Genomic DNA, 56770 nt, shown 5'->3' with positions numbered 1-56770 from the left:
TCGACGAAGACCCCTCGGTGGAAGAGACCGAAATTCCGGAAGCCGAGATGGAACCGGAGATTGCCCCGGACCCCATCCCGACCGCTGAACCTATGACCCTCGATGAGACAGAAGAGACAGCGTCGCAGGTTGCGCCGCGCCGCATGAAGTTTGAATTCGAAGGATGACTAAATGACCGCAAGCAACGCGCAAAATCTGGAAGTCTCGGCCGAAGATCGCCTGCGCGCGGATTTTTACAATTTTCTAGGCCTGCTTCTAGCGGGCCCACCAGATCAGATGCTGCTGGATCAGGTGGCGGGATTGACTGGGGATGACACTGAACTGGGTCAGGCCATTCAGGCTATGGCCCGGGTGGCCAAGGTCACCAAACCCGCCGCGGCAGAACGGGAATTTAATGCGCTTTTCATAGGGCTGGGCCGGGGTGAATTACTGCCCTACGGCAGTTTTTATCTGACTGGTTTCCTGAACGAGAAACCTCTGGCGCAGTTGCGCAACGACATGGCCGCACGTGGGATCACCCGCGCGCAGAACGTGTTCGAACCCGAAGACAACATCGCCTCGCTGATGGAGATGATGGCGGGTATGATCGTAGGGCGCTTTGGCACCCCGGCGTCTGTCGAAGATCAAAAGGCGTTCTGGAACAAACATATCGGCCCCTGGGCTGCGCATTTTTACTCGGATTTGGAAGCTGCTGAGAACTCGGTTCTCTATGCCTCGGTCGGTACTGCCGGCCGGGTGTTCATGGAGATTGAGCGCGAAGCGTTCCGAATGACGGCGGCCTAGCCCGCCACTCGTCGGCGCCCGTATTGGCGCTAGATCGCAAATGGGAAAGGAGAAGCCCATGAGCAAGACCAAGGAAGAAGGTGCCACGCGCCGAGACTTCCTCAAGCTGGCCGGAACCGCAGCACCCGCTGCTGTTGCCGCAGCCACATTAAGCGGAAAAGCCGAAGCAGCCGAGCTGCCTACGGACGAAACCCGCATGCAGGACACAGCGCACACCCGCGCGTACCTGGAAAGCGCGCGCTTCTAAGCCGCCCCGACTGCGCCCGGCTTACCGGCCGGACGATGTCACCAACCGACTGACGGTTGCGATTGGCCCTGACGTCGGCATCAGCAGTACCAAGCCAGCCGTGGCTTACACGGCGAGCAAGGGAGGAAAACAATGCTAAGGAAAAAGACCAACGGGGTAGCGAGACGCCCCCAGCGGACAAGTATCCTGTCCCAAATCGGCGAGAAAACCGTCGATCGCCGCGCATTCCTGCGTGGCTCGGGCCTGACGATTGGCGGTCTTGCCGCGATCAGCGCAACGGGTGGAACCGTGACGCAAGCCAGCGCCCAAACAGCGGCAAACACTGCCGTTGAGAATATCAAATCCGTGTGCACGCACTGCTCGGTGGGCTGTACGGTCGTTGCCGAAGTGCAGAACGGCGTCTGGATCGGGCAGGAACCCGGCTGGGACAGCCCGTTCAATTTGGGAGCACACTGTGCCAAAGGGGCTTCGGTCCGCGAGCACGCCCATGGCGAACGCCGCCTGAAGTATCCGATGAAAAAGGAAGGTGGCGAGTGGAAGCGCATCAGCTGGGAAGAGGCGATCAACGAGATCGGCGACGGCATGATGAACATCCGCGAAGAATCCGGGCCGGACAGCGTGTACTGGCTGGGTTCAGCAAAGCATAACAATGAACAGGCCTATCTGTTCCGCAAGTTCGCCGCCTACTGGGGCACGAACAACGTGGACCATCAGGCCCGTATCTGTCACTCAACCACTGTTGCGGGTGTTGCGAACACATGGGGCTACGGCGCCATGACTAATTCGTATAACGACATGCACAACAGTAAGGCGATCTTCATCATCGGTGGTAACCCGGCCGAGGCGCATCCTGTCTCGCTGCTGCATATTCTGCGCGCGAAAGAGCAAAACAATGCGCCGCTGATCGTGTGCGACCCGCGCTTTACACGCACTGCGGCCCATGCAGATGAATATGTCCGCTTCCGCCCCGGCACAGACGTTGCGCTGATCTGGGGTATCTTGTGGCACATCTTCGACAACGGTTGGGAGGACAAAGAGTTCATCCGCACCCGTGTCTGGGGCATGGATCAGATTCGTGAAGAGGTTGCCAAGTGGAACCCGGATGAGGTGGAACGTGTAACCGGAACTCCGGGATCACAGTTGAAACGCGTTGCCCGCACGATGGCGAATAACCGTCCCGGTACGGTCGTCTGGTGCATGGGTGGTACGCAGCACACCAACGGCAACAACAACACCCGCGCCTACTGCGTGCTACAGCTTGCGCTTGGCAACATGGGCACCTCGGGTGGAGGCACCAACATCTTCCGCGGCCATGACAATGTGCAGGGCGCGACGGATCTTGGTGTTTTGTCCCACACCCTGCCCGGCTATTACGGCCTATCCGCTGGCGCATGGGGCCACTGGGCACGCGTCTGGGGTGAAGAACCGGAATGGCTGGCTGGCCAGTTCGCTACAATCAAGGACAAGGAAGGCAAAGACAAGCCGCTGCAGAACGAACGCGGTATCCCGGTTTCCCGTTGGATCGATGGCGTTCTGGAAGACCCGGCCAACATGGATCAGGACAACAACGTCCGTGCCATGGTTCTGTGGGGCCACGCGCCCAACTCGCAGACCCGGATGACGGAAATGAAGACAGCGATGGAGAAGTTGGACATGCTGGTCGTGATCGACCCGTATCCCACCGTCTCGGCCGTGCTGCATGACCGCACCGATGGCGTCTACCTGTTGCCCGCCTGTACGCAGTTCGAAACCCGTGGCTCGGTCACGGCATCGAACCGGTCGCTGCAGTGGCGTGACAAGGTGGTGGAACCGCTGTTCGAAAGCCTGCCGGACGAGGTCATCATGGCCAAGTTCGCCAATAAGTTTGGATGGGCGGATCGGTTCTTCCGCAATATAGAGATGGAGGACCCGGAAACCCCGAATGTTGAAAGCATCACGCGTGAGTTCAACTCGGGCCTCTGGACCATCGGATATACCGGTCAATCGCCGGAACGTTTGAAAAGCCACATGGCCAACCAGCATACGTTCGACAGAACCACGCTGCAGGCCATCGGCGGCCCGAACGACGGCGAGTACTACGGTCTGCCCTGGCCGTGCTGGGGAACTGCTGAAATGGGGCATACGGGGACACCAAACCTCTATGACATGTCCAAACCAGTGGCCGAAGGCGGCCTGACTTTCCGCGCCCGTTTCGGCGTGGAACGCGATGGCGACAACCTGCTGGCCGAAGGGGTCTATAGCGCTGGATCGGAAATTCAGGATGGCTATCCCGAATTCACGATGCAGATGCTAATGGACCTTGGCTGGGACGGTGACCTAACCACTGAAGAGCGGGCAGCAATCGACGCCGTTGCAGGGCCCAAGACCAACTGGAAAACCGACCTTTCCGGCGGCATCCAGCGGGTCGCGATTGAGCATGGCTGTGCGCCTTTCGGGAACGCCAAAGCCCGCGCGGTCGTCTGGACGTTCCCGGATCCAATCCCACTGCATCGCGAACCGCTTTATACACCGCGTCGCGACCTGGTGGAGGATTACCCAACCTACGAGGACCGTCAGGCTTATCGCCTGCCCACCCTTTATGCCTCGATCCAAAAGAACGACTTTTCAAAGGATTACCCGATAATCCTCACATCTGGTCGTCTGGTCGAATATGAAGGTGGCGGTGATGAAACACGGTCGAACCCGTGGCTGGCCGAGCTGCAGCAGGATATGTTCGTCGAGATCAATCCTCGCGATGCCAACAACCTTGGTATTCGTGACGGATCACAGGTCTGGGTCGAAGGTCCTGAGGGCGGCAAGGTCAAGGTGATGGCGATGCTGACCAACAGGGTCGGTGCCGGCGTGGCCTTCATGCCATTCCACTTTGGCGGCCATTTTCAGGGTGAGGACCAGCGGCACAAATACCCCGCAGGTGCAGACCCTTATGTGCTCGGTGAAAGTACCAACACCGCCCAGACCTATGGCTATGATTCAGTGACCCAGATGCAGGAGACCAAGTGTACTCTCTGCAAAATCTGGGCAGCGTAAGGAGGACGATAATGGCTAGAGCAAAGTTTCTCTGCGACGCTGAACGCTGCATCGAGTGCAACGCCTGCGTCACCGCGTGCAAGAACGAGCACGAGGTACCCTGGGGCATCAACCGCCGCAGGGTGGTGACGATCAATGACGGCAACCCGGGCGAACGCTCGATCTCGGTGGCCTGTATGCATTGCTCGGATGCACCTTGCATGGCGGTGTGCCCGGTCGACTGCTTCTATCAGAACGAAGAAGGGGTCGTCCTGCACTCCAAGGACCTGTGCATCGGTTGCGGTTATTGCTTTTACGCGTGCCCCTTCGGCGCGCCGCAATACCCGCAGGCCGGCAACTTCGGATCGCGCGGCAAGATGGACAAATGTACCTTCTGCGCAGGTGGTCCCGAGGAAACGCACTCGACCGCCGAGTTCGCCAAATACGGTCGCAACCGGATCGCCGAGGGCAAACTGCCCATCTGCGCCGAGATGTGTTCCACCAAGGCCCTGCTTGCCGGTGACGGCGACGTTGTTTCGGCCATTTACCGCGAACGCGTTGTGGCGCGCGGATTTGGCTCAGGCGCCTGGGGTTGGGGCACTGCCTACGACCAAAAAGACGGTTAAATCCGTTTGAAAACGGGCGGTTCCGCGGTGACATCCACGGTACCGCCTCAGCTTGCTCACGACACGTTGGCCGAGCATATGCAGGCGTGACCTATCCGAGAGGAATCATCCATGACCGAAGACGTTTACTGGCTGTTGACGCTCGACCTGCAAGCAAATCAGGATGCCGCCTTTGATGCGCTGATGGCCGAAATGGTTGAAGCAACATTGAATGAAAGCGGCGCGAAATCTTATGAATGGCACCGCAGCGGATCGGCAATTCACATCTTTGAACGATACGCCAGTTCCGATGACGCGATGATCCATATGCAGAATTTCGGGGCAAATTTTGCAGATCGGTTTCTGGCCATTCTGACGCCAACCCAACTGCGCGTTTACGGGCCCGCAAAAGAAGACCTGCACGCGGCGCTTACACCGGTAGGAGCAGTTTTTCACAAGCAAATCGGCGGCTTTGACCGATAAATACGAACGACACAGGAGATTCGACAGATGCGCCTGATCTTAATGCTGCTGATCCCCCTATTTCTTGCAAGTGTTGCCTGGGCTCAGGAAAGCGCGGACGTCCCGACTGACTCCGATCGCAGCACCACTGGCGGCGCGACCACACTGGAGGATATTTTGGCCCGCCAGCGTGGCGAAAAGGTCGACAACAGCTATCGCTCGGAAAACACCGGTCAGGGCAATGCCGAAGGTCTGTTGGGTCAGCTGGGGACACGCGGCGTGGCCTCTGACAGCGATGTCTATCGCGCGATCCGATACGGTTCGGCCGATACCACGGTTTCATCCAAAGGGCCCGCAGCGGGTATTCTGATCCAGGACGGCGGCATGTGGTGGTTGAACTTCCGCACTGGGCCGTTGCGCGAATACGGCACGTATATCGTGGGCGGGATGCTGGCCATTATCGTGCTGTTCTTTCTGATCCGTGGGAAAATCCGCATCGACGGGGAAAAAACCGGGCGCACCGTGACCCGCTTTACCAGCTTTGAACGGTTCGGCCACTGGCTGTTCGCCGGGTCTTTCCTGGTGCTCGGCCTTACGGGCCTGCTAACGCTTTATGGTCGTGATTTCTTGATCCCACTCTTCGGAAAAGAGGGTTTTGCCACCATCGCGCAGGGTTGCAAATGGCTGCACAACAACCTTGCATGGGCTTTCATGCTGGGATTGATCATCGTGACCGTAAACTGGATCGCGCATAACATTCCCAACCGTACCGACCTGAAATGGCTTGCCGCCGGAGGGGGTCTGTTCACCAAAGGCAGCCACCCACCGGCCAAGAAATTTAACGCTGGTCAAAAGGTCATCTTCTGGGCCTGTATCCTGCTGGGCGTCTCGATCAGTCTGTCGGGGCTTTCGCTGCTGTTCCCGTTCGAACTGCCGATGTTCGCCAAAACCTTCTCGGTCGCCAATGCCACCGGCATTCCTCAGATGTTGGGCCTGAACCTTCCGACGCAGATGTCCCCACAAGAGGAGATGCAGTACGCGCAGGTCTGGCACGTAATGATCGCCTATGTGTTCATCGCCATCATCATCGCCCACATCTACCTCGGTTCAATCGGCATGGAGGGAGCCTTTGACGCAATGGGTACTGGTGAGGTCGAAGAGCAATGGGCGCGCGAACATCATTCGCTTTGGCTGGAAGAAGTCCAAGAAAAAGAGGCCGGTAAGGCAGCGGCCTCACCCGCAGAATAGATGCGCGGGCTGGTTCTGGCCCTGGCGCTGGTCCCCCTGCCCGCCATGGCCGAGTTTTTCACGCTCAAGGGTCACGGTGGGCCGATCATGGGGATCGCCACCGCGCCGGACGGGCGGATTGCCACGGCCAGTTTCGACAACTCGGTCGGGTTGTGGTTGAACCGCAATCCCGAATGGCTGGAAGGGCACGAGGCCGCAGTGAACTCGGTCGCATTCAATGGACGCGCGATCTATTCGGCAGGCGATGATTTCACGCTGCGCCGTTGGCCAGGCGGAGAGGTAGTTGGCCAGCACAAAGGTAAGATCGTGGGGGTTGCGGCCTCAAAGACGCATGTGGCCACCGCCAGTTGGGACGGCACCATTGGCCTTTGGCCCGAAGATGGATCAGCCGCGCAAACACTTGCGGCGGGCAGTGGCGTCAACGCCGTCACGTTTTCACCGGATGGGGCAACGCTGTACTCGGCTGGAATAGATGGAACGCTGCGGGTGTGGGATGTGGCCAGCGGTCAGGAAACGCGGCGGTTGGTTGAACACGGGTTTGGGATCAATGAACTGGTTTTGAACATCTCCGGCAACTGGATTGCCTATGGCGCGGTCGACGGCGTGACCCGCATTCTCGACCTGGGCACCGGCGAAGAGCGCGACTTTACCCTAGACCGCCGCCCTATTTTGGCCCTTGCGCTTAGCCCGGATAGACGCCTGTTGGCTGTTGGGGATGGCGAGGGCTACATCATGGTGATCGACACCATCGAATGGCGCATCGCGCAGGATTTCCGCGCCACTCTGCGCGGCCCGGTCTGGGCGCTAGCCTTTTCTGCGGATGGTCAAAACATCCATGCAGGCGGTATTGACGAGGCGATGTATAGTTGGCCGGTCTCAGCCCTTGGCGATCGAGAACAGATGGCCGCCGCTGAACCGAGTTTCCTAAAGAACCCCGAAGAAATGAGCAACGGAGAACGGCAATTCGCCCGCAAATGCTCGATCTGCCACAGCCTGACACCTGACGGGCAAAGACGCGCGGGGCCCACCTTGCACGGTGTCTTTGGGCGCAAGGCCGGGACGCTGGCTGGATATTTCTACTCGGATACGCTGCAAGACTCTGATATCGTTTGGAATGACGAAACGATAAATGCCCTTTTCGACGAAGGGCCAGACCACTACATACCGGGATCGAAGATGCCGATGCAGCGGATCACTCAGGCCCAGGACCGCGATGATCTGATCGCCTTTCTGCGCAGCGCAACGGCACCGGAGAATGAAGCCGGAGGAGACCAATGAAAGCCTTTCTTGCCGCTGTGGCCGCAATGGTCGTTATCACCGTCGCCGCGCCTTATGTGCTGCAACAGGTCGGGTTCAGCGCTGCTGAAGCGGGAACCGGTTCGGCTGTGCGTCTCGACTGAATGTCCGAATATCTAACTACTAAAGAGCTGGCCGACCTGCTGCGCATTGGCGAGCGCAAGGCCTATGACCTTGCCTCATCCGGCGAGGTCCCCTGCGTGCGCGCCATGGGCAAACTGCTGTTTCCACGGGCCGAGGTCATTGCCTGGCTGAACGCATCCCGCTCAGGTCCGCAAGTGGCGGAGCCCGCCCTACCCCCGATCATTGCCGGCAGCCACGACCCATTGTTGGATTGGGCTTTGCGTGAAAGTGGCTCGGGTCTGGCGACTTATTACGACGGCTCCTTCGACGGGCTGACCCGCCTGAAAGACCGCAGCGCGCAAGCCGCTGCACTGCATATTCATGAGGATCAGGGGTTCAACACGCAATCCCTGCGCGCCAATCTGGGTGAAGCCCCTGTGGTTCTGTTTGAGATCGCTCAACGGCAACGCGGCCTTTTGCTGGCCCCCGGCGTCACCGGCATTGGCGGGTTTGCCGATCTGAAAGGACGACGGGTGATCCTGCGTCAGGACAGTGCCGCCAGCCAACGGTTGTTCGACGCACAGTTGGAAGCTCACGCTCTAACGCGCGACGATCTAGACACCCTACCTACCTGCGCCCGCACCGAAGAGGAACTGGCAATTGCCCTGCATGACAGCAAGGCCGAGGCAGGGTTCGGGTTGGGTGCCCTGGCTAGCCTGTACAATCTGGGCTTCGCTCCCACCCACTCCGAACGTCTGGATCTGGCGATTTGGCGCCGTGCCTATTTCGATGATCCGATGCTCAAACTTCTCAGCTTTTTGCAGTCCGAGCGCTTTGCCAACCGCGCGGTCGAATTCGGCGGTTACGACCTGTCCGGGCTGGGCACGATTCACCACAATGGCGCAAGCGGCTGATCCCGGTCACTTGGCGTTGGGAAAGAACAGCTGTTGACCATCCAGCTTGTAGGACGCAATCGCCGCCTGCCCGTCAGGGCCAATTAGCCAGTCGATGAACCGCTGCCCCGCAGAGGCCCGCACCTGCGGGTGCTTGTCCGGGTTCACAAGAATGATGCCGTATTGATTGAACAAGCGCGGATCACCTTCGACCAGAATCTCAAGATCACCTCTGTTGCCAAAGGATTGCCAAGTGGCGCGATCCGTCAGCACATAGGCCCCCATCCCACTGGCCACGTTCAGCGTCGCCCCCATGCCAGAACCGGTTTCGCGGTACCACGTCCCCGATGCCGCTGTAGGATCAGCATCCGCCATGCCCCACAGGCGCATCTCGGCTTTGTGCGTTCCGCTGTCATCCCCGCGCGAGGCGAATGGAGCTTCGGCCTCGGATAACGCAACCAGTGCCTCCACGATATCAAGGTTGCCCCGCACTTTGGCCGGATCGGATTTCGGCCCGACCAGAACAAAATCGTTGTACATTACGTCGAACCGCTCGACGCCCCAGCCATCGGCAACGAATTGATCTTCTGCCGGTTTTGAATGCACCAGCAACACATCTCCATCCCCGTTGATCGCATTGCGGATTGCCTGACCTGTACCCACGGCAACAACGCGCACGTCGATCCCTGTTTCAGCCTCAAACCCTGGAAGGATGTAATCCAGCAAGCCCGAGTTTTGGGTGGATGTGGTCGATTGAACCACAATAAAGGGTTCCTCAGCGCTGGCCGACGCTGCGGTCAGGCCAATAGTAATCAATGCTGCCCGAATGTAAGACCGGATCATTTAGATCTCCGTTATTGATTAAGTGACTAGTCCGCCAGCCAGATATCGGCGCGCCGCGTCGCTTTTGGGGGCATCCAGTACCTGCTTGGCCGCCCCATGTTCAACCACTTGCCCCCCCTGCATCATCACGATGTCGGCGGCTAACCGCCGAGCCTGCCCGATGTCATGCGTCACCATGACGATGCGAACACCACGGGTTGAGGCACGCAGGATCATCCGCTCGATCATCTGCGTGGCGCTGGGATCCAACGCGCTGGTGGGTTCGTCCAGAAACAACGTCTCGGGGTTCAGCGCGAGGGCGCGCAGTATGGCCAGTCGCTGCGCCTCTCCCCCGGACAGCGACCGGGCGGATTGCCGGGCTTTGCCGTCCAGGCCACCTTCGGTCAGCAATTCCTCGATCCGGAGTTTGCGGGCGCTGCGAGGCATTCCCTGGCGTTTCAGCACAAAATCCAGATTGGCCGCAACCGAGCGGCGCAACAGCACAGGCTGCTGAAACACCATCGCCTGCCGTGCCTTGTTTTCCGCATTCAGGACAGAACTACCCTGCTGGACTCGTCCGCGATCTGGCACGATCAGCCCATGTAAGCAGCGCAGCAGGAGGCTTTTGCCCGACCCGTTCGGCCCAAGAATCATGGTTGGCCCCGGACCATCCAGCGCCAGATGCGGCACATCCAGCAACACCTTGCCTTTACGGGTGATCCGAACACCGTCGACAGACAGGCAGCTGGCCATATCCAGGGTCAGGTCACGCATGGCGCAGTCCCTCCTGTTCGGCCCGCAGGCTGAGCGTGCTGACCATGGCATTCACCGCTACTGCAATACCGATCAGGATCGCCCCCAACGCCAGAGCCAGCGCCAGATTGCCCTTTGACGTCTCTAACGCGATGGTCGTCGTCATAACCCGCGTCACATGGTTGATATTGCCGCCAACGATGATCACCGCCCCGACCTCGGCAATGGCGCGACCAAACCCCGCCAGCAGCGCAGTCACCAATGCCAGACGCGCATCCCAAAGAAGCACTGGAACCGACGCCAGCCGGGACACGCCTAGCGATCGGAGCTGTTCCGAATATTCCTCGGCCAGCATCTCGACCACTTGCCGGGTCAGAGCAGCAATAATCGGAGTAACCAAAACCACCTGCGCAATGATCATCGCCGTTGGCGTATAGAGCAGCTCAAGCACACCTAAGGGTCCCGAGCGCGACAGCATCAAATAGACCAACAGCCCGACAACGACCGGTGGGAACCCCATCAGAGCATTCATCAGCACGATCAGCATACGGCGTCCGGGAAAGCGTGCAACCGCCAAGGCGGCGCCGACAGGCATACCGATAAGTGCGGAAATCAGCACGGCAAAGATGGAAACTTTCAGGGACAACAGCACAATCGCCCACAGCTCCGTATCCCCATTCAGGATCAGAGTCATCGCCGAACTGAATTCTGATGCAAAACCTTGCATTTTCTACCGAGGTTGATGCATTTCGTACAAAATGCGCCTGAATTCATATGGATATTAGATCATTTGAGCGCCAAGTACAGACACGATTCCGACATCCCCCAACGAAAACGCGGCCCCGATCGGGACCGCGCACATTCAGCCAAATGGACTGGGTTTAATTCAACGCAGCATCGGTGATCTGATGCGTCCAGGCCCCGTTAGGCTCTTTGGTGATCGCTGGGTTTTCCGCTGAAACTGCCGAAAGGAGCGTTTTCACAGTTTGCTCATAGTCGGCAGGATCAAGCGCCCCATCCGAACCCGCGATCAGTTTTGCGACTTCGCCCATCATGTAGACCTGATGGTCCAGTTCCTGCGCACCGCTCGCGTCGAAATCCAGAACGATCTCAGCTGCTTCTTCCTGATTTTCGGCAGCGTACGCCCAGCCCTTCATCGACGCCCGCACGAACCGAACCATTTTGTCTACGAACTCCGGATCCTCCAGGTTTTCTTCCAGAACGTACAAGCCGTCCTCAAGCATACCAAAACCCATCTGAAGGTAGTTGAAGGTGACCAGCTCTTCCGGAGTGATACCTGCCTGCAGAATTTGGCGGTATTCATTGTAGGTCATAGTTGAAATGCAATCCGCCTGCCCTTGAATCAACGGATCAGCTGAAAACGCCTGCTTCAGAACGGTCACGCCGTTTTCATCCGCGCCGTCGGTCTCGATCCCCAACGATGCCATCCACGCATAGAACGGGTATTCGTTTCCAAAGAACCACACGCCCATGGTCCGGCCCGGGAAATCATCAGGAGATTCAACACCTGTCGACTTGAGGCAGTTCACTTGCAGGCCGCCGGTTTTGAAAGGCTGTGCGATATTGACCAGCGGCACTCCACGCTCGCGTGCGGCCAGTCCCGCCGCCATCCAGGTCGTGATGACATCGGCCCCACCGCCAGCAATAACCTGTTCGGGTGCAATGTCAGGACCGCCAGGTTTGATGGTCACATCAAGCCCTTCTTCGTCATAGAACCCCTTGGCTTCCGCTACGAAATAGCCGGCAAACTGAGCTTGACCGACCCATTTCAATTGCAACGTAACCTCATCCGCTGCCAAAGCTGTGCTGGCTGCCAGACTCAAGGCGGCGACCGCCCCGCTAAGTAGCTTATTCATCTTCAAGTCTCCTAGTTGCTGTTGGCGCCCCATTTTTGGGGTCTGTTAAATTCCTGTTATCCGCGTTGCGATGGGTGCCAGAATGTCACCGCTTTTTCGATCATGGCGACCAGCCCGTAGAACGCCGTCCCGGCCAAAGCGGCGACAACGATCTCGGCCCAGACCATGTCCAGCGACAATTGGCCAACGCTGGTTGAAATCCGAAAGCCCATGCCCACAATCGGCGAACCAAAGAACTCGGCCACGATAGCGCCGATCAACGCCAGAGTGGTAGAAATCTTTAGCCCGTTGAAAACAAAAGGCATCGCGGCCGGCAAACGCAGCTTCAGAAAGCTCTGCCAATAGGTCGCGGCATAGGTCTCCATCAGGTCGCGCTGCATGACGGTCGCTTCGCGCAGCCCCGCCACGGTGTTCACCAGCATCGGAAAGAAAACCATCACTACGACCACCGCCGATTTTGAGTGCCAGTCGAACCCAAACCACATCACCAGAATGGGTGCCGTCCCCACGATCGGCAGAGCGGCCACAAAATTCCCGACCGGCAACAAGCCAAGCCGCAGAAAGTCCCAGCGATCCACGGCAATTGCCATCAGAAAGGCCGACCCGCACCCAATGACGTAACCGCTCAGCGCGCCTTTGAGGATGGTCTGCACGAAATCCGCCCACAGGATCGGCAGGCTGTCGGCAAATCGCACAGCGATCACTGACGGCGCAGGCAAGATGACCAAAGGCACGTCCAGCCCACGCACAACCAATTCCCATATGGCAATTACGGTCAGGCCAAAGATCAGCGGCGCCAGTAACCGCACCATTCGCGTGTCGGAATAGGGACCGCTGGCCAAGCGGCTGTTCAACCACCATCCGAACAGCCAGACGCAGATTGCACCAAGTACAGGTATCATTGTGCCATCCCCATCCGTTTCAGAACCAACCGCTCGATCAGACCCAGCAACCCGACCAAACAAGCCGCCAGAATGGCCGCTGCAAACAGCGCCGACCAGATTTGCACCGTTTGACCGTAGTAGCTGCCTGCCAGCAACCGCGCGCCCAAACCGGCCACCGCCCCTGTCGGCAACTCTCCGACAATGGCCCCGACCAGCGAGGCAGCGATTCCTATCTTTAGAGAGGTAAACAGATACGGCATCGACGCGGGCAAGCGCAGTTTCCAGAACCCCTGAGACCGGCTGGCGTTATAAGTGCGCAACAGGTCCAGTTGCATCGCGTCGGGGCTGCGTAGGCCTTTCACCATACCAACCACGACAGGGAAAAAGCTTAGATAGGCTGAGATGATGGCTTTGGGGATGATCCCCTGAATGCCTATCGAATACAGCACTACGATGATCATTGGCGCCAAGGCGATGATAGGAATGGTTTGGCTGACGATGGCCCAAGGCATGACGGAAAGGTCCATCACCCGGCTGTGCACAATCCCCACTGCCAGCAAAATCCCCAGCCCGGTGCCTATCGCAAAGCCAAGCACAGTGGCGCTGAGTGTTACCCAAGAATGATAGATCAATGATCTTTTCGAGGTGATTTTCTTCTCGATTGTCGTATCCCACAGTTCTTCAGCCACCTGATGCGGGGCGGGCAAACGTGGCCGGTCCTGCTCCCAAGTTTCGTCGATGGCATAAGGGTTGTCGAATACCAACTCGAACTCGCTCATATTGCGCCGATCAGCCGCCTTTGGCGGATCGACCTGTTCGCCGGCCCGCTCAAACTCGGTCAGAACACCTTTGATGTTCATTGGAACGCTGGCTGCGTACCAGAACAAGATAATGACCCCCACAACAGTAAGGACTGCCCAGACAGCTCTGATCCCCGCACTACTCATCCGTATGCCCCGCCCTCAGGCCCTCGCGCACGCGATGGGCTACTTCGATGAATTCGGGCGTATCGCGGATGTCCAGCGGCCGTTCCTTTGGGAGAGGGCTGTCGATCACATCAGTAATCCGCCCCGGACGAGGGCTCATCACCACGATCTTGGTGCTTAGATACACCGCCTCGGGAATCGAGTGGGTCACGAATCCGATTGTCTTTTCCGTACGCGCCCAAAGCGCCAGAAGCTGTTCGTTTAGATGATCGCGCACGATCTCGTCCAGCGCGCCAAATGGCTCGTCCATCAGCAGAATATCCGCGTCAAAAGCCAGCGCCCGCGCAATGCTGGCCCGCTGCTGCATGCCGCCAGAAAGCTGCCAGGGGAATTTCCCACCAAACCCTTCCAGATCAACAAGTTCCAGAACCTTTTTAACTCGGTCTTCTTGTTCGCTGGCCGAATAGCCCATGATTTCCAAGGGTAATTTGACATTCTTGGCAATGGTCCGCCATGGATACAGCCCCGCCGCCTGAAACACATAGCCATAAGCCCGGTTTCTACGCGCTTCATCCGGGGTCATTCCATTGACAGTCAACGTCCCTCCGGTTGGAGTTTCCAAAGCTGCGATACAGCGCAGAAACGTAGTCTTGCCACAGCCCGAGGGACCGATGAAGCTGACGAAGTCGCCTTTGTCGATCGTCAGGTTCACATCCTTGAGCGCATGGATAGGCCCGTCGTTTGTTTGGAAGGTAAGGTCCAACTGCCTTGCCTCGATTACGGGCTGGGTAGTGCTTTCAGTATTCATTCCATCGCCTTGAAAAGATTTGACTTTAGGGTGGTTGGTGGCAATCCCTACCCAATCACACCCCCGTCGCCGGAATACCGGTCCGCTCAACCGGCCGCGGCGCTGTCAGCTCTTTCCACGTGCTCAGAGCCTTGTTCACGTGACCGTTGGGTTCACGCGCCACGAACTCTCCATGTCCTTCCTGTGTCCGGATTTCACCGTCATGCACAGCCACCTGTCCACGGGTCAGGGTAAAGCGCGGCAGGCCTTTGACCTCTTTGCCCTCGAACACGTTGTAGTCGATCGAGGATTGCTGGGAGTCGGCGCTGATCGTTTTGGATTTCTCTGGATCCCAAACAACAATATCGGCGTCCGCACCGACAAGAATTGCTCCTTTTTTAGGATAACAATTCAATATCTTGGCGATATTCGTTGAAGTTACCGCCACGAATTCATTCATCGTCAGACGCCCGGTATTCACGCCATGAGTCCACAGCATCGGCATTCGATCTTCTAGCCCACCGGTGCCGTTCGGAATTTTGGTAAAGTCACCGACGCCAAACCGCTTCTGGTCGGTGGTGAAGGCACAATGGTCGGTGGCCACGACACTGAGCGTGCCGGAATGCAGCCCGTTCCACAGGCTATCCTGATGTTGCTTGTTCCGGAACGGAGGGCTCATGACGCGCCGCGCCGCGTGGTCCCAATCTTGGTGGAAATACTCGCTTTCATCCAGTGTCAGGTGCTGAATCAAAGGCTCCCCCCAAACCCGCTTACCATTCATCTTGGCCCGGCGAATGGCTTCATGCGCCTCTTCGCAGGAGGTGTGCACCACGTACAAAGGCACACCTGCCATGTCGGCAATCATGATGGCCCGGTTGGTGGCCTCTCCCTCGACCTGTGGCGGGCGGGAATACGCGTGTGCCTCGGGGCCCGTATTTCCTTCGGCCAGCAGCTTGGCGCTCAGCTCAGCCACCACATCGCCATTCTCGGCATGTACCATGGCGATGCCACCCAACTCAGCCAATCGCTTGAACGAGGCGAACAGCTCATCGTCATTCACCATCAGTGCGCCTTTGTAGGCCATGAAATGCTTGAATGTGTTGATGCCGCGCGTTTCGATCACTGTTTTGATGTCATCGAACACCTGCTCGCCCCACCAGGTCACCGCCATGTGGAAGGAGTAGTCGCAATTTGCACGGGTCGACTTGTTATCCCAGCGCTTCAACGCGTCCAGAAGGCCCTCGCCGGGGTTTGGCAACGCAAAATCGACCACCATCGTGGTCCCTCCCGCCAGCGCCGCCCGCGTCCCGCTTTCGAAATCATCACTGGAATACGTCCCCATGAAAGGCATCTCAAGATGCGTGTGCGGGTCAATCCCACCGGGCATCACGTAACAGCCCGTCGCATCCAGCAACTTGTCACCCTTCAGATCCATTCCGATCTCGGTGATCACGCCACCTTCGACCAACACATCCGCCTTGTAGGAAAGATCGGCGGTCACGACGGTTCCGTTCTTGATAACAGTGCTCATTTTAATCTCCCTGACGCGGTCTGCGCCGCTTGCTACATCTGGCTAATAATACCTCGGGGGAGTCGCCTTTCGGGCGACGGGGGCAGAGCCCCCTATTCCACGATCCCGGCCGTCTCGACGACCGCATGAAACAGAACATCCGCCCCGGCAGCAGCCCAGTCTTTGCTGATCTCTTCCGCCTCATTATGGCTCAGCCCATCCACGCATGGGCACATCACCATCGCAGTTGGAGCCACGCGGTTGATCCAGCATGCATCGTGCCCTGCGCCCGAAATGATGTCGGTGTGCGAATAGCCTAATCTTTCAGCGGCATCGCGAACGGCTTTCACGCATCCCTCGTTAAATGTCACCGGATCAAAGCCGCCAACCTTCTCGAATTCGATCTGCAGGCCCATCTCCTCGACGATGTCTTCGGCGGCGACACGCAGGCGGTTTACCATGTCGGTGATTACGTCCAAATCGGGCGAACGGAAATCGACCGTGAACACAACCTTGCCGGGGATCACGTTGCGAGAGTTCGGATATACATCGATATGTCCCGCCGCCCCGACCGCATGAGGCGCGTGTGACCAGGCGATTTCATCCACTTTCTCAAGAATACGCGCCATCGCCAGGCCAGCATTTTTGCGCATCGGCATCGGAGTCGAACCAGTATGCGCGTCCTTTCCGGTTACGGTGATCTGCGTCCAGTTCAGACCCTGCCCATGGGTGACTACACCAATATCCTTACCTTCGGCCTCAAGAATCGGCCCCTGTTCGATATGCAGTTCAAAGAAGGCGTGCATCTTGCGAGCGCCGACCTCTTCGTCACCACGCCAACCGATGCGGTTCAGTTCATCGCCAAACTTTTTACCCTCGGCATCTTCACGGTCATAGGCCCAGTCCTGCGTGTGCATCCCCGCAAACACGCCCGACGCCAGCATAGCCGGCGCATAGCGCGTGCCCTCTTCGTTGGTCCAATTAGTCGCCACGATGGGGTGTTTGGTCTTGATATCCAGGTCGTTGAGCGTCCGGATGATTTCCAAACCGCCCAGTACGCCCAGCACGCCGTCATATTTCCCGCCAGTAGGCTGCGTATCCAGATGTGAGCCCACATAGACCGGTAGCGCCTCGGGGTCTGTCCCCTCGCGGCGGGCGAACATATTGCCCATCTGGTCCAAGCCCATGGTGCAACCGGCATCCTCGCACCATTTCTGGAACAGCGCGCGCCCTTCTGCGTCTTCGTCGGTCAGGGTCTGACGATTGTTGCCGCCCGCAACACCGGGGCCTATCTTGGCCATCTCCATCAGGCTGTCCCACAACCTGTCGCCGTTGATCCTGAGGTTCTGCGCCGGAGCTGCCATTGCTGTCTTCCCTGTTGCTTGCGATTTGGCTCGCTTTTGGTGTCTTGATTTGACCATCTGGTCAAACTCACGCTATCACGGGTTCGAGATCAGTCAAGAAATTGCATGGTGCCGCCGGAAATTTCGGCATAATTGGCCCCCGCATGGCAAAAAAAGAGACACGCTGGAAACATGCCCAAGGATCGCGCCCCGACCCGAATTCAGAAAAAGAACCGCGCCGCGATTCTCGAGGCCGCGCTGAACGTGTTTTCTGCCCATGGCTTTCGGGGCGCAACCGTAGATCAGATTGCGACCGAGGCCGGGCTGAGCAAACCGAATCTTCTGTACTATTTCCCGTCGAAAGAGGCGATCCACACCGCCTTGCTTTCGGGTCTTCTGGAAACATGGCTGGCACCTCTGCATGACCTTGATGCGGAGGGAGATCCGATGGAAGAGATCCTGTCCTACATTCGTCGCAAACTGCAGATGAGCCGCGAGTTGCCGCGTGAAAGCCGCTTGTTCGCGAATGAACTTGTTCAGGGTGCGCCCCGCATTCACGAAGCTCTGTCGAAAGATCTAAAGGCGCTGGTGGATGAGAAAACCGCGATCCTGACCCAATGGATGGGTGAGGGTAAAATTGCGCGGCTGCACCCCTATCACCTGATCTTTTCGATTTGGGCTCTGACGCAGCATTACGCTGATTTCGACGTTCAGGTCCGCGCTATACTGGGCGACGAGGACCCGTTCGAGGGGGCAGAACCGTTTATCGAAACTCTTTATCGCAAACTGCTGACACCATAGAAAAGCGGTCGAACAGAGCCATTGGCTGAGCATTTCAGCATGCCGTGCTATACTGAGTAGTCTTGAGGCGACTTTCATGCAGCAGCAACACCGAAAGGAAGGTGATTGCATGATCATTCGCATATTTCAGGTCGTGACGCGCCCCGGCAAAGAAAAAGAGTTCGGGAAATTCTTTCACGAGACGGCGATCCCGCTCATGAAGGAAACGAAGGGGATAGTTCAGGTCATACCGGGGGCCCCGCGCGCCGACACGCCCAGAGAGTTTAGTTTTGTTATGATTTGGAAAGACCTCGAGTCTCTTAAGGCGTTTGTTGGAGACGACATTTCCAGCCCTCATGTTGACCCGATGGAAGCCGAACTGGTCGAGTCACGCTCAATCAAACATTATGAGTTTGTAGACGGTTAACAGATGGAAATAATCCAACTTATCCGTGAAATTTGAACAGCGGCTAGGTTAGCAAACGAAGGTGGCTTGAGCTGGGCTTCAGTCCGACAATAGATCCCAAAGATTTCCTCATGACCTTAAAACGCACTCAACTGCACGGTCGCTCAAACTTCTCCGGCATCCCGTGCAATTAACGACAAAGGGCCGACGGTCGCCGACCCTTTGGGGTTGCCGCAAATCGAACTACTCTGCAGCTTTCGCCATCGGATTGTTCGGGTGCGTCGTCCAGTTGGCATAGTCAGGCTGCACCTCAATTCCGGTGCGGGGATCAACCTCTCCGGCTTCCATCGGCACCATCGAGATACATCCGTCAACCGGACAGACATCCACGCAAAGGTTACAGGCAACGCATTCGTCATCCATGACCTCGAACACCCGATCCTCAGACATTGAAATCGCTTGATGGCTGGTGTCTTCACACGCCGCATAGCAGCGACCGCATTTGATGCACTGGTCCTGATCAATCTTGGCCTTGGCCACGTAATTCAGGTTTAAATATTGCCAGTCGGTAACATTCGGCACCGCAAGACCGACGACTTGCGAGACATCCGTATAGCCTTTTTCATCCATCCACTTGGACAGGCCAGCGGTCAGTTCGTCGATGATCTTGAACCCATAGGTCATTGCGGCGGTACAGACCTGTACAGTGCCACATCCCAATGCCATGAATTCGGCTGCGTCGCGCCACGTGGTCACGCCGCCGATGCCGGAAATCGGCAGGCCATGCGTAGCTTGTGCGCGGGCAATCTCGGACACCATCGACAACGCAATCGGCTTCACCGCCGGGCCGCAATAGCCACCATGGCTGCCCTTGCCATCAATCGAGGGTTCTGGGCTGAAAGTGTCCAGATTGACGCTGGTGATCGAGTTGATCGTGTTGATTAGCGATACCGCGTCCGCACCGCCATTTCTGGCTGCCTCGGCTGGCTTGCGAATGTCTGTGATGTTCGGCGTCAGCTTCACGATAACCGGGCGGTCATAGTATTGCTTACACCAGCGAGTCACCATCTCGATATATTCCGGCACCTGCCCCACGGCCGAGCCCATTCCGCGCTCGCTCATCCCGTGGGGGCAGCCGAAGTTCAACTCGATCCCGTCCGCACCAGTCTCGGCCACACGCGGCAGGATGGCTTTCCACGCCGCTTCTTCACACGGTACCATGATCGAGGCGATCAGCGCGCGATCCGGGTAATCGGCTTTGACCCGCGCCATTTCCTCAAGATTCACCTCTAGCGGACGGTCGGTAATGAGTTCGATGTTGTTCAGACCCAGCAACCGCCGATCCGCACCATAGATCGCGCCATAGCGTGGCCCGTTCACATTCACGACCGGTGGCCCTTCTGCTCCCAGCGTTTTCCACACAACGCCGCCCCATCCGGCTTCGAATGCACGGCGGACGTTATATTCCTTATCGGTCGGCGGCGCCGAGGCCAGCCAGTATGGATTCGGGCTTTCTATTCCCAGAAAGTTTGTCTTTAAATCAGCCATTTATCCGGCCTCCCTGATGCTGATCAGCATCTTTGTTTTGTAAGTTTCACGCGGTCAGACTTGCGTGGATATCCATCGCGGCATCGCGGCCCTCGGCCACGGCGGTCACGGTTAGGTCTTCTCCACCGGCCGCGCAATCGCCACCAGCCCAGACCCCGGCCATCGAGGTGCGCCCGGTCTCGTTCACGGCGATCTTGTTGCCATCCAGCGTCAAGCTCTCGGGCGCACCGTCCAACTTCTGGCCAATCGCCTTAAGGACCTGATCCGCAGGCACGCGGATCACCTCGCCGGTACCAGAGAGCTGACCATCGTGGCTGGAAGTATACTCCAATTCGATCTCGGCCGCTGCCCCGTTTCCATGCACGGCAACGGGCTGCACGTTGGTCATGATCTTGACGCCGTGGGATGAGGCCAGATCCTGTTCATACCGGCTAGCGCCCATCGCATCACGACCACGCCTATAGGCGATGGTGACATGCTCGGCCCCCAGCAGCTTTGATTTCACCGCCGCATCCACGGCAGTCATACCGCCACCGATCACCACCACATTGCGCCCCACCGGCAGATGAGCCAGGTCCGAGGCCTGACGCACATCCGAGATGAAATCGACGGCAAAACGCACCCCGTCCAGATCAGCCCCTTGCGCACGCAACGCATTCACTCCGGCCAGACCGATGGACAAAAAGACGGCATCGTAGTTCTCAACCAGACCATCTAGCGAGATGCCCTCACCCAAAACCGAGCCGGTCTCGATCGTGATACCGCCGATCTGCAACAGCCAATCAACCTCGGCCTGTGCAAAGTCATTGGTCGTTTTATAGGCAGCGATGCCATATTCATTCAGGCCGCCAGGCTTGGGCTTGCCTTCGTGGATCACCACGTCATGCCCCAGCATCGCCAGACGGTGCGCGCAGGCCAAACCAGCTGGCCCCGCCCCGACAACTGCCACAGTCTTGCCTGTTAACGCAGCTCGTTCAAACGGATGATCCCCTGCAGTCATCACACTGTCTGTCGCATAGCGCTGCAAGCGACCGATCTCGACCGGAGCCCCTTCGGCCGTTTCGCGCACACAGGCCTCCTCGCACAAGGTCTCGGTCGGGCAGACGCGGGCACACATGCCGCCCAGAATATTCTGCGCCAGAATGGTCTCACCCGCCGCCTCGGGCTGTCCGGCCTGAATCTGGCGCATGAACAACGGAATATCGATATCCGTTGGACAGGCCGTCACACATGGCGCGTCGTAACAGAAATAGCACCGATCTGCAGCCACGGCAGCCTCGTGCGCGGCCAATGGTGGATGTAAGTCCGTGAAATTCGATGTCAGCTCATCGCTGGAAAGCCGCCCGGAGACAATGCCGGAGGCAATCTGGCCCTGTGCCATCGCTCTACTCCCTGTAGATATGTTCGTTATGATCTCAGCTTGCCATAATCTGATTTTTTATCAATTGGTAAAATTTATAAAATCATCAAAAACTCGAAAAACGGGCAGATTCTGCTCATTTTTCTGATGAACCTGTCTGTTTTACGGGCAATTGGCGCCCCGGTTCTACCCGACTGAAGATTGTACGGGGCAAATCACGACCTCAATTTCCGAGTTTTCCGGCATCTGGTTTTGACGGACTCAGCTGCGTAATGTAGGTCAAACACAACCCGAGCAGCGCCGGCCAACGGCCAGATACCCGAAAGTCACCCGATGCAGGCCACCCCCCCGAAGTTCAACATCGTCATCGTCGGGCAAAACAACCGGCTGCAGTATGAGGCACTGCTGTTTGCTGCCTCGCTACGCCATAGCTCACCGAATTTTGCAGGTCGGCTGTTTGTGGCTGTTCCGCAGCCCGGCCCGCGCTGGCCGCAGGACCCGAGCATCCGGAACGAGGACGTTCTGAAGGCGCTGCGACAACTGGATGCTGAGATTCTGCCCTTCGACAACCGTGTCTTCGGCAACAGCTATCCCCACGGCAACAAGATTGAGGCGCTACTGGCCCTGCCCGAAGGCGAGCCTTTCGTGTTCTTTGACAGCGATACACTGATCACCGGTGATCTGACCTCGGTCCCTTTTGATTTTGATCGACCCAGCGCGTCACAAAAAGTCGAAGGAACCTGGCCTAAACCCACCCTGTATGGTCCGGGCTTCGATGGTATCTGGAGCGCACTCTATCGTCGGTTCGAACTGGACTTCGAAAGCTCATTGGATACCAGCAAGCCGGTAGGTTACTGGCGGCGGTATTTGTACTTCAACGCCGGCTATTTCTATTATTCGTGCCCGCGCCAATTCGGCGAACGCTTTCTGGATTACGCGCGCACGATCCGGGATGGAAACATTCCCGAACTGGCTGGGCAGAACCTTGATCCCTGGCTGGATCAGGCCGCCTTGCCCTTGGTAGTTCACTCATTTGGCGGCGGACGTGAAACCTTGCCCCCAGGCCTGCTGGATGGATCGGTCAGCTGCCACTATCGCCTGTTCCCCTTGCTCTATGCGCGCGAAAGCGACCACGTGATAGAGGTCCTAGAAACCGTCGTGGCCCCCAACCGTGTCAAAAAAGTGCTCAAAGGGTATGACCCGATCAAAAAGCTGGTCCTGCAACGAAAGGGGCACAAGATCCGAGACCTGTTCGACCGTGAAAACATGCCCCAGCGCGAACAGGTCATTCGCAATACGATCAAGAACAAGGGCCTGTGGATGCGCTGACAGGATTGTTGTGCGCGCGCCCTCAATCGCCTAGAGATTCAGCAACACACATTCCAACAGGAGATTTTAACGATGTCTGACGGCCCTACCTACGGTTTTGACACACTTCAGATTCACGCGGGCGCACGGCCCGATCCGGCAACGGGCGCGCGCCAGACTCCGATCTATCAAACAACGGCTTATGTATTCCGCGACGCGGATCACGCAGCCGCCCTGTTCAACCTGCAAGAGGTTGGTTTCATCTATTCCCGCCTGACCAACCCAACCGTGGCCGTGCTGCAGGAACGTATTGCAACATTAGAAGGTGGTGTTGGTGCGGTCTGCTGTTCTTCGGGGCACGCGGCGCAAATCATGGCACTGTTCCCACTGATGGCACCAGGCTGCAACGTGGTGTCCTCGACGCGCCTTTATGGCGGTACGGTCACGCAGTTCAGCCAGAGCATCAAGCGGTTTGGCTGGTCGGCCAATTTCGTCGACACCGATGATCTGGACGCGGTGAAAAACGCCATCGACGAGAACACTCGCGCGATCTTTTGCGAATCCGTCGCCAACCCGGGCGGCTATGTGACCGACATTCGGGCTCTGGCAGATATCGCGGATGCGTCCGGCATTCCACTGATTGTCGACAACACATCGGCCACGCCGTACCTGTGCCGCCCCATCGAACACGGTGCGACGCTGGTCGTGCATTCAACCACCAAATACCTGACTGGCAACGGCACGGTCACCGGTGGCTGCATCGTGGATTCGGGCAAGTTCGACTGGTCGGCAAATGACAAGTTCCCCTCGCTCAGCCAGCCAGAACAAGCTTATCACGGCCTGAAATTCCATGAGACCTTTGGCCCGCTGGCCTTTACCTTCCACGGTATTGCGATTGGTCTGCGCGATCTGGGCATGACCATGAACCCGCAAGCAGCACACTACACACTGATGGGGGTCGAGACCCTGTCCTTGCGGATGGAGCGCCACGTGGAGAACGCTCAGAAGATCGCCGCCTGGCTCGAAGCTGACGATCGAGTGGATTATGTGACCTACGCGGGCCTGCCTTCCTCGCCATATTATGACCGGGTGAAGGCACACTATAAGAAGGGTGCCGGTGCGCTGTTCACCTTTGCGGTCAAGGGTGGCTATGACGCCTGTGTCAAACTGGTGAACTCACTTGAGATTTTCAGCCATGTTGCCAATCTGGGCGATGCCCGGTCGCTGATCATTCACTCAGCCTCGACCACCCACCGTCAGCTGACGCCCGAACAACAAGAGGCCGCAGGCGCAGGCCCCGGCGTTGTCCGCGTGTCCATCGGCATCGAAGACGCAGACGATCTGATCGCCGATCTGAATCAGGCGCTTGCCAAGGCCACGGCCTGAGTCATGAGCGGGCACGACACCAACGATCTGGGGCAACCCATCGGTCTGCCGGTATCGGGCGAATTCCCTCGCCCCACACCGCCCTATACGCCGATGGAGGGCCAATATTGCTCCGTCGTGCCGCTGGACGTGAATCGACATTCGCCTGGACTGTACCGGGCGTTTGCTAACGATACCGATGGCCACAACTGGACCTACCTGCCCTATGGACCGTTCGACAGTGAACAGGAATTCGAGGACTGGACCCGCGCGACCTGTATGGACGCCGATCCAATGTTCCACACTGTGCTGGACGAAAATGAAACGCCGGTCGGCATGGCCTCATTCCTGCGGATTGAACCAGCGGCGGGTGTGATTGAGGTCGGCCACATCCACTTTTCACCGCTACTGCAACGCAGTCCGCAATCGACCGAGACAATGTACCTGATGATGCGTCGCGTCTTCGACGAACTGGGCTATCGCCGTTATGAATGGAAATGCGACGCCCTGAACGCCGCATCATGCCGCGCGGCCGAACGTCTGGGTTTTACCTTCGAGGGCATCTTTCGGCAGGCCACCCATTATAAGGGACGGAACCGAGATACGGCCTGGTATTCGATCCTCGACAGTGAATGGCCGCGGATTAAGACCGCGTTTGAAGAATGGCTGTCGCCAGACAATTTCGACCAAACGGGCCAGCAGCGGCAATCACTGAAGGCCCGCAGTCAAAACAAAGGTTCACTCGGTCATCCCGAATTCCATAGACACGTTGACGGAAACTGAAATCTCACCCCCCGCGACCGGTACGCCGCCCCCTTCAGCCATCGCCATCGCGCGCATCTGCGGCGCAGGGCTAAGGCCTCGGACCTGCTCGCTGATGTGCTGAACCGGGCCCAGCGTCACATTAGCCGCCTGTGCCAACTGTTCCGCTTTTGCAGTCGCTTCCGCAACGGCCTCAGCCCGCGCCTGCGCCTGCAGCGGCGATGGGTCCTGCACACCAAAGCTCAGCCCACCAAAATTGTTAGCTCCGTCCTGAATAACCGCATCCATGATCGTTCCTAGCTGCGTCAGATCACGGACGCGGACCTGAACGTTGTTCGAGGCGACAAAACCGGAAATCTCGGGTCGCTCGCCATTTTGATTGTTCCGCCCAGACCAAACCGGCGACAGCGATAGATCACGGGTCTGAACATCGCGGGATTCGACGCCCATGTCCTCAAGCCGTTTCAGAATCTGAGCCACCGCGTCGGATGTCGCCTGCATCGCATTTGATGCCTGCGGATCTTCATTGGTGACACCCAAAGTGATGGTTGCCATATCCGGGGTAGCCTGCACGGTGCCAGTTGCATCCACGGTGATGCGACGTTCTTCCGCATGTGCCAAACCGGCGGCCGTTACGGCCAGCATCGCGGCCAGAAAAGCGATTTTCTTCAAGGTCTTCCCTCCAATTTCTTCTCTACCAAGATGGGGCCGACTGGGTTTGTCAAACAAGGGGAAGTTCTGGCTTTTTCTTTCCCTCGGCGAGATCCTGCTTTAATGTCAGCCTGCGGACGAAAAGTCGTTTGCATCGATGCTGACAATTATGGTTCCTCGGGAATATGAAACCCGCCTTTGCGCTGTCTTTTTCTGCAACCGGAATATCTGTGCACCACCAATCCGATGGCGATTGGTTCTGCATTGGTGAGGTTGCGTTGGATGCGCCGGACCTGAACGCGCAATTACTTTCCTTGCAGGAAAATGCCTTTGCGCTGGAAAACAATCTGCGATGCAAAGTCGTAATCCCAGTCGATCAGGTACGATTTCTGTCGGTGGAAACGGACGATCAGACCCAGGAAAACGACGTAAAGCAAAAGCTGGCCGAGGCTACACCCTATGCGGTCGAAGATCTGGTCTTTGATACTGCGGCGGTAGGTTCGACTATCTATGCCGCAGCCGTGACGCGGCAGACGATGGACGAGGCGCGCGACTTTGCTACCGCGCACGGATTCTTACCGGTTCAATTCACTACGGATACGGGCCCAAAAACCTTTCCATCGGAGCCGTTGTTTGCGCCTTCGGACTCTGCGACCGAAGTCAAGGGCGCGGCTGACACAGAGGCTGCGGCACCGAATGTGCATCCCATCGCCGCAGAAGCGGCCCCGGATGTGTTCCGATCCGCTCCGACTGCACCTGCAACCAACAAAATACCCACCCAGTTATTGGCAAATCGGTATGCAGCACCAGCCGCGGCCGCGCTGGGGATTGCAGCGGTCTTGGGGGTCTGGGCACTAATCGGATCAGACGACACGCAAGATTCCGCGCCAGACACGGCGCAGATTGAAAATACACGACCAGCAGATACTCCGCAGACGAGCGCCCCAACGGGGCCCCAAACAGAAGCAGAAACACCACCCACTGAAACTGCTGAGCTGGATCCGAACGTTGAAGCACCTGAGCAGGAACCACCCACCCAGTCCGAAGAATCCCAGCCCGATCTGTCACCAACAGACACTGCAATTCTCGAAGCGCTGAATGTGGCGCCGACTGAAGTAGACGAGGTTACCCGCGACCCCGAACCGGAGGACATTTCAGTCCAACCGGGCATAGAGGTTGTCGCACCCGATCCATTGATGCCACCGGCTTTGCCACCGTTGGATGAGCTGTATCTTGCATCTATCGACAACTCCAAGCTTTCGACCGACGCGGTCGCTCTGCCCCCGATGCAAAGCTTTGCCACCGACACACCCATTGAGCAAATCGCACTGCCCAGTGTTGATGGAACACAGTTCGAGCTTGATGAACGTGGCCTGGTTACGCCCAGCGTCGAGGGAACATTGAACCCGGAAGGTGTTGTTGTCTATCTCGGGCGTCCGTCGAAAACCCCTCCTGAACCTCCTGTACGTTTCGAAGAGGAACCTACCCTTGAGGAGACCCCGGACAGACTGGCCGGACTGCGTCCAAAGCCCCGCCCTGACGATCTGATCGAACAATTCGAACGTCAGCAACTGGGTGGACGTACGCGCGAGGAGCTGGCGGGACGGCGTCCCAAACAGCGTCCTGCTTCGCTGCAACAGCAACCGCAGATTGACTATACCCCCACTGCGCTGGCGGTTGTGCGTGTACCGCGCCCGAAAACCCGCCCTGCGGGTCTTGCACCATCTGCTGGTACACAACAAACGGCCAATTTGGGCTCAACCGCAGCTGTTGGCCAAGTCGAAGCCGGGTCATTCCAGCCCAGAACAGTGGCTCCCAAAATCCCGTCAGCGGCCTCGGTCGCACGGCAGGCGACAATCGACAACGCGTTGAACTTACGCAAGCTGAACCTGATCGGGGTCTATGGTACACCTGCCAACCGCCGCGCCTTGGTACGCTTGCCTAGCGGCCGCTACAAAAAACTGAAGGTTGGCGACAGGCTGGACGGAGGAAAGGTCGTCGCGATTGGCGACAGCGAACTGCGTTATCAGAAAAAAGGCCGAAACCTTACGTTGAAGATGCCGCGCAGCTAAAGCGGGCGCGAACGCCCGCTTTAGCTGCATTAGCCTTCAGCTTCAAGCCGCTGTAATTTCACCGCTTTCAATCTGCTCCCGTTCGATAGATTCGAACAGGGCCTGAAAGTTCCCTTCCCCAAATCCATCATCACCTTTGCGCTGAATAAATTCGAAAAAGATCGGGCCAATCACAGTTTTCGAGAAGATTTGCAGCAGGATTCTGGTTTCACCACCATCCAACACACCTTCGCCGTCGATCAGGACGCCGTGTTTCATCATGCGGTCCAGCGGCTCGTCATGGTCGGAGACCCGGTCCTTGGACATCTCGTAATAGGCCTTGTTCGGGCCGGGCATGAACTTCAAACCCTTCTCGGCAATCGCATCGGTCGAGGCGTAGATATCTTCGCTGCCCACCGCGATATGCTGAATCCCCTCACCTTTATACTTGTTCAAGTAAGAAACGATCTGTCCGGTTTCGCCCCGATCTTCGTTGATCGGAATACGGATACGTCCACAGGGCGAGGTCAATGCCCGACTGTAAAGGCCGGTGAATTTACCCTGAATGTCGAAAAACCGGATTTCGCGGAAGTTGAACAGGCTTTCGTAGAACTTGAACCACTTTTCCATATTCCCGCGATAAACATTGTGCGTCAGGTGATCGAGGTAATAGAACCCGTCGCCACTCGGCTTGGACTGCGCGGTCCAGGTGAACTCCTGGTTATAGGGCGAGGTGTCGTGGTATTGGTCGATGAAATAAATCAACGAACCACCGATCCCTTTGATCGCCGGAACATCCATTACCTTGTCTGCCGCGTCATAGGGCTCTGCACCTTTGGCTACCGCATGTTCGTAAGCTTTCTGCGCATTCACGACACGCCAGCCCATCGCCGAGGCACAGGGACCATGCTCCTCAACAAAGCGGGCAGCAAAACTTTCAGGGTCAGCGTTGAGGAAGTAAGTCACATCGCCTTGCTGCCATAGTTCAATCAATGGCTTGTCTTTATGGTAGCCGACTTTTTCGTAACCCATCCTGGCGAACAGATCTCGCAATTCCTGCGGGTCGGGGTGGGCAAACTCTACAAACTCAAACCCGTCTGTACCGACCGGGTTTTCTTTGCTGATGACGGATTTCGGGGCATTATGAGGGAAAGGACCCATGACGCGTCTCCTTAAAGCAGGAATTTCTTTGCTGATTCCAAAATATGCCTTAACTGACGCTGTTTCTGCGCATAGTTTTCGTGTAAACTAGGTGTGAACACGCAAATCCCGCATGGTTTTGCCAATTTCTGGAGAATTCCCGCATATGCTGGATTCCACCGATATGCGCCTGTTATCCGCTTTGCAGGTGGATGCCCATTTGACTGCGCATCAATTGGGCGAAATGCTCAACCTGTCGCCCAGCCAGGCCGGTCGACGGCGACAACGGCTAGAAGCCGAAGGGTACATTACCGGATATGCCGCGCGATTGGATCCGCTGAAACTCGGGCTGCATGTTCAGGGATTTGTTCAGGTGCATCTGGGAACCCACGGCCCCGAGCAATCCCAAAGCTTCGCCCGCATGGTGGATACGCGGCCTGAGATCACCAGCGCCTGGACGATGACCGGAGAGGCAGATTACCTGCTTCACGTCTATTGCGACGATCTGGCCGCTCTCAACCGCTTGCTTCACCAAGTCATACTGCCGCATCCTGCCGTAGCACGGGTCCAAAGCCAGATCGTGATGGACCAGCTTAAACGCGACGCCCCATTGCCCACCTGACCCGACCGAAAGGACCAACATGGACGATTTCCTCTACCAGGCTTCGATCTATCTGGCAGCTGCCGTGATCGCTGTGCCGTTATCGGCCCGTCTGGGATTGGGGTCCGTACTGGGATATCTGGCAGCCGGCATCGTAATCGGCCCTATTTTTGGTCTGGTCGGTGCCGAAACTGAAAGCCTGCAGCATGTGGCCGAGTTCGGCGTGGTCATGATGCTGTTCCTGATCGGGTTGGAACTGGAACCGCGCGCATTGTGGGATATGCGGGACAGGCTTTTGGGGCTGGGCGGCCTGCAGGTCGGTCTGTCGACCGCCGCCATCGCGGCTGTGGCCATTTATGCAAACCACCCATGGTCTGTAGCGTTAGCCGTTGGTCTGACTTTGTCTCTGTCTTCGACCGCGATTGTGCTGCAAACGCTATCGGAAAAAGGGCTGATGCAGACGAACGGAGGGCGCGCCACGTTTTCCGTGCTGCTGACGCAGGACATCGCGGTGATCCCCATTTTGGCCCTGCTACCGCTATTGGCACTGCCCGCTATGCCTCATATCGAAAGCGATGGATCAATTGACCGCGGGGTTAAAGACCTACACGATTCCGCCCACCACAGTCTGTCTCTGGTCGAGGGCCTGCCCGGTTGGGCTGTAACGTTGGTCACCCTTGGTGCCATCGCCTTTGTGATCCTTGCAGGCGTCTACCTGACACGCCCCCTGTTCCGGTTTATCCATGCCACCCGCCTGCGTGAAATGTACACCGCGCTGGCTCTGATGATCGTCGTCGGGATTTCCTTCCTGATGACTCTCGTTGGCTTGTCTCCTGCTTTGGGTGCGTTTCTGGCGGGAGTTGTTCTGGCCAGCTCGGAATTCCGGCACGAGATGGAAAGCGACCTCGAGCCGTTCAAGGGGCTGTTCCTGGGTCTGTTCTTCATCACCGTCGGTGCCGGAATCGACGTCGCCTATTTCTTCAATGACCCGCTTGAGCTGATCGGACTGGCGCTTCTTGTCATTCTAACCAAGGGAACCATCCTATATTTGGTCGGGCGCGCATTCAAACTGCGCGGCCGCGACCACTGGCTATTCACGCTTGGTCTCGCACAGGCGGGTGAATTTGGATTTGTCCTGCTGGCCTTTTCCACGCAGCAGAATGTCATCCCACCTGACCTGTCGCAAAAACTGCTAATGATCATCGCCCTGACGATGCTGATCACCCCCTTGCTGTTCATCATCTACGATCTTTTGTCCCGCCGGATCAGGGACAACGCCCCGCAGGTCGAACCTGACGAGATCGACGAGAAAGGCCCCGTGATCATCGCAGGCATTGGGCGTTTTGGTCAAATCGTCAACCGGTTGGTGCGCGCCAGCGGGTTCAAGACCATCGTCCTGGATCATGATATCGAAACCATCCAGCTGATGCGTCGCTTTGGCGTGAAAGGCTTCCTGGGTGATCCGACGCGGCCAGAACTGCTGCGCGCAGCTGGGCTTGAGAAAGCCGCCGTTCTAGTTGCTGCAATGGACGATCGCAAAACCGTGACCCGTTTGGTCAGCTTTGCCCGACGTCAGCGCCCGGACCTGCACATCATCGCCCGCGCCCATGACCGCACTCATGTGTACGAACTGTATCAGGCCGGCGCGAACGATATCGTGCGCGAGATGTTTGACAGTTCACTGCGTGCCGGGCGCTATGTACTCGAAAATATCGGTCTCAGCGAATATGAGGCCGCACAAGCCGAGCAGACCTTTTACCACCACGACCGCGCCTCGATCCGGGATCTAGCCGAGCTTTGGATACCCGGCATGCCCACGGCGGAAAACAAGAAATATATCGAGCGCGCCCAGCAGTTCGAAAAAGAACTGGAAACCGAACTTCTGGAACTGGCTGAAAAACACGCTCAGAAATCGGCCTGATCCTGACTGTCGGATCAGGCCTTAAGGATCAGCCGCCAGACACTCCGGCTTCAGCAAAGGTTGCCATGCCTGAATGGCAGGCAACCGCACTTTTGAGGATATTGATCGCCAGCGCGCCGCCCGACCCCTCGCCCAGGCGCAGCCCAAGGTTCAACAGTGGCTGTTTGCCCAGTTTGTCCAATACTGCTCCGTGCGCGCCCTCGGCGCTTTGATGGCCCGCTACAGTGTGATCCAACGCTCCGGCAGATACATCGGCCAAACAGGCCGCCGCCGCAGAGCAGATGAAGCCATCCAGAATGACCGGAATGCGCAGGACGCGGGCCGCCGCGATGGCACCCGCCATGGCTGCGATCTCTCGCCCACCCAAACGGCGCAGAATTTCCAACCCGTCACCCGAGTTCGCATGCAGAGCCACGCCCTCAGCCACCACGCGGGTTTTGTTCGCCAGCCCCGCATCGTCCACACCAGTGCCGCGCCCGGTCCAGTCCGAGGCGTCCCCGCCGAACAGAGCACACGCAACTGCGGCGGCCGGGGTGGTGTTGCCGATCCCCATCTCTCCGACCACCAACAGGTCGGCCTTGGGGTCGACAGCTGTCCAGCCGGTGCGCAAGGCCTGCAACAGATCATCTTCGGTCATGGCCGGGCCTGCGGTAAAATCCGCCGTTGGCCGGTCCAGTTCCAAGGCATGCACATCCATCGTGGCCCCTGCGGCCTTGGCCAATTGGTTGATCGCCGCACCACCATGTTCAAAATTCATGACCATCTGCACGGTCACATCGGGCGGAAAGGCCGACACACCCTGCGCCGTCACCCCATGGTTTCCCGCGAACACAATAACCTGCGGTGCTGAGATTTCCGGGCGCGCATCCCCACGCCAACCGGCATACCAGATCGCGAGATCTTCAAGCCGACCCAACGCTCCGGGTGGTTTGGTCAGCTGTCCATTGCGGTCAACCGCGCCTTTCAGCGCGGCATCATCCGGACCCGATGCCTGGCTCAGGGCATCGCGGAGTGTTTTCAGGTCATTAAGTTCGGGCAGCATCCAAAGCCTCGTTGCATCAGAGTGGTCCTGCGTGTTTAACCGAAGCGTCCAATCCAACAAGACCCTGAAAGGCGCGGGAGTGCACAAAAACGACACCAAGCTGTTTTCCGTGTGGGATATACCACTGGCATTGGTCCTGCTGACCCGCCTGCCGCTGCCGCGCCTGCCGAAAACAACCTTTACCCGTCAGGCCGATGCCGCATGGGCATTCCCCGTCGTTGGTCTGATTGTTGGTCTATTGGCCTGCGCGGCAGGCTGGGCCGCAATGGCGCTGAACCTGCCCGCAGCGGCCAGTGCCGTCATTCTGGTCGCGGTCCTGGTTGTTGCCACCGGCGCGATGCACGAAGATGGTCTGGCCGATACCGTGGATGGGTTCTGGGGCGGTTTCACCCCCGAACGCCGCTTGGAAATCATGAAGGACAGCCATATCGGCACCTACGGTGTGCTGGCGCTGATTTTTACGCAGCTGATGCGCGTCGCTTTGATCGCAACCTTGCTGATGGCCGGGGCCTATGGTGCGATCCTCGCCACCTGCATTCTGTCCCGCGCGTTCATGCCGTTTCTGATGAATGCCCTCCCCAACGCGCGCAAAAGCGGGCTGAGCCACTCGGTCGGAGGGCCGCGGGTTGCAACGGTTTTGGCGGGTATCGGGCTGGCTGTCTTCGGAGCGGTGCTTTTGATCGGTGGTGCGGCCTTCCCCCCTCTTCTCGCGGCCGCGTTAGCTGTAACCGCGCTCGCCGGGATTGCTAAAGCCAAAATTGGTGGTCAGACCGGCGATATTTTAGGCGCTTCGCAGCAACTGGCAGAGTTGGCATTCCTAACCGCAGCCGCAGCCGCGCTTTAAGCCGTGCCGCCGGTTTCGATCCTCAGCGTTTCACCGCAATGCTTGCAATGCACCGCATCTGGATCATGCCGGTACAGACCGCAGCTGGGGCATTTGTGGCGCACTTTCTGGGGCATGAAGATCGCCTGCGCCAAACGGACGAACAACGCGACACCCACAATCATAATGAATACCGAGAACAACTTACCCGCCGGTGTTGCCAGAGTGATGTCGCCAAACCCAGTCGTGGTCAGCGTCGCCATGGTGAAATAAAGCGCGTCGATATAAGCGTGCGGGCTGCTGTCGGGAATAAAAAACACCAGAACCGCCGTCGAGGTCGCGAAAACGAACACAAGCAGATTGATCGCCGCGATAACCGCATCTTCATGCGTTCGGAAAAATTGACTGTCACGTCGCAAATCCCGCAGCAGGTGATAGGAATGGATAAGGCGCAAGGCGCGCAATATCCGTACGAAGGCCAGATTTCCCGGCAAAAACGGGTCAAGCAACAGCGAGGCGATCACAACGATATCGGCCAGCGTGTAAATCTTGCGCAGCAGCTTCCAGCGGTCCTTCGCGATCCAGAGCCGAGCCAGGAAATCCAGCAAGATCAGAAAACCGATGAACAGGCTCGCCAGCGTGATCCCCGGCCCATGAGGCACATTCGCCGTGGATACGAAAAACACGATCGACGCGGCATCAAACAGGATCAAACAATAGCGGAACCAGACCGAAACCGGGTCATGTGCGATATACAGAAACTTTACGGTTTGCTTTATCTTGGCCATGTATCCGCCTCTGACTAATGGAAAATTAGCGGCAAATGCGGATTTCACCAAGACCAGACACGAAAAAGGCCGCCCCCTTCAGGAGCGGCCCGTTAATCGAATTTGGCAGCGATCAGGCCGCGCGCGAGGTCAGAACCTCATCCACCTGCTTGGCAGCCGAAACTTCACCGGCACCAGACACGGCGGCCACTTCGCGGGTCAGGCGCTCAAGCGCGGCTTCATACAGCTGACGCTCGGAATAGCTCTGCTCGCGCTGATCGTCGGTGCGGTGAAGATCGCGAACCACCTCAGCGATTGAGATCAGATCGCCCGAGTTGATCTTTTGTTCATATTCCTGTGCCCGGCGCGACCACATGGCGCGTTTCACCTTGGCCTTGCCCTTCAGCGTCTTCATCGCCTGGCTGATGACATCAGGTGAGCTGAGCGACCGCAGGCCGGACTCGGTGACCTTGTTGGTCGGCACCCGCAGGGTCATCTTGTCTTTTTCAAAGGAGATGACGAACAGCTCAAGCGAATATCCCGCGACTTCCTGCTCTTCGATCGAGATGATCTGACCCACGCCATGCGCAGGGTAGACAACGTAGTCATTCGGGCGGAACTCAAGCTTTTTCGACTTAGACATACAGGTTCATCCTTGGTTAAAGAGCGAGATACGGACAACAAAACACCCTAGCCGGAGCCTTTCCTGGCCCCGTCAGGCGACTTGTTTGGCATAAAATCAGAACTCCAAAGCAATCATACTTACGGAGCACATCCCCATCTCATTCATCATTCAGCTTACGATTATATCACAAAATTAAGACGCCTGAAAGGCCACGGCCAAAAGCGGTCGAGAAACCTTATAAATTTCAAAGCGTTGCAATCTGTTTTTACACCTGAACCAACAAGTTCAGAGAGCGAATCGCTCAGCCACCCTCACCGGGAGCTTCCGAGAAATACTTCTCCATCTTGCCTTCTTCACCGTCGCGCTCTTCGGCCTCGGGTAGCGGATCTTTCTTGGTTACGATGACCGGCCACTGTTCCGAGTATTTCCGGTTAAACTCGACCCACTGATCCATCCCTGGCTCAGTATCGGGGCGGATGGCATCGGCGGGGCACTCGGGCTCGCACACACCGCAGTCGATGCATTCATCGGGGTGAATGACCAACGTGTTCTCACCTTCGTAGAAACAGTCCACCGGGCACACTTCGACGCAGTCGGTGTATTTGCAGGCAATGCAGTTTTCGGTGACAACATAGGTCATTGTGGGATTCCCATTTGCGGTTTGGGCGTCTAGCTAATCCAGTATTATACCGTCTTCAAGGGCGGATCAGCCCTTAGGGGTGCTAGAAAGATCAAGCGCGCGCCGATCTTTCTTGGTTGGACGACCTTTTCCCTCGAAACTAGGGTTTCTGGGCGGCATGTCCTTTTTTTCCGTCATATCGAAATACAACGTTTGCGCCTCAGATGCAGGGCCGCGGCGTTCGCCCAGCTTTTCAACCCGAACAAGCCTGACTACGCGCCCCTGCGGGAAGGTGAGAACGTCACCGGGCCCCACAGCCTGCGCCGGTTTCAGAACCCGGTTCCCGTTCAGCCGGACATGGCCGCCGCTGACCTGTTTTGCGGCTAGGCTGCGGGTCTTGAAGAACCGCGCCTGCCACAACCATTTGTCGATCCGCAGCTTGGCCTCGGCCATCGGCGTTTAGTTACCGTCTTTCAAACCCATCAGCGCGGCTGCAAATGGGTTATCAGGGTCGATCGCCTTTTCCTTTTTTGGTGGTCTGGACGAGAAGGTTTTGGCACCTTGCGGCTTGCCACCCTTCTTGCCCTGCGGTTTGCCGCGGCCATCTTGGGGCTTACCGCGCGGTTTACCCTTGCCTTGTCCTTGCCGCTGCTCACGACGTGGACCACGGTTTTGCTGGCGTTGGCGACCCCAAGTGAAGGTGTAGAACACCTCAGCTTCGGGCTCTTCTACTGCAGGAGCCTCGGCTGCCGCCTCGGTGCCATCGGCTGGCGCTTCGGCGGGCGTGGCGGCCTCGCCGCTTGCTGCTTCCGATGCCGGGGATTCTTCGGTAAGAGGTTGCTCTACCGCGTTGGTTTCAGGTGTTTCGGCAGGTGCCGCTTTAACCTTTTCACGTTCGCCACGCTCGGCTTTGTAGCCCAGCCCCTGCATCAGGTCGGCGAACTGATCCAGCGTCATCCCGGTGATCGACAGCATATCGGGCTTGGCTTCAAACCCGCTACGGCTGTCTTCGGCGCGCAGCATGTCGGCCAGACGTTCCAACATGTCGATCCGAATGGACCGCTCGCCCGCATCGCGGTAACCGCACATGGTATCGTACCCTTCGGGCGCGTCCTTTGCGACCGGTACGGTAACCAGACCCGGAGGCGGCGCTTCGGGGAATTCCTGCAACCCATTGGCAAGAGCCCACAAAACCAGACGCAGACGTGTCGGTGCAGGTTTCAGCAGCAGCGGCATGAAGATGGTGAATTGACCGAACCGGATGCCGTGCTTGCGCAGCGCGCCACGGGCGTCCTGATCCAGATCCTTAACTTCTTGTGCTACGCCTGCGCGGGGCAGCACGCCCAGCGCCTCGACCATGCGGAAGGCAAACCCTTTGGCCAGGCCGGACAGTTCTTCGTCCCGCGACAGATTCAGCAGCGGTTCGAACAGCGCTGCAACCTTGCGGTCGATGAAATGCTGCAGGCGGCGCTGCACTTTTTGTTCGACATCTGGGCCTGCGGCCTCATCCACAAAAACCTCGACCAACGGCTTGAGGGGCTCTGCGCCAGCAACCAGTTTGCCAACAGCATATTCGCCCCACATCAGGCCGCCCTGATCGGTAAAATCAATTTCGGTATCGGGCGCATTGTAGAAGCGATCGGCGCGCAGATGGAATTGCGGCGCAAGTGCTTGCAAGGAGGCCGTTTTCAAAGCTTTCGCCTCGGTTCCTTGCGCGCTTTTGTCCGGAATAAACCGGAACCCTTCCAGACGACCAACGAATTCGCCTTCGACGGTCACTTCACCCTTGTCATTTACTTCGGCCAAAAGGGCCTCCTTCTGTTTGAGCCGGCGCAGCAACACAGATGTGCGCCGGTCCACAAATCTCTGAGTCAAACGATCATGCAATGCGTCTGACAGCCTGTCTTCTACAGTGCGTGTTTCGTCACGCCAATGTGATTCGTCACGCACCCAACTGTTTCGCTGCGCAACATATGTCCAGGTGCGAATATATGCCAACCTTTTAGACAAAGCATCGATATCTCCGTCGGTTCTGTCGATCCGGCGGATTTGGCGCGCCATGAAATCATCTGGGATCGAACCGCGTTCATGCAGGTGCCCATAGATCACTTCAAGCAGGCTGGCGTGTTCTGCGTGGCTGATACCGCGAAAGTCGGGGATTCGGCACACATCCCACAACATACGGATCGATTGGCCGTCACTGGCGCGGGCGGCAACTTCGGTCACTTGCGAGAGCGATTTCAACACATTCAGGTCATCTGCGGGCCGCGCTTTGATCAGATGTTCGTCATTCGGGCTGACCTCAAGCGAGTCGATCAGTGCGTCGATCGAGCCAAACCGTAGAGCGGCGTTCCGCCAATTCAGCTTTTTCATCGGCGTAAAGCGGCTGTCCATGATCGCCTGCGCCACGCCGTCGTCCAGTGGAGGCGCCTCACCGGTCACACCAAAGGTGCCATCCGACATGCCGCGCCCGGCCCGACCTGCGATTTGCGCCAGTTCGTTCGGGGCGAGCGGGCGCATTCTGCGTCCGTCAAATTTGCTTAGGGACGAGAATGCTACGTGGTTTACATCCAGGTTCAGGCCCATCCCGATGGCGTCGGTGGCAACCAGATAGTCGACCTCGCCATTCTGATACAGATCGACCTGCGCGTTCCGTGTGCGCGGGCTGAGGGCGCCCATGACCACGGCTGCCCCTCCCTTTTGGCGTCGCAAAAGCTCGGCAATCGCATAGACACTATCAACCGAGAATCCGACAATTGCGCTGCGCGCGGGCATACGGCTGATCTTCTTGGAACCCGCATAGACCAGCTGCGACATCCTCTCGCGCCGGACAAATTGCGCTTCGGGGACCAAAGCCGCTATCGAGCCGCGCATGGTGTCCGAGCCCAGAAACAGCGTTTCGTTCGTGCCTCGAGCGCGCAGCAGGCGGTCGGTGAAGACGTGACCGCGTTCTGGATCGGCGCATAGCTGGATTTCATCCACCGCCACGAAATCTGTGCCCATACCTTCGGGCATCGCCTCGACCGTGCAGACCCAATATTGGGCACGGGGCGGCACGATCCGTTCCTCGCCCGTGACCAGCGCCACGACAGAAGGGCCGCGAATGGCGACGATCTTGTCATAAACCTCACGCGCCAGCAGACGCAGCGGCAGACCGATTACTCCAGTCCGATACCCCAGCATCCGCTCGATCGCGTAATGGGTTTTACCTGTGTTTGTCGGGCCAAGTACGGCCACGATTCGGGATGACCCGCTCACCTTTGCCCCCTGCCCCGGTTCTTTAGAGGGCCGAGCCCTCGACCTGAGGCTTCAGTCGATTCACCGCATTGGTTACTTCTTCATGATGAGGATGTATAGCCAGCGCACGCTCATAGGCGTCCAGAGCCTTGTCGGGCTGTTCAATGATCTCGAAAATCAGGCCCAGCCCGAAGATGGCTTCGTAGTTATTCGGGTTCAGCGTCAACGCATGTTCCAGATCCGCAGCGGCCATGCCAAAGCGATCCATGCCGAAAAACGCCGAGGCGCGCATGTTCCACCCCTCTGCAAACTCCGGCGCATGATCGGTCAGAGCTGTCAGATGCTCAATCGCTGTCAAAGTATCCCCGTCATCCAGTGCCTCACGCCCACGTTCCAGCAACAAATCAGCGGAAGCTGACCCTGATTGCGACCACAACGCCTTGAGTTGGCGGTCGATGCCAATCGCTTGTTCCGGCGTTGATTGCGCCAATTGAGCCAACAAGACGGCCTCGTCCCGCGAATCCGCCTGTTGCGCCACTGAACTGGTGGAAAACATGACCGTGACAAAAAGTGCCGTGACGGTACGTTTGAGATTGTAGTTTGCAATGCCCATAACAATGTTCAGTGTAGCGTTGCGACCGGGGATGTCCATTCACGGCGCATAAACAATAAGAGGAACACTATGAGCGACATTCTTGAAAAAGCCGCAGCCGCGCTGAACGAAAAACTATCCGGCGGCGATTTCGATGCATCGGCCAAGTTCGCCATCGCCGATCTGGGCGCTATCGTGCTGGACGCGGACGGCGCACGGGTCAGCGATGATGACGCAGACGTTACCCTGTCAGCGGATGCCGACACGTTTGAGCAGATCCTTAGCGGTGACCTGAACCCCACCGGTGCGTTCATGTCGGGCAAGCTGAGCGTCGATGGTGACATGGGTATTGCCATGAAACTCGCGTCGGTACTGGCCTGATGGAGCTCTCGCCGGCCCCTTTCTTTGAAGACGTGGCCGGCGGCCCTGCCGGTGGTGTGGCCCATTGGGTAAGAACCGCAGACAAGACGCGTATCCGCGTAGGTCATTGGCGCCCCGAGGACGAGGCAACCGGCACGGTAATGATGTTCCCCGGCAGGACGGAATATATCGAAAAATATGGCGGCGCTGCGGCTGAGTTCGTTCGTCGTGGCTTTGCCTTTCTGGCCGTCGACTGGCGCGGTCAGGGGTTGGCGGATCGCCTTCTGGACGACCCGCGCGTCGGCCATGTTGAGCAATTCACCGATTATCAACAGGACGTGCATGCCACGCTAGAACTTGCCACCGAGCTTGATCTGCCCAAACCCTGGTACGTGATCGGCCATTCGATGGGCGGGGCAATTGGTCTGCGTGCTGTGCTGGAGCGAGATGCCTTTGCGGCTTGCGCCTTTACCGGCCCGATGTGGGGCATTTACTTCACTCCAATCATGAAACCGCTCAGCCGCTTAACGGCCTATTGGGGGCCTCGGATCGGTTTGGGGGAAAAGACGCCTCCGACCACGTCACTGGAAAGTTATGTCGCCTCACAACCCTTTGAAGGCAACATGCTGACCCGCGATCCGGCGATGTATCAGATGATGAAAGACCAATTGGCGGCGCATCCGGAACTGGCCCTTGGCGCGCCTTCGACCATTTGGCTGCGCGAGGCGTTGGACGAATGCGCATGGCTGATGGATCAGACCGCGCCCGCCACGTCTGCCCTGACCTTTCTGGGTAGTCACGAACAAATCGTTGACCGCAAAGCGATCCGTGCGCGAATGGCAGATTGGCCCAGCGGCACGTTGGTTGAAATCCCCGACGGTGAACATGAGGTGCTGATGGAGGCTCCGGATGTGCGCGGCCCTGCCTTTGATCAACTGGCCGCACATTTTCTGGCCGCCCGATCTGACGCGCCGACCCCGGCGGCCCTGTCCAGCTAAAGAAAACCTCACGCAAAGGCGGCTTGTGATCTTGGCCGCCCACGCCTAGATGTTTGCCAAAGCAGATTTTCCGAGGTGATCCATGCGCGACCTTCCCTTTCCCGTCCGTGACGCAAACGCAGCCGGAGGCGCCGGCAATCTTGGCAACCTGCCGGAATGGGACCTGACCGACCTGTACAGTTCGGAAGAAGCACCGGAACTGGATCGGGACCTGGAATGGCTTGAAGGCGAATGCGCGGCCTTTGCAGCCGACTACGAAGGCAAGCTGGCTGATCTGGATGCCGAAAGCCTGCTGACCTGCGTGCAACGCAATGAAAAGATCAACTCTATCGCGGGCCGCATCATGTCCTTTGCCGGTCTGCGTTATTACCAGCTGACCACGGATGCCGAGCGCGCTAAATTCCTGTCGGATATGCAGGAAAAGATCACAATCTACACCACTCCGCTGGTGTTCTTCACACTGGAAATCAACCGCATCGACGATGACGTGCTGAATGCGCATTTTGACGCGAATGCCGATCTGGCCCGGTATGAACCCGTCTTCCGCCGCATCCGTGCGATGAAACCCTATCAACTGTCAGATGAGCTTGAGAAATTCCTGCACGATCTGGGTGTCGTCGGTGATGCATGGGAGCGTTTGTTTGACGAAACCATCGCCGGGCTGACCTTTACTGTGGATGGCGAAGAACTGAACATCGAAGGCACGTTGAACCTGCTGACCGAACAGGACCGCGCCAAGCGTGAAGCTGCAGCGCGTGAACTGGCGGCTGTATTTCAGGACTACGTCAAAACCTTCGCGCGCGTGCACAATACGCAGGCTAAGGAAAAGGAAATCGTCGACCGTTGGCGCAACATGCCGACAGCTCAGACCGGTCGCCACCTATCGAACGACGTGGAACCCGAAGTGGTCGAAGCGCTGCGCGAGGCCGTCGTGGCCGCCTACCCCAAGCTCAGCCACCGCTATTATGAACTAAAGCGCAAATGGCTGGGTCTGGACGTGATGCAGGTCTGGGACCGCAACGCACCCCTGCCAATGGAAGACACCCGGATTGTCGGCTGGGACGAGGCCGAGAAAACGGTGATGGATGCCTATAACGCGTTTGATCCGCGCATGGGGGAGATTGCAGCGCCGTTCTTCTCGAAAGGCTGGATTGACGCCGCCGTAAAGCCGGGCAAAGCGCCGGGAGCGTTTGCGCATCCGACTGTGACAGACGTGCACCCTTACGTGATGCTCAACTATCTAGGCAAACCGCGCGACGTGATGACCCTTGCCCATGAATTGGGCCATGGCGTCCACCAGGTCCTGGCCGCCGATCAGGGTGAGATGTTGTCGTCCACCCCGCTGACCCTGGCCGAAACCGCGTCGGTGTTCGGTGAAATGCTGACCTTCCGCAAGATGTTGGATCAGGCGGAAACGCCCGAACAGCGCAAGGTGCTGTTGGCCGGCAAAGTCGAGGACATGATCAACACGGTGGTACGCCAGATCGCCTTCTATGACTTCGAATGCAAAATGCACGCGGCGCGGCGCGAGGGTGAGCTGACCCCCGACGACATCAATGCTCTGTGGATGAGCGTTCAGGCTGAAAGCCTTGGCCCGGCATTCGAATTCATGGATGGGTACGAGACGTTCTGGGCCTATATCCCGCACTTCGTCCACTCACCTTTCTACGTCTACGCTTACGCGTTTGGGGATGGTTTGGTGAACGCGCTCTATTCGGTTTACGAAAGCGGGTCAGAAGGGTTCGAGGACAAGTATTTCGAAATGCTGCGTGCCGGTGGGTCCAAACACCACAAGGAACTGCTTGCCCCGTTCGGGCTGGACGCCAGCGATCCGAAGTTCTGGGACAAGGGCCTGTCGATGATCTCGGGCTTCATCGACGAATTGGAAGCGATGGAAGACTGATCACTTCTGGCTTGTGGTCGTCAAGAACACGGCCGCCACGATCAACACCGCCCCGAGGGCTGCAATCGGCGTGATTGCGGCCCCGAGAAACAGCGCCGAGTTGATGAACGTGAACACGACCGAGGCCGCGAACATCAAGGTCGCCGTCAACGTCGACACCCGCGCAGCGGCCTCGTACCACAAGTAATAGGCCAGCGCGGTCGGAAGAATCCCAAGCAAGATCAGGAAAACCACGTCATTGGCCGTTGGTACCTGCAGCGAGAACGCAGCCAGCGGCAGCAACAGCACGCCTGCGCACAGGAATATCCCGAACAGGAAATTCAAACGCTCTGCCGTCGACTCGGAATTGCGCATCGCGCGGCTGCTTGAGATCAGAAACACCGCCCAGCTGAGGCCCGCACCGATTTCAAGCAGATCGCCGAACAAGGGGTCTCCGCCCCCTTGGAAATCCTGATAAACCGTTAGAAAAACGCCCAGAATTGCCAGTGCCGTGGCCAGAACATCCGTGCGTGTTACCGGGGTGTCGGCGAAAAAGTACAAAAACACCAGCACAAAGAACGGTGCCGTGTTCTCAAGCACCATCGCATTGGCCGCTCCGGTGTATTCCAGCCCGATATGGAACAGAATGTAATTGACGACCGTCGACAGAACCGCCAGTCGAAAGTTCCAGTCGCTCAGGCGGATCGACACGGAAACCCGCATCACGCGCAGCATGCAATAGATTGCCAATGCGGCGATAAACAGGCGCGTCACCGCGATCTGTAGCCCGCCTAAATCACTGGTCAGATAGCGCACGATGACGCTGTGGGTGCCCCAAAGAAACGCCGCCAGAAACCCAAGCACCAGACCGTTTTGCATAAGCTTGGTGTCGGGCATCCCTGATTTCCCTGCTTATTTCAACTGACTGTCTTTGGACCCGCGCCGGTTGATCCCGGAACGTGCTTTGAAGGCCCCGTCCCGTTCCTGCATGCAATCCAGACACAGCTTGACGCCGGGCAGAGCCAGACGCCGTTTCTCGGGGATCGGTTCTTCGCATTCGGCGCAATGGGTCAGACTTTCGCCCACAGGCTGCTTTTGCGCCTGCATCCGGGCAAGTTCGTCCGAAATGGATGCTTCGATCTGTTCACTCACCGCGCCGTCGCGCGCCCAACCGCCTGCCATGGCGTCCTCCTGATCAGGTGCACGCCAGATTAGCCGAGCCGGGCGCGACGTGGCAAGTCAGAGGGAAACCGCCCCTTCCAGCACGTGATCGATCATCTCTTGCGTGCCGCGCGAGAATTCCAGCGGGCATGGATATTCGACACCCTCCCTCACGGATCGGCAAAACGCCTCGACCTGCAGCTTGTAGTGGTCATCCCCGGGAAAGCGCGTGACCTGAACCTCTAGCCCTGGACGGTGCAATTCCACGCGTGCTTCACCAAAGACGCGCGCGTTGAACGGAGCCGTCAGGCGGATAACGCCACCCTCGCCGTGAAACACCATCTCTTGATGTGGATGCATGCGGATCGAGACATAGGCGGAATAGGTAAAATCCGGAAATTGCGCACGAATTTCCGTGAAAGTGTCGATCCCGTCCTGCCAACGAATGGCCGAGTCCACGCGTACCGGCTCCTGCCCCGTCGCAAACCGCGCGCCGCCGATCACATAGACACCGATGTCGCGCAGTCCTCCGCCGCCGGTCTCAGCTCGGTTGCGAATGTTCCCGGTATCCGCGCGGTTGTCGAAACTGAAGGCGCCCGTCACATGCACCAATTTGCCGATTGCCCCATCGGCAATCAGCTTTCGCACCAATTGCCACTGCGGATGGTGGACAATCATGTAGGCCTCGGCCGCCAGCAAGTCCGTCTCATCCCGTTTTCGGATCAGAGAGTCGAACTCGGCTGCGGTCATGGCCATCGGCTTTTCGCACAGCACATGCTTGCCCCCATCCATCGCCTTCAGGCTCCATTCCACATGCAGGTGATTGGGCAGCGGGATATAGACTACTTCGATCTGAGGGTCCGCAAGCAACGCTTCATAGCTGTCATAAACCGTCAGATCGGGGCAAAAAGCCCGGAACGGATCGGCCTTGGCTGGGTCAGATGTGGCCAACCCGGCCAGGCGCGCACCGTGGGCTGCATGGATCGCCGGTGCCATGAATTGCCGCGCGAATTTGGCAGCGCCCAGAACGCCCCATTGAACTGGTTTGTGCATCTTATCCTCCGACATGCTTGATTAGTGGGCGAATCCAATCGTTAACGCTAACAGCCCGATTTTCCGACGTTCTAGCAACCATCCAACGTTATGTCAGGCCTTTATCTGAAAGGCACATCTTTAGCCTGCCAAGGTGGCCCGCACTGGATCTGCACAGTCAAACGCAACCAACCGGGCAAGTTGGTGCAAGAGATTGCCGCCAGCGGCGGTGTGATCGGCATGGGATACTGGGCTAATGTTGCCTGTGGGGACATCACCCCTAACCGTGTTGCCAAGATGATCGAGGCAGCCATCGAGACCGTTGGCGTGGACCACGCAATGTCGAGTACGGACTACGACGGCTCGGTCGAAATCACTTTTGATACCTTGGAATTGGTGGCCTTGACCGCGGCATCGCTGGAGCAAGATTTGACTGAAACACAAGTTCGGATGGTAATGGGCGAGAATTTCGTACGAGTTTTCCATCAACAATTGAACTAGGTACACACCGCCATTCAACAGCTTGAGATTTATATGCAATTCGGCGCCGTCAAGCCGGCTCACATCGAGACTTGCCATTGATAAATCCGAATTTCGTGATCCGTTTTCCAACTCTCCCCGTAACCAACTTATCGCCGGGGGGAGGATTCTGATCAGTCAGGATTGTCCCAGACCATAGGCGCGCAACCGGGTGGGAGATGAACCGATATGCCAGCTAATACTGAATTGCCTTCGATTACCGGAAAAGTCGTGGAACTAAGCGGGGACCCAGGAACGTTCGACCAAAACGCTCATGATTTCGACCTCCTTCGCGAGGCCGTTCTTGCTGCAGGCCTTGATGGAGTGTTGGCCGACCCTAACGCCGACCTTACCGTCTTTGCGCCAAAAGATGCAGCCTTCATTGGTTTGGCGCAGGCCTTAGGTTTTGAAGGCTCGGACGAAGCCGGAGCGCTTAATTACATAGTGAAAGCCCTGACCCTTCTGGGCGGTGGCGACCCAATTCCCTTGCTCACCGAAATCTTGACCTATCACGTCGTTGATGGCTCGTTCACAAAAAACGACGTCGTCGACCTGGGCGATGGTACGCCCATTACAACATTGCAGGGCGGTGCAGTGGAACTAAATCTTTCCACGCCGCCTAGCTTGGGCGATGCGGATCCCGGTATCGACGATCCGAATCTGGTCGGCTTCGACGTACCCGCCTCAAACGGGATCATTCATGTTCTGGATGGGGTTCTATTGCCGGTATCCGTGACCGGTATCCTTGGGCAAAAAAATACAGATTTCATTCTGGGCGACGACTCGGACGAATTCCACTTTACCGGCCGTGGTCAGGACTTTGTGCATGGCGGTGGCGGCAATGACGTCATCGGTACCGGACGCGGCAAGGATGTTGCTCTTGGCGGCGCCGGCCACGACACCATTTTTGCTGGTCGCGGCATGGACACTGCAAGTGGCGGCGAAGGCAACGACAAAATCTTTGGCGGCCTTGGTATGGATACTTTGCGCGGCGACGAAGGGCACGACAAGATCTTTGGCGGGCGCGGCATGGACACTGCAAGTGGCGGCGAAGGCAACGACAAAATCTTTGGTGGCCTTGGTATGGATACTCTGCGCGGCGACGAAGGGCACGACAAGATCTTCGGCGGGCGCGGGAAAGACCTGATCGATGGAGGTGCCGGCGATGACTATTTGGTCGGTGGTCGCGGCAAAGACACGTTTGTGTTTGAGAATGGCGACGGAGATGACACGATCAGGGACTTCCGGATCGGTCAGGATAAAATTGACCTCAGCGGCTATGACGGCATCGACAGTTTTGACGACATCGAAGACGCGATCTCGGGTGGACGCTTCCGCACAACAATCGACCTGGAAGATGGCGACAGCATTTATTTGCGCGGGGTAAACGCCAACTATCTGTCTGAAAGCGATTTTATCTTCGCGTAACAATAAAAGCCCGCCGACAAAGGCGGGCTTTTTGCGCTTGGGCCCGTCTTAGACGGTGCTCAGCATTCCTTTTTCACGCGCCAGTTCGCGCATCTTCTTTTGCAGCTTCTCAAACGCACGAACCTCGATCTGACGAATACGCTCACGGCTGACATTATACTGCGTGCTCAGATCTTCCAGCGTAACGGGCTGATCCATCAACCGGCGCTGCGTCAGGATGTCCTTTTCCCGATCATTCAGGACTTCCAGAGCAGCCGCCAGTAGTTCGCGGCGGGCATCCAGCTCGTCGCGGGCTTCATAGTCGCCAGCCTGGTCGGCATCCTCATCCTCAAGCCAATCCTGCCACTGCATAGTGCCTTCGCCTTCGGACCCGACGGTCGCGTTCAGCGAGGCGTCACCACCAGACATACGGCGGTTCATGCTGATGACTTCCTCTTCGGTCACGCCCAGATCATTGGCGATCTGCTTGACGTTCTCGGGACGCAGGTCGCCTTCTTCCAGCGCACCAATACGCGCCTTGGCTTTGCGCAGGTTGAAAAACAGCTTTTTCTGCGCCGAGGTCGTGCCCAGTTTCACCAGCGACCAGGACCGCAGGATGTATTCCTGGATCGAGGCGCGAATCCACCACATCGCATAGGTTGCCAACCGGAAACCTTTTTCCGGATCGAACCGCTTAACCGCCTGCATCAGGCCCACATTGGCCTCGGAAATCACTTCGGCCTGCGGCAGACCATAGCCGCGATAGCCCATGGCGATCTTGGCCGCCAATCGCAGATGCGACGTGACCATTTTGTGCGCGGATTCAGTATCTTGCTCTTCGACCCAACGCTTGGCCAGCATGTACTCTTCTTCCGGTTCCAGCAGCGGGAACTTACGAATTTCCTGCATATAGCGGTTCAGACCGCCTTCCGGCGTCGGCGCGGGGAGATTTGCGTAATTTGCCATGATTCATGTCCCTCCGACAAATGTTTAATTCGTTAACATGGATATGGGAGGTCATCCCAATCCGTTCAAGAGGTACCGTTAACAGTTTGGGATTAACGATAGATAAAGGAAACCAAAGAAAGTCTTAATCACGTAACTTTGCGCATTATGTCAGCGGCGCGCGGAGTTGATCAATGAGCTTGTGCATATCTTCCGGCAGCTCGGCTTCAAACCGCAGATTTTCCCCAGTTACAGGGTGTTCAAAACCCAAAACCGCAGCATGAAGCGCTTGCCGAGGGAAGGCGCGGACAGCCTCAGCTGCTGCCACGCTAAACGCCTTAGCTGCCAGTTTACGCTTACCACCATAGACCGGATCGCCCACCAGCCCGTGCCCGGCATGGGCCATGTGTACGCGGATCTGGTGCGTACGGCCGGTTTCTAGCCAACACTCGATCAGCGCCAGCCCTGCCGGAGATCCAAAGACCTCAACCAAGCGCGCCCGCGTCACCGCATGACGACCGCCATGAAACAGCACGGCCTGCCTTTGCCGGTCTGTCTTGTGCCGTGCCAGTTGCGTGGTCAGGCGCATGATGTTTCCGGGCTCAAAACTAACGCCCTTTACGCCGCGCAATCGGGGATCATTCGCGTCCGGCACGCCGTAGCAAATCGCGCGGTAGTAACGCTCTACCGTGTGCGCCTCGAACTGTGCTGCCAGCCCGTGATGCGCTGCGTCCGATTTCGCCACCACAAGCAGACCACTGGTTTCCTTGTCGATACGGTGCACGATGCCGGGGCGCTTGACCCCGCCTACCCCGGATAGATCATCACCGCAATGATGCAGCAACGCGTTGACCAGCGTCCCGTTCGGTGACCCGGGCGCAGGATGCACTACCATGCCAGCCGGTTTGTTTATGACTATCAGGTCCGCGTCTTCGTAAACAATGTCCAGCGGAATATCTTCGGGGCCGATATGGCTGTCTTCAGCCTCGGCCACATTGATGACCACCAGCGCCCCTTCGGCCACCTTGGCCTTAGGGTCATGTGCCGCAGTACCGTTGATCAGGACCGCGCCTTCGTCAATCAACCGGGCCAACCGTGTCCGTGACAGGTTTTCCTCGGCTGGCACATCCCGCGAAAGCGCCTTATCAAGGCGTGGCGGCGGATCGGCCGCGATCTGAAATTCTATCTGGCGGGTGCCCATGACTGTCCCTTCCGAACCCCAAGAACCGCAGGAAACACCACAGCTTCGTCTGCTGCGGAGAATGGTCATGCTGCTGACCGCGGTGATGATTGGCGGGGTTCTAGTGACATTCGCGCTGATTGTCATCCGACTATCGGACAGAACCCCCACCCTGCCTGATCAGGTCGAACTGCCCGATGGCGCCAAAGTGCAGGCCGTGACCATCGGCAGCAACTGGTATGCGGTGGTGACCGATGACAACCGCATTCTGATTTTTGACAAAACAACAGGTCGTCAACGCCAGGAAATCATCATCGATCCCTAGCTCTCAGCCCTCCAGCGCCATGCGAAATACGATCTCGGACGCGCGACGCAGAGCGTCGTATTCCTCGGACGTGTCACGTCGAAACTTTTGGTCTTCTTCGCATAACTCGACCGGCTCGAACAGTCTTGATCGGTCAGGAAAGAACTCTTGCTGGAATGCGACATCTTCCTTGATCAGGTATTCGTCTAACCAGGAACGTTCATTTGGTTCCAACACATCATAACGCCGGAACATGACCGGATCGTCGACCACGCGCCGACGCAGCTTGCGGCTTTCCTTGCGCCCCATAGAACGCGAGACGATTCCAAAGGCTTCGCTGGCCACGCGCGACTGAGATTGGTTCGAAGGTCGGTCAACTGCCCCACTATCCGGCAGTGGTACACCGATGCGCGACATGAAATCATCGACCACATGACCCTGCATCATCTGCGCACGATCATACAGCATCGGCACCACCACAACACCAGGAAAAGCTTGCCGAATTTGGTCAAGTTTCGCCGAAAAGGAAAAGATGCCGGGGTTGGCTTTGATCTTTGCTAGACGGTCCTGGATAAATTGGGAAGCACTATTGCCCAAACGACCATTCTTGGCTCTCTGTTTGTAGTCCGCCTCAAAGAAATCCGAATACCGGCGGCAGTAATAGGTGATCCGCAATTCACGAGAAGGGACTTCCGCAAAAACCTGCGCCAATCTGTTCAAGTCGCAGGAATAGAACATTTCCGAAGACACCAGACAGGTCTTTTCGCTGTGCGCCTCATACTCAGAGGCCATCAACGCGCGGAACGGGTCCATCGAGTCGTTGGTCTGGTTGATGCGAAAGGCGATAATGTTGTGGCTGATCGCCAGACGTCCGCCCTCTTCCAACCGACGACGACCAGCCTCGATATAATGCAAGCCAGCCTCGGCCAGCGGCGCCTTGTTCTGGCGCATAAATCCCTGCAGCGCAGTCGTGCCGGTCTTGGGCATACCCATATGCAGCCAAAGCATCAGAGGCCTCCTGTTTCCGAGAAAATTCGGCTCATTCCCCGTGGCTGGCCGCGAATTCTGCCGTCATCTGCTGCATAAGGTCCTGCATCTCGGGCACCGCCCGAAGTTCCGAGATCTTCTGCCTGTGTAGATCACAGGACATATGATGCAACCGGGCCGTTTCGGGGTCTGACAGCATCTCGTAGTAGTGGTCTCGCTTGCGATCCAGAACTGTGTCGATCGAGCCGTCTTCTTCGGCGTTTTGGTTCATCATGTTCCAATATTCCATGCCCAGGCTTTCACCCAAATGGTGGGCCCTACCGCGCATTTTCTTCACCAAATAGCTTTCGCAAGACTTCAATGCATAATGGTTGATCTGTACGAGATCATACCCCACGGAATCCCGCGCCGAGCGCCAACTGCTCGTAAAGTAGCGGTCCGGCATCAACTGCCCCGACCCGTTATACCAGTTGCAGTCCTCCATAGTCTCGACCGAGGGGCGCTTTGGTCTGTGCACCCCCAACGCATTCCAAAGTTCGCGCTTAAACATGGTTTTGAACCCCCACGCTTGCGGTGGGCGGTATTTCTGCTCCTCGGCGGCACGGCGAAACTGATCCGAAAGGAACCGGTCCTCGTAACGGATGACGCCTGCATTCCCGAACAGACGCCACGTCATCGAAATCATCTTGGCGTTGGGAATGGCATCAGTCAGTGCGCGCAAAGTGTTATCGCCGGTTTTGACATTTATATGTTCATCGGCGTCAACCACGATCACCCAGTCCTGAGGTCGCGCGACCTCCATATTCAGAAATTTCTTGTAAGCGCGTTTTTGCGGGCTGGTCGGGCGACGCGAGTTGTTGTCGACATGGGTCAGAATCCCCATGTCATCCAACCGCTTAAGCAATTCATCAGTACCATCGGTGCAGTCATTGGTCATCACGACCATCTGATCGACCCCGATTGCCCGGTTATGGGCCACCCATTCCAACACAAACGGGCCCTCGTTCTTCATGGGGGTAACGCTGATGTATCGGGGGTCCTGATCAGACACTTATTCGCCTCGTGTTTTACCGCTTATTGAACCTGCGCCAGAAATCCTGCGGTTTTCGTTCGGATCACAGCCTAGGCTTACTGGCCCCAGCAGCCAAGAGCAATCCAGCAGAGTCTTGAAAGCCTGTGCCTTTCTCATCGTGTACGCGCCAACTGATTTGCAAAACGCTTATAAGGCGGGAACAGGTCATGTGCTTTTTGCAAGTACGGCCTTGCTTTACCTTTCTTCCCGAGCCGCAAAAGGATTTGCCCGGCCTCGCCCTGTATAACAGGCGCGTTGTCGTCAATGTCAGCCGCCTGAACAATCTGGCTTTGCCCTTGCTCCACCGCGCTGTTCCTTTCCAGGAACTTTCCCATGGCAAAGATCAGAAACGGATTGCCCGGATCGCAGGCCAAAGCCTCGGCCATCGTCATTCGTGCGCGAACATGGTCTTGGTCAGCCTCATACAGCTTGGCCAGCCTAATGTGATACAGCGGATTTTCCGGCCAATCCGACGCGGTTTTGCGCATCACATCTATGGCTTGTGACGAAGGCAAAGCACCCAGATGCCAATTCAGCATCGTCTTGGCGGCGGACACGCCCGGATCACCAGCTTCGATACGCACTAAATTATCAAAGCTCTCCAGCAGACGCTCCAGACGAAACCGGTCGTCCACAAATCTGCGGGCTTTTTGGTCCAAAGCCAGATCGGACCAATCCAACAGAACAAGGTCAAAATTGCACGGCTGCCGCGCCAGCACCTTGTGCTGTACCAAGTAAAGGTTGTTGAAGGGGGGAAAGCGTCGTCGCCGCACCTCTTTTTGCAGGCGCCAGTCTGTTGGCGGGAACAACCGCGCTGACACCTGATCGCGGTACAACATCCGTGATCCAAGCACCGTTATATCAGGGCGTAAGGGTTTGGCCCAAAACGCACGCGCCAGATATCGGCTGGCAGACCACCTTTTCTTTTGCGCACCCAGAGTGGCCGCCCGAACGGCCAGCAAGACGGCGTAATCCTCGGGCCAGAGATCGGGATTCTCCAGCCCTGCCTTGGCTAGTTTCTCGCCTTCCTTCCACTTTGAAAGGTAAAAACAGTTAATAGCCTGTAAAAGTGGCATGAACGCGTTGTCCGCTTTTTCCTGCAGGATCGGTTGGGCCAGTTCATAGGCCTGTTCTATCTGGTCCTGCGCGCACAGATACTGCGCTGCCTTGGCATAGACATGGGCCGCTTCAGAGACATTCAGAAAAGTACCAGGGCCCTTGGAAACCCGGTCAATCACACGATGGCTTGCCGATGAAATCTCTTCCTCAGTCAGGACGTCCTTGAACACCAAACGTTGCCGCCCCGAGATGCGGGCCGCCGCCATTGAAAACGCCGAGATAAATGGCGCGATCACCTGTTCGGCACGTGACATAGTATAGAGTTCAAGAAAGTCCCGCTGGGCACGGGTCATGCCCGGCACTTCCGCTACGTCGGACATCTGCAGCAATTGCGGAAACCGTTTTTGAAACCGGGTGACCAGTTCGGGCTGGTCAGAAAACATGATGGCCGTTTGACCGGCGGTTTTCTCGAGATGGGCCTCGTACAGTTCTTCGGGTTCGATCTTGGCAGGCCAGGTTGTGTGTTTCCACGGAAGCCCGTTCAGAATGTCACCCCGCCGGATATGATAGGCCGATACCCCCTGCCCCGACAGTTTTTCGTCCGCCCGGTCCATGATGGCACGGATTTCTTCGGTGAATCCGATCTGATGAATGAAATCCCGATAACGCGGGCGGATTTCTTCGATATCCTCCCACGGAAAGGCCAGCACTTCGAAACCTTCCTCAACCAAAATCGACCGACCCGAATTGAGGTGCGCGATAAGACGGTCCGGAGATTTATCCCCCTGAAAGGCCCAAATCGGCAGAGCCTTTTCACTGAGCTTTTCAAATGCCTTAGAACTGAGGAAACGCGCGTCCATCCAGTCCTGTTTGAACAACTCCTGCGGCTGGTTCAGTTCTGGCGCGTCCGATCCTTGCGGAAACCAGTTGACTTTGTAGGCGGTGCCAAAATCCTCAGCCAGCCGAATGCAGGTCAGCATCATCAGCAGACGCGCGCCCATACGGTCTTTGCGCTGGCCGATGAACACTCCCTTCGCGGATGTCATCTGGATTTCTCGGCCTCGGCCAGGGCAGCCCGGCGCAATACGCGGAACCTTTGGCGCGCCTGACCCACCAATTGAGGGTGACGCTCGCCTGCCTTTGCCTCGATACCGCGTATGACCATCGGTAGACGGCGGCGGTCGCGCATCATTCGATAAAATTCAAGCGGCTCCAGTGACCCGTTCATCGCCTTTTGCATAACCGGTTTGAGGATATCCAACTTGCGCAACATAGGCGCGGCAAAATGGTTCGAAAACCAGGTCTTGAGCAATACGACGTTGTCGCCCATTAAACGCGCAACCTGCTGCCGGTCGGGCTCAAAAAACGGATCATAGAAAACATAGGCCTTGCCCGCCTGTTTGACTGTCTGAGCGGCGTCACCCAGCGGCAAGTCCCAATCCTGTACCCGCCCGAACCGGTATCGCGTTTCCCAGGGCACCTGCCGTTCATCCAACGACGTTTGGGGGTTGAAGGCGATGATGTTTGCACCGGGAGCTAGTTCAGAAAAGGTCAGCGCCCCGAAGCCACCCATTGAGGCGCCGGTAAAAACGACCTGATCGAACCGTTCGAAAAAGCCCTCGGCCGCGCGGTTCTGGAAATACGTGATGATCTCAGGGTCGCGATACCAAGCTTTAGTGCGCGCGAATATCCCCATATGCGACCACCCCTCATCCCGGAAGAACTTCCATCCCCAGGGTTCGCGCGCAAAGGACAGGTCATTCGCGTTGGCGATATTGTCAAAGCTAACTACCAACTGCGAGGCAGAGCGTTGATGAAACAACACCGAATGGCGCTCCAGCTTTTGCAGAAAGCCCGCCCCGTCTCCACCAGGGTAAAGTTCGACAAACCACGGTGGTGCCGGGTCAGTCAAAATACGTTCATACCCCGTTTTGCGGTCGGGGTGATCGGGTTTCAACTGCTCTTTCGAAAGTTCGTCTGCCATGATCTTCAGATTAGATTATCAGCCAGCCACAACCGAAAATCCACCCATTCGGGGCGCCTTTTAATTTCGGCGATCTTCGCCCTGTGCCATTCGCAGGCCTGCGCGTGTAACGAGCCCAACGTTTCGTCCGCCTTGAGTTCGGCCAGCAGCGGCGTCGCGCGCCGCGCGATGGGTTGAATGGACTGGTCAGCCTCTTTGTTGGCATTCATATCCTGCCAATAGGATTGCCCCTGATCCACTTTGATATGGTTAGTCCGCCCCCGATCACGCTTGATCAGAAAGCCGTCCAGCGATCGGACCGAATAGTGATGCAACCGCCCTAGCGAATGATCGAACCCACGCCAAGCCCGCCAGCCAACCTTTTCGGCCGGAAACAGCTTGCCCCCAGCGTCGGACCAGGCAATCTCACTCTCCTTACCTTCTTCCATCCCTTTTGGGCGATGCGGACCAAACCGAGTAAACTTGCCGTTGTTGCGGAACAGCGTCTTAAGGCCATAAGCCCGACCTGAATGATACGGGAATTCCTGATCGCCCATCGCAAAGGTTTCGGTAACGGGCCTGTCTTCAAAACTGATATTTCCCGCGCTTCCAAACAGTTTCCACGCAAATGAGATCGCGTCCACCGTCTGCCCCGCGCGGTCTTCAACCTCGGTGATCAAGGCGTCAAAACTGTTGTCGCCATGGCGGATGTTCCAGAATTCATCCACATCCAGACACAACAACCAGTCAGCTTCCTTGACCTTAGGCTGACGCCGAGCTCGACGCAGCATCTGATGCTGTGGATTGCCACCCTCTTTCACCTCGTTCGAGACATGAGTGGCCAACCCCAATTCCTGTAGTCTGCGGGCGATATCGTCGGTGCCGTCGTCACAATCGTTGGTAAAGATCACAAAGTGATCGACCCCCAGCGTTTTATGGAAGGCAACCCATTCCAGCATGTAGGGGCCTTCGTTCTTCATCGTGGTAAATACGGTAATGGCCTGAGACATAAACACTTCCCGACTTGTGTTGACCTTCGTCATACACAACCCTGCGGACAGGGGCGAGACAGGAAACAGAGATATCGCTAATCCTGCACAAACTGGTGCACCTCTACCCCGCCCCCGGGGTTGAACTTCTGATGTTCAGGAGTGAATGGTGCGGTCGAGAAGACTCGAACTTCCACGGGTGTTACCCCACAGCGACCTCAAGTAAACCGCGTGTAAACATTCCGTCTAACGCACTGTAAACTTGGTGTCTTTGACCGCGTGACCTTCTTAGGTTCTTCGCACAGTTAGGTACTGCGAGTACGACTGTTACTGTAACAGAATCCGGGTGGTCAACCCGTACATGTAAGGGTGAGTCAGATTGACTCAGTTTGTGTGCGCTGAGTTGAACGGAGAAGAACCTGAGGTTACCGAGACAACAACCTCACAGTGGCTTTGAGTTATCCTTTGGCTGCTATGGGGTTTGGGAGGGTTTGTGGAAGGACCCTCCCTTTTGGTTTTCTTCGAATGACCGCTTCGAGCCCTTTGCGTTCTTTGGATCGAACCAATCTGGTGTAGATTAGCATGTGGTTGAAGAGCGATAGGATTTTCACCATGGAAAGAGAACTCATCTACCAAGCACCTGATCTGGTTGACGTTACGTACCGCCCGGAACTCGCAGCGGTATATCTGAAGTGGTTCAGCGAATATGACGAGGGTACGCGAGTTAAGGATGCCGTCCTTGCTGCTCTCGCCTGGGTACGGACGAACAACATCAGACATTGGGTGGCAGATGTCTCAACGTCTCCGCATGGCCTATCCGATGCTGACTATCAGTGGGTTAGCGGAGATGAATTCCGATCAGAAATCATGAACTCGACGCTTCGGAAGTTTGTCTTGCTGCCACCCTTGCCCGATTCTGGGCAAGATGATGCATGGGTGGCCGACTGGGAAGCGAACACACTTGCAAAATTTGGGGACCGCGTCAGCGCAAAAGTCTGCCATAACATGCAAGAGACAAAAGCGTTTCTGATTTCCTGATCCCGGCCAATCGAACTAAGCTTCTGTCTCTTGGCGCACGACTTTAAACGGTGGCTTTGTCCGCATAGCGGAACCCAAGTTTCCAACCCTCACTCAGGGCCACTCAAAGCCCCTCTGTACAAATCCAAGTCCTCCCTAGGCACCCTCGCCAAGAACCTAAGTTCCCCGCTATCCCAACCGTCCTCAAATACTAGCTTCAAACGGCGCTTCTCTGCTTCCGACTTCGAGCAAGGATAACACAGCCCGACAATATCATGATACATGTGCCGTGCCCTACCCTTCTCATCGCGGTAGAAGAAACGCATGTACCCATCAATCGCATTGCAGGTCATTCCACTTCGTTCGTTATCGGCCCTCGTTTGAGGATACCGGTTCAGTTCGTTGTTGGCTTGGTCGAAGAGTTCAGGGCCAAGGATCGACAAGGCGTCGTCTGGCAGTGCGCTCAGAGCCGCCCTGAGAGACTCGCTGAGGGTGTCTTTGGGTTTGGTGATAGGTGAGCGCTCTGGGCTGGCTTTGAGGGGCTCGGAGTCCGCTGAGGGACTGTCTGAAGGCCCCTCAGATGTTGTTTCATTTGTCATGGTATTCCTTAATTGAATGAATTTAAACGGGATGGGTAATCTCACCCAACCGAAGTAGATGTGAGTCCAAGTTAAAGTTGCCTCGAAGGTCGGCTGTGCGGAGATACTGTTGAAAAAGTCTGTTGATTGGTTGCTGTTGTCCTGATTCACTTGTTTTGAGAGTGGGAGGGCGCGGCGATGATGGGACCGAGGC

Annotated in this window: 57 protein-coding genes (1 of these 57 cut by a window edge); 26 read left to right on the top strand and 31 right to left on the bottom strand. The window is 57.3% G+C overall.

Annotation, left to right across the window (positions count from 1 at the left end):
• The 10 genes from ACR0DT_RS00285 to ACR0DT_RS00240 all read left to right on the top strand — a co-directional run.
• On the top strand, positions 1 to 167 hold the final stretch of the coding sequence (locus tag ACR0DT_RS00285; RefSeq protein ID WP_480708824.1) for a DUF3306 domain-containing protein. 424 nt of this gene lie to the left of the window's left edge; the window shows 167 of its 591 coding nt (coding positions 425-591); its start codon lies off the left edge, out of view; its stop codon occupies positions 165 to 167.
• 4 nt (positions 168 to 171) lie between these two features.
• On the top strand, positions 172 to 783 hold the full coding sequence (locus ACR0DT_RS00280) for a TorD/DmsD family molecular chaperone (protein ID WP_480708823.1): 612 nt from the start codon (positions 172 to 174) through the stop codon (positions 781 to 783).
• A 58-nt stretch (positions 784 to 841) separates the two neighbouring features.
• A complete protein-coding gene (locus tag ACR0DT_RS00275; RefSeq protein WP_480708822.1) occupies positions 842 to 1030 on the top strand; it encodes a ubiquinol-cytochrome c reductase iron-sulfur subunit N-terminal domain-containing protein in 189 nt (62 codons plus the stop codon).
• A gap of 132 nt (positions 1031 to 1162) precedes the next feature.
• Positions 1163 to 4057, top strand: a complete 2895-nt coding sequence (locus ACR0DT_RS00270) for a formate dehydrogenase subunit alpha (RefSeq protein WP_480708821.1) — start codon at positions 1163 to 1165, stop codon at positions 4055 to 4057.
• A gap of 11 nt (positions 4058 to 4068) precedes the next feature.
• Entirely contained in the window at positions 4069 to 4662 is a 594-nt protein-coding gene (fdh3B, locus tag ACR0DT_RS00265) for a formate dehydrogenase FDH3 subunit beta (protein WP_037307340.1), read from the top strand.
• Between the two features lie 111 nt (positions 4663 to 4773).
• On the top strand, positions 4774 to 5124 hold the full coding sequence (locus tag ACR0DT_RS00260) for a putative quinol monooxygenase (protein ID WP_480708820.1): 351 nt from the start codon (positions 4774 to 4776) through the stop codon (positions 5122 to 5124).
• 27 nt (positions 5125 to 5151) lie between these two features.
• Positions 5152 to 6351, top strand: coding sequence for a formate dehydrogenase subunit gamma (locus ACR0DT_RS00255; RefSeq protein ID WP_480708819.1), 1200 nt, complete (start codon positions 5152 to 5154; stop codon positions 6349 to 6351).
• Complete coding sequence (locus tag ACR0DT_RS00250) at positions 6352 to 7629, top strand: c-type cytochrome (protein ID WP_480708818.1); 1278 nt, start codon at positions 6352 to 6354, stop codon at positions 7627 to 7629.
• The gene (locus tag ACR0DT_RS00245; protein ID WP_480708817.1) at positions 7626 to 7751 is read left to right on the top strand and encodes a hypothetical protein; all 126 of its coding nucleotides are present in this window, start codon (positions 7626 to 7628) and stop codon (positions 7749 to 7751) included. Before ACR0DT_RS00250 ends, ACR0DT_RS00245 begins: the two co-directional genes overlap by 4 nt.
• The gene (locus ACR0DT_RS00240; RefSeq protein ID WP_480708816.1) at positions 7752 to 8624 is read left to right on the top strand and encodes a substrate-binding domain-containing protein; all 873 of its coding nucleotides are present in this window, start codon (positions 7752 to 7754) and stop codon (positions 8622 to 8624) included. It begins immediately after the preceding gene.
• A 6-nt stretch (positions 8625 to 8630) separates the two neighbouring features.
• Here ACR0DT_RS00240 and ACR0DT_RS00235 read toward each other — a convergent pair whose 3' ends face one another.
• From ACR0DT_RS00235 to ACR0DT_RS00195, 9 genes are all read right to left on the bottom strand, one after another.
• Positions 8631 to 9446: an ABC transporter substrate-binding protein gene (locus ACR0DT_RS00235; protein ID WP_480708815.1), complete on the bottom strand. Its 816-nt coding sequence runs from the start codon at positions 9444 to 9446 to the stop codon at positions 8631 to 8633.
• Between the two features lie 18 nt (positions 9447 to 9464).
• Complete coding sequence (locus ACR0DT_RS00230; RefSeq protein WP_480708814.1) at positions 9465 to 10199, bottom strand: ATP-binding cassette domain-containing protein; 735 nt, start codon at positions 10197 to 10199, stop codon at positions 9465 to 9467.
• Positions 10192 to 10905 carry an ABC transporter permease gene (locus tag ACR0DT_RS00225; protein WP_480708813.1) on the bottom strand — a complete coding sequence of 238 codons (714 nt, stop codon included), beginning with the start codon at positions 10903 to 10905 and terminating at the stop codon, positions 10192 to 10194. Before ACR0DT_RS00225 ends, ACR0DT_RS00230 begins: the two co-directional genes overlap by 8 nt.
• Before the next feature lie 154 nt (positions 10906 to 11059).
• Positions 11060 to 12055, bottom strand: coding sequence for an ABC transporter substrate-binding protein (locus ACR0DT_RS00220; protein WP_480708812.1), 996 nt, complete (start codon positions 12053 to 12055; stop codon positions 11060 to 11062).
• A 56-nt stretch (positions 12056 to 12111) separates the two neighbouring features.
• Entirely contained in the window at positions 12112 to 12957 is an 846-nt protein-coding gene (locus ACR0DT_RS00215) for an ABC transporter permease (RefSeq protein WP_480708811.1), read from the bottom strand.
• On the bottom strand, positions 12954 to 13886 hold the full coding sequence (locus ACR0DT_RS00210; RefSeq protein ID WP_480708810.1) for an ABC transporter permease: 933 nt from the start codon (positions 13884 to 13886) through the stop codon (positions 12954 to 12956). Before ACR0DT_RS00210 ends, ACR0DT_RS00215 begins: the two co-directional genes overlap by 4 nt.
• The gene (locus tag ACR0DT_RS00205; protein WP_480708809.1) at positions 13879 to 14673 is read right to left on the bottom strand and encodes an ABC transporter ATP-binding protein; all 795 of its coding nucleotides are present in this window, start codon (positions 14671 to 14673) and stop codon (positions 13879 to 13881) included. The genes ACR0DT_RS00210 and ACR0DT_RS00205 overlap by 8 nt, the downstream gene beginning before the upstream one ends.
• A gap of 55 nt (positions 14674 to 14728) precedes the next feature.
• Positions 14729 to 16183: a dihydropyrimidinase gene (gene hydA / locus ACR0DT_RS00200; protein WP_480708808.1), complete on the bottom strand. Its 1455-nt coding sequence runs from the start codon at positions 16181 to 16183 to the stop codon at positions 14729 to 14731.
• Between the two features lie 92 nt (positions 16184 to 16275).
• Positions 16276 to 17526: a Zn-dependent hydrolase gene (locus ACR0DT_RS00195; RefSeq protein WP_480708807.1), complete on the bottom strand. Its 1251-nt coding sequence runs from the start codon at positions 17524 to 17526 to the stop codon at positions 16276 to 16278.
• 171 nt (positions 17527 to 17697) lie between these two features.
• Between ACR0DT_RS00195 and ACR0DT_RS00190 the strand changes: the two genes are divergently transcribed.
• Positions 17698 to 18306: a TetR family transcriptional regulator C-terminal domain-containing protein gene (locus tag ACR0DT_RS00190; RefSeq protein ID WP_480708806.1), complete on the top strand. Its 609-nt coding sequence runs from the start codon at positions 17698 to 17700 to the stop codon at positions 18304 to 18306.
• Between the two features lie 109 nt (positions 18307 to 18415).
• Positions 18416 to 18712, top strand: coding sequence for an antibiotic biosynthesis monooxygenase family protein (locus tag ACR0DT_RS00185; RefSeq protein WP_480709644.1), 297 nt, complete (start codon positions 18416 to 18418; stop codon positions 18710 to 18712).
• A gap of 222 nt (positions 18713 to 18934) precedes the next feature.
• Here ACR0DT_RS00185 and preA read toward each other — a convergent pair whose 3' ends face one another.
• Positions 18935 to 20239, bottom strand: coding sequence for an NAD-dependent dihydropyrimidine dehydrogenase subunit PreA (gene preA / locus ACR0DT_RS00180; protein WP_480708805.1), 1305 nt, complete (start codon positions 20237 to 20239; stop codon positions 18935 to 18937).
• Between the two features lie 46 nt (positions 20240 to 20285).
• Positions 20286 to 21620, bottom strand: a complete 1335-nt coding sequence (locus tag ACR0DT_RS00175; RefSeq protein WP_480708804.1) for an NAD(P)-dependent oxidoreductase — start codon at positions 21618 to 21620, stop codon at positions 20286 to 20288.
• A gap of 312 nt (positions 21621 to 21932) precedes the next feature.
• Here ACR0DT_RS00175 and ACR0DT_RS00170 point away from each other — a divergent pair, with 312 nt between their 5' ends.
• The 3 genes from ACR0DT_RS00170 to ACR0DT_RS00160 all read left to right on the top strand — a co-directional run bounded on the left by ACR0DT_RS00170 (position 21933) and on the right by ACR0DT_RS00160 (position 25055).
• Positions 21933 to 22928: a hypothetical protein gene (locus tag ACR0DT_RS00170; RefSeq protein WP_480708803.1), complete on the top strand. Its 996-nt coding sequence runs from the start codon at positions 21933 to 21935 to the stop codon at positions 22926 to 22928.
• A 72-nt stretch (positions 22929 to 23000) separates the two neighbouring features.
• The gene (locus ACR0DT_RS00165) at positions 23001 to 24293 is read left to right on the top strand and encodes an O-acetylhomoserine aminocarboxypropyltransferase/cysteine synthase family protein (RefSeq protein WP_480708802.1); all 1293 of its coding nucleotides are present in this window, start codon (positions 23001 to 23003) and stop codon (positions 24291 to 24293) included.
• A 3-nt stretch (positions 24294 to 24296) separates the two neighbouring features.
• The gene (locus tag ACR0DT_RS00160; protein WP_480708801.1) at positions 24297 to 25055 is read left to right on the top strand and encodes a GNAT family N-acetyltransferase; all 759 of its coding nucleotides are present in this window, start codon (positions 24297 to 24299) and stop codon (positions 25053 to 25055) included.
• Here the strand turns inward: ACR0DT_RS00160 and ACR0DT_RS00155 are convergent.
• Complete coding sequence (locus ACR0DT_RS00155) at positions 25011 to 25706, bottom strand: SIMPL domain-containing protein (protein WP_480708800.1); 696 nt, start codon at positions 25704 to 25706, stop codon at positions 25011 to 25013. The genes ACR0DT_RS00160 and ACR0DT_RS00155 overlap by 45 nt on opposite strands.
• A 209-nt stretch (positions 25707 to 25915) precedes the next feature.
• Between ACR0DT_RS00155 and ACR0DT_RS00150 the strand changes: the two genes are divergently transcribed.
• A complete protein-coding gene (locus ACR0DT_RS00150) occupies positions 25916 to 27757 on the top strand; it encodes a hypothetical protein (protein ID WP_480708799.1) in 1842 nt (613 codons plus the stop codon).
• A gap of 42 nt (positions 27758 to 27799) precedes the next feature.
• Here ACR0DT_RS00150 and hppD read toward each other — a convergent pair whose 3' ends face one another.
• Entirely contained in the window at positions 27800 to 28897 is a 1098-nt protein-coding gene (hppD, locus tag ACR0DT_RS00145) for a 4-hydroxyphenylpyruvate dioxygenase (RefSeq protein ID WP_480708798.1), read from the bottom strand.
• A 145-nt stretch (positions 28898 to 29042) separates the two neighbouring features.
• Here hppD and ACR0DT_RS00140 point away from each other — a divergent pair, with 145 nt between their 5' ends.
• Both ACR0DT_RS00140 and ACR0DT_RS00135 read left to right on the top strand, forming a co-directional pair.
• Entirely contained in the window at positions 29043 to 29498 is a 456-nt protein-coding gene (locus tag ACR0DT_RS00140) for an Lrp/AsnC family transcriptional regulator (RefSeq protein WP_058281113.1), read from the top strand.
• 19 nt (positions 29499 to 29517) lie between these two features.
• Positions 29518 to 31398 (top strand): monovalent cation:proton antiporter-2 (CPA2) family protein, encoded by a 1881-nt coding sequence (locus ACR0DT_RS00135; protein WP_480708797.1) that lies wholly within the window; start codon positions 29518 to 29520, stop codon positions 31396 to 31398.
• A gap of 28 nt (positions 31399 to 31426) precedes the next feature.
• Here ACR0DT_RS00135 and cobT read toward each other — a convergent pair whose 3' ends face one another.
• On the bottom strand, positions 31427 to 32440 hold the full coding sequence (gene cobT, locus ACR0DT_RS00130; RefSeq protein WP_480708796.1) for a nicotinate-nucleotide--dimethylbenzimidazole phosphoribosyltransferase: 1014 nt from the start codon (positions 32438 to 32440) through the stop codon (positions 31427 to 31429).
• A gap of 79 nt (positions 32441 to 32519) precedes the next feature.
• Between cobT and cobS the strand changes: the two genes are divergently transcribed.
• Positions 32520 to 33284 (top strand): adenosylcobinamide-GDP ribazoletransferase, encoded by a 765-nt coding sequence (cobS, locus tag ACR0DT_RS00125; protein ID WP_480708795.1) that lies wholly within the window; start codon positions 32520 to 32522, stop codon positions 33282 to 33284.
• On the opposite strand, the gene ACR0DT_RS00120 is transcribed toward cobS, so the two are convergent.
• From ACR0DT_RS00120 to ACR0DT_RS00095, 6 genes are all read right to left on the bottom strand, one after another.
• Complete coding sequence (locus ACR0DT_RS00120) at positions 33281 to 34051, bottom strand: ion channel (protein ID WP_480708794.1); 771 nt, start codon at positions 34049 to 34051, stop codon at positions 33281 to 33283. The two genes, cobS and ACR0DT_RS00120, sit on opposite strands and share 4 nt — an antisense overlap.
• 112 nt (positions 34052 to 34163) lie before the next feature.
• Positions 34164 to 34673, bottom strand: a complete 510-nt coding sequence (locus ACR0DT_RS00115) for a CarD family transcriptional regulator (protein ID WP_170381457.1) — start codon at positions 34671 to 34673, stop codon at positions 34164 to 34166.
• 283 nt (positions 34674 to 34956) lie between these two features.
• Positions 34957 to 35295 carry a ferredoxin FdxA gene (gene fdxA, locus ACR0DT_RS00110; protein WP_170324594.1) on the bottom strand — a complete coding sequence of 113 codons (339 nt, stop codon included), beginning with the start codon at positions 35293 to 35295 and terminating at the stop codon, positions 34957 to 34959.
• A 66-nt stretch (positions 35296 to 35361) separates the two neighbouring features.
• On the bottom strand, positions 35362 to 35727 hold the full coding sequence (locus tag ACR0DT_RS00105; RefSeq protein WP_480708793.1) for an RNA-binding S4 domain-containing protein: 366 nt from the start codon (positions 35725 to 35727) through the stop codon (positions 35362 to 35364).
• Positions 35728 to 35733: 6 nt separating this feature from the next.
• Positions 35734 to 38532 (bottom strand): helicase-related protein, encoded by a 2799-nt coding sequence (locus ACR0DT_RS00100; protein ID WP_480708792.1) that lies wholly within the window; start codon positions 38530 to 38532, stop codon positions 35734 to 35736.
• Between the two features lie 22 nt (positions 38533 to 38554).
• The gene (locus ACR0DT_RS00095; protein ID WP_480708791.1) at positions 38555 to 39163 is read right to left on the bottom strand and encodes a tetratricopeptide repeat protein; all 609 of its coding nucleotides are present in this window, start codon (positions 39161 to 39163) and stop codon (positions 38555 to 38557) included.
• A gap of 30 nt (positions 39164 to 39193) precedes the next feature.
• Between ACR0DT_RS00095 and ACR0DT_RS00090 the strand changes: the two genes are divergently transcribed.
• The 3 genes from ACR0DT_RS00090 to ACR0DT_RS00080 all read left to right on the top strand — a co-directional run bounded on the left by ACR0DT_RS00090 (position 39194) and on the right by ACR0DT_RS00080 (position 42364).
• Positions 39194 to 39484, top strand: a complete 291-nt coding sequence (locus ACR0DT_RS00090; protein WP_058280950.1) for an SCP2 sterol-binding domain-containing protein — start codon at positions 39194 to 39196, stop codon at positions 39482 to 39484.
• Positions 39484 to 40461 (top strand): alpha/beta fold hydrolase, encoded by a 978-nt coding sequence (locus ACR0DT_RS00085; RefSeq protein WP_480708790.1) that lies wholly within the window; start codon positions 39484 to 39486, stop codon positions 40459 to 40461. Before ACR0DT_RS00090 ends, ACR0DT_RS00085 begins: the two co-directional genes overlap by 1 nt.
• An 82-nt stretch (positions 40462 to 40543) precedes the next feature.
• Positions 40544 to 42364 carry a M3 family oligoendopeptidase gene (locus ACR0DT_RS00080; RefSeq protein ID WP_480708789.1) on the top strand — a complete coding sequence of 607 codons (1821 nt, stop codon included), beginning with the start codon at positions 40544 to 40546 and terminating at the stop codon, positions 42362 to 42364.
• Here ACR0DT_RS00080 and ACR0DT_RS00075 read toward each other — a convergent pair whose 3' ends face one another.
• The 3 genes from ACR0DT_RS00075 to ACR0DT_RS00065 are packed head-to-tail and all read right to left on the bottom strand — an operon-like array spanning position 42365 to position 44557.
• Positions 42365 to 43240: a DMT family transporter gene (locus tag ACR0DT_RS00075; protein WP_480708788.1), complete on the bottom strand. Its 876-nt coding sequence runs from the start codon at positions 43238 to 43240 to the stop codon at positions 42365 to 42367.
• A gap of 15 nt (positions 43241 to 43255) precedes the next feature.
• Positions 43256 to 43525, bottom strand: a complete 270-nt coding sequence (locus ACR0DT_RS00070; protein WP_480708787.1) for a DksA/TraR family C4-type zinc finger protein — start codon at positions 43523 to 43525, stop codon at positions 43256 to 43258.
• 57 nt (positions 43526 to 43582) lie between these two features.
• Complete coding sequence (locus ACR0DT_RS00065; protein WP_480708786.1) at positions 43583 to 44557, bottom strand: Gfo/Idh/MocA family protein; 975 nt, start codon at positions 44555 to 44557, stop codon at positions 43583 to 43585.
• Positions 44558 to 44647: 90 nt separating this feature from the next.
• Between ACR0DT_RS00065 and ACR0DT_RS00060 the strand changes: the two genes are divergently transcribed.
• Both ACR0DT_RS00060 and ACR0DT_RS00055 read left to right on the top strand, forming a co-directional pair.
• Positions 44648 to 45037, top strand: coding sequence for a membrane dipeptidase (locus ACR0DT_RS00060; RefSeq protein ID WP_480708785.1), 390 nt, complete (start codon positions 44648 to 44650; stop codon positions 45035 to 45037).
• A gap of 207 nt (positions 45038 to 45244) precedes the next feature.
• Entirely contained in the window at positions 45245 to 46483 is a 1239-nt protein-coding gene (locus tag ACR0DT_RS00055; RefSeq protein WP_480708784.1) for a fasciclin domain-containing protein, read from the top strand.
• 48 nt (positions 46484 to 46531) lie between these two features.
• Here ACR0DT_RS00055 and rpoH read toward each other — a convergent pair whose 3' ends face one another.
• Together rpoH and ACR0DT_RS00045 are read right to left on the bottom strand one after the other, a co-directional pair.
• A complete protein-coding gene (gene rpoH / locus ACR0DT_RS00050; protein ID WP_480708783.1) occupies positions 46532 to 47428 on the bottom strand; it encodes an RNA polymerase sigma factor RpoH in 897 nt (298 codons plus the stop codon).
• Between the two features lie 145 nt (positions 47429 to 47573).
• Complete coding sequence (locus ACR0DT_RS00045) at positions 47574 to 48608, bottom strand: RluA family pseudouridine synthase (RefSeq protein ID WP_480708782.1); 1035 nt, start codon at positions 48606 to 48608, stop codon at positions 47574 to 47576.
• Between ACR0DT_RS00045 and ACR0DT_RS00040 the strand changes: the two genes are divergently transcribed.
• Entirely contained in the window at positions 48607 to 48912 is a 306-nt protein-coding gene (locus ACR0DT_RS00040; RefSeq protein ID WP_480708781.1) for a DUF6476 family protein, read from the top strand. The two genes, ACR0DT_RS00045 and ACR0DT_RS00040, sit on opposite strands and share 2 nt — an antisense overlap.
• A gap of 3 nt (positions 48913 to 48915) precedes the next feature.
• Here the strand turns inward: ACR0DT_RS00040 and ACR0DT_RS00035 are convergent, their stop codons facing one another.
• The 5 genes from ACR0DT_RS00035 to ACR0DT_RS00015 form a co-directional block, all read right to left on the bottom strand.
• The gene (locus tag ACR0DT_RS00035) at positions 48916 to 49899 is read right to left on the bottom strand and encodes a hypothetical protein (RefSeq protein ID WP_480708780.1); all 984 of its coding nucleotides are present in this window, start codon (positions 49897 to 49899) and stop codon (positions 48916 to 48918) included.
• A gap of 31 nt (positions 49900 to 49930) precedes the next feature.
• Positions 49931 to 50929, bottom strand: coding sequence for a glycosyltransferase family 2 protein (locus ACR0DT_RS00030; protein WP_480708779.1), 999 nt, complete (start codon positions 50927 to 50929; stop codon positions 49931 to 49933).
• A gap of 134 nt (positions 50930 to 51063) precedes the next feature.
• Entirely contained in the window at positions 51064 to 53055 is a 1992-nt protein-coding gene (locus ACR0DT_RS00025; protein ID WP_480708778.1) for a hypothetical protein, read from the bottom strand.
• Positions 53052 to 53993 carry a hypothetical protein gene (locus tag ACR0DT_RS00020; RefSeq protein WP_480708777.1) on the bottom strand — a complete coding sequence of 314 codons (942 nt, stop codon included), beginning with the start codon at positions 53991 to 53993 and terminating at the stop codon, positions 53052 to 53054. Before ACR0DT_RS00020 ends, ACR0DT_RS00025 begins: the two co-directional genes overlap by 4 nt.
• Positions 53994 to 53998: 5 nt before the next feature.
• The gene (locus ACR0DT_RS00015; protein ID WP_480708776.1) at positions 53999 to 54982 is read right to left on the bottom strand and encodes a glycosyltransferase family 2 protein; all 984 of its coding nucleotides are present in this window, start codon (positions 54980 to 54982) and stop codon (positions 53999 to 54001) included.
• Between the two features lie 591 nt (positions 54983 to 55573).
• On the opposite strand from ACR0DT_RS00015, the gene ACR0DT_RS00010 reads away from it, so the two are divergent.
• Positions 55574 to 55999 carry a hypothetical protein gene (locus ACR0DT_RS00010; RefSeq protein ID WP_480708775.1) on the top strand — a complete coding sequence of 142 codons (426 nt, stop codon included), beginning with the start codon at positions 55574 to 55576 and terminating at the stop codon, positions 55997 to 55999.
• 89 nt (positions 56000 to 56088) lie between these two features.
• Here the strand turns inward: ACR0DT_RS00010 and ACR0DT_RS00005 are convergent.
• Positions 56089 to 56770, bottom strand: a 682-nt coding sequence (locus ACR0DT_RS00005; protein WP_480708774.1) for a hypothetical protein, incomplete at its 5' end; no start/stop codon positions are given.

Source organism: Ruegeria sp. BI11, from assembly GCF_056538005.1.
This window is presented reverse-complemented; position numbering and strand designations above follow the sequence as displayed.

Bases quoted from the DNA above. Each gene is read 5' to 3' on its own strand.
- ACR0DT_RS00020 (WP_480708777.1), bottom strand. From the start codon at position 53,993: ATGGCAGACGAACTTTCGAAAGAGCAGTTGAAACCCGATCACCCCGAC.
- ACR0DT_RS00140 (WP_058281113.1), top strand. From the start codon at position 29,043: ATGCTGGATTCCACCGATATGCGCCTGTTATCCGCTTTGCAGGTGGAT.
- ACR0DT_RS00105 (WP_480708793.1), bottom strand. From the start codon at position 35,727: ATGGCCGAGGCCAAGCTGCGGATCGACAAATGGTTGTGGCAGGCGCGG.
- rpoH (WP_480708783.1), bottom strand. From the start codon at position 47,428: ATGGCAAATTACGCAAATCTCCCCGCGCCGACGCCGGAAGGCGGTCTG.
- ACR0DT_RS00060 (WP_480708785.1), top strand. From the start codon at position 44,648: ATGTCAGGCCTTTATCTGAAAGGCACATCTTTAGCCTGCCAAGGTGGC.
- ACR0DT_RS00260 (WP_480708820.1), top strand. From the start codon at position 4,774: ATGACCGAAGACGTTTACTGGCTGTTGACGCTCGACCTGCAAGCAAAT.
- ACR0DT_RS00245 (WP_480708817.1), top strand. From the start codon at position 7,626: ATGAAAGCCTTTCTTGCCGCTGTGGCCGCAATGGTCGTTATCACCGTC.
- ACR0DT_RS00275 (WP_480708822.1), top strand. From the start codon at position 842: ATGAGCAAGACCAAGGAAGAAGGTGCCACGCGCCGAGACTTCCTCAAG.
- ACR0DT_RS00235 (WP_480708815.1), bottom strand. From the start codon at position 9,446: ATGATCCGGTCTTACATTCGGGCAGCATTGATTACTATTGGCCTGACC.
- ACR0DT_RS00095 (WP_480708791.1), bottom strand. From the start codon at position 39,163: ATGGACATCCCCGGTCGCAACGCTACACTGAACATTGTTATGGGCATT.
- ACR0DT_RS00220 (WP_480708812.1), bottom strand. From the start codon at position 12,055: ATGAATAAGCTACTTAGCGGGGCGGTCGCCGCCTTGAGTCTGGCAGCC.
- ACR0DT_RS00010 (WP_480708775.1), top strand. From the start codon at position 55,574: ATGGAAAGAGAACTCATCTACCAAGCACCTGATCTGGTTGACGTTACG.
- ACR0DT_RS00190 (WP_480708806.1), top strand. From the start codon at position 17,698: ATGCCCAAGGATCGCGCCCCGACCCGAATTCAGAAAAAGAACCGCGCC.
- ACR0DT_RS00085 (WP_480708790.1), top strand. From the start codon at position 39,484: ATGGAGCTCTCGCCGGCCCCTTTCTTTGAAGACGTGGCCGGCGGCCCT.
- ACR0DT_RS00170 (WP_480708803.1), top strand. From the start codon at position 21,933: ATGCAGGCCACCCCCCCGAAGTTCAACATCGTCATCGTCGGGCAAAAC.
- ACR0DT_RS00165 (WP_480708802.1), top strand. From the start codon at position 23,001: ATGTCTGACGGCCCTACCTACGGTTTTGACACACTTCAGATTCACGCG.
- ACR0DT_RS00215 (WP_480708811.1), bottom strand. From the start codon at position 12,957: ATGATACCTGTACTTGGTGCAATCTGCGTCTGGCTGTTCGGATGGTGG.
- ACR0DT_RS00230 (WP_480708814.1), bottom strand. From the start codon at position 10,199: ATGCGTGACCTGACCCTGGATATGGCCAGCTGCCTGTCTGTCGACGGT.
- ACR0DT_RS00115 (WP_170381457.1), bottom strand. From the start codon at position 34,673: ATGTCTAAGTCGAAAAAGCTTGAGTTCCGCCCGAATGACTACGTTGTC.
- ACR0DT_RS00160 (WP_480708801.1), top strand. From the start codon at position 24,297: ATGAGCGGGCACGACACCAACGATCTGGGGCAACCCATCGGTCTGCCG.
- ACR0DT_RS00055 (WP_480708784.1), top strand. From the start codon at position 45,245: ATGCCAGCTAATACTGAATTGCCTTCGATTACCGGAAAAGTCGTGGAA.
- ACR0DT_RS00135 (WP_480708797.1), top strand. From the start codon at position 29,518: ATGGACGATTTCCTCTACCAGGCTTCGATCTATCTGGCAGCTGCCGTG.
- ACR0DT_RS00240 (WP_480708816.1), top strand. From the start codon at position 7,752: ATGTCCGAATATCTAACTACTAAAGAGCTGGCCGACCTGCTGCGCATT.
- ACR0DT_RS00195 (WP_480708807.1), bottom strand. From the start codon at position 17,526: ATGGCAGCTCCGGCGCAGAACCTCAGGATCAACGGCGACAGGTTGTGG.
- ACR0DT_RS00015 (WP_480708776.1), bottom strand. From the start codon at position 54,982: ATGTCTCAGGCCATTACCGTATTTACCACGATGAAGAACGAAGGCCCC.
- ACR0DT_RS00250 (WP_480708818.1), top strand. From the start codon at position 6,352: ATGCGCGGGCTGGTTCTGGCCCTGGCGCTGGTCCCCCTGCCCGCCATG.
- ACR0DT_RS00075 (WP_480708788.1), bottom strand. From the start codon at position 43,240: ATGCCCGACACCAAGCTTATGCAAAACGGTCTGGTGCTTGGGTTTCTG.
- cobT (WP_480708796.1), bottom strand. From the start codon at position 32,440: ATGCTGCCCGAACTTAATGACCTGAAAACACTCCGCGATGCCCTGAGC.
- ACR0DT_RS00185 (WP_480709644.1), top strand. From the start codon at position 18,416: ATGATCATTCGCATATTTCAGGTCGTGACGCGCCCCGGCAAAGAAAAA.
- fdh3B (WP_037307340.1), top strand. From the start codon at position 4,069: ATGGCTAGAGCAAAGTTTCTCTGCGACGCTGAACGCTGCATCGAGTGC.
- ACR0DT_RS00070 (WP_480708787.1), bottom strand. From the start codon at position 43,525: ATGGCAGGCGGTTGGGCGCGCGACGGCGCGGTGAGTGAACAGATCGAA.
- ACR0DT_RS00205 (WP_480708809.1), bottom strand. From the start codon at position 14,673: ATGAATACTGAAAGCACTACCCAGCCCGTAATCGAGGCAAGGCAGTTG.
- ACR0DT_RS00280 (WP_480708823.1), top strand. From the start codon at position 172: ATGACCGCAAGCAACGCGCAAAATCTGGAAGTCTCGGCCGAAGATCGC.
- ACR0DT_RS00035 (WP_480708780.1), bottom strand. From the start codon at position 49,899: ATGCTTTGGCTGCATATGGGTATGCCCAAGACCGGCACGACTGCGCTG.
- ACR0DT_RS00040 (WP_480708781.1), top strand. From the start codon at position 48,607: ATGACTGTCCCTTCCGAACCCCAAGAACCGCAGGAAACACCACAGCTT.
- preA (WP_480708805.1), bottom strand. From the start codon at position 20,239: ATGGCTGATTTAAAGACAAACTTTCTGGGAATAGAAAGCCCGAATCCA.
- ACR0DT_RS00120 (WP_480708794.1), bottom strand. From the start codon at position 34,051: ATGGCCAAGATAAAGCAAACCGTAAAGTTTCTGTATATCGCACATGAC.
- ACR0DT_RS00255 (WP_480708819.1), top strand. From the start codon at position 5,152: ATGCGCCTGATCTTAATGCTGCTGATCCCCCTATTTCTTGCAAGTGTT.
- ACR0DT_RS00210 (WP_480708810.1), bottom strand. From the start codon at position 13,886: ATGAGTAGTGCGGGGATCAGAGCTGTCTGGGCAGTCCTTACTGTTGTG.
- ACR0DT_RS00175 (WP_480708804.1), bottom strand. From the start codon at position 21,620: ATGGCACAGGGCCAGATTGCCTCCGGCATTGTCTCCGGGCGGCTTTCC.
- hppD (WP_480708798.1), bottom strand. From the start codon at position 28,897: ATGGGTCCTTTCCCTCATAATGCCCCGAAATCCGTCATCAGCAAAGAA.
- ACR0DT_RS00045 (WP_480708782.1), bottom strand. From the start codon at position 48,608: ATGGGCACCCGCCAGATAGAATTTCAGATCGCGGCCGATCCGCCGCCA.
- fdxA (WP_170324594.1), bottom strand. From the start codon at position 35,295: ATGACCTATGTTGTCACCGAAAACTGCATTGCCTGCAAATACACCGAC.
- ACR0DT_RS00080 (WP_480708789.1), top strand. From the start codon at position 40,544: ATGCGCGACCTTCCCTTTCCCGTCCGTGACGCAAACGCAGCCGGAGGC.
- hydA (WP_480708808.1), bottom strand. From the start codon at position 16,183: ATGAGCACTGTTATCAAGAACGGAACCGTCGTGACCGCCGATCTTTCC.
- ACR0DT_RS00270 (WP_480708821.1), top strand. From the start codon at position 1,163: ATGCTAAGGAAAAAGACCAACGGGGTAGCGAGACGCCCCCAGCGGACA.
- ACR0DT_RS00025 (WP_480708778.1), bottom strand. From the start codon at position 53,055: ATGACATCCGCGAAGGGAGTGTTCATCGGCCAGCGCAAAGACCGTATG.
- ACR0DT_RS00225 (WP_480708813.1), bottom strand. From the start codon at position 10,905: ATGCAAGGTTTTGCATCAGAATTCAGTTCGGCGATGACTCTGATCCTG.
- ACR0DT_RS00065 (WP_480708786.1), bottom strand. From the start codon at position 44,557: ATGCACAAACCAGTTCAATGGGGCGTTCTGGGCGCTGCCAAATTCGCG.
- ACR0DT_RS00090 (WP_058280950.1), top strand. From the start codon at position 39,194: ATGAGCGACATTCTTGAAAAAGCCGCAGCCGCGCTGAACGAAAAACTA.